We start from the raw sequence: 57671 nt of genomic DNA, 5'->3' as shown, positions 1-57671 counted from the left end.
GGTCAACGGTGTGTTGAGTTATCAACAGGGCGCAGCCAGTGGCAATCGCGCCGGAGTGTTTTTAGCTCGCTGATATTGCTGTTATGGGCGCGAGCAAGCCCGCGCCCACAGGCTCGAGTGGTTACACCTTGAAGTGGCTCACCATCTCTTGTAGCTGATTACCCAACCGCGCCAGTTCAACGCTGGACTTGGCCGTCTCGTCGCTGGCCGCTGCGGTTTGCTCGGAGACGTCGCGCACGTTGACGATGCTGCGGCTGATCTCTTCGGCCACTGCGCTTTGCTGCTCGGCGGCTGCGGCAATTTGCTGGTTCATCGACTGAATATTCGACACCGTGCGGGTGATGCCTTGCAGCGACGTGCCTGCCTGGCGTGTGAGAGTCACGCTGCTGTCGGTCAGGTTGCGGCTGTTGTGCATCACGCTGGCCACGTGCTGCGTGCCGCTTTGCAGGGCTGCAACCAGGGTCTGGATTTCTTCGGTGGATTTTTGCGTGCGCTGGGCCAGACCGCGCACTTCATCGGCAACCACGGCAAAGCCACGGCCTGCGTCACCGGCACGGGCCGCTTCAATGGCGGCGTTGAGGGCCAGCAGGTTGGTCTGTTCGGCCACAGCCTTGATCACGTCCATCACGCTGCCGATCTTGTCGCTTTCCTGTTGCAGCACGGCCATGGCTTCAGTCGAACGGCCGACTTCTACCGCCAGACGCTCGATCTGATCAATCGCCTGGTTGACCACGGTGTCGCCTTCGCGGGCTTCATTGTCTGCCGCGGCCGCCGCTTGCGAGGCCTGTTCGGCGTTACGTGCGACTTCCTGCACGGTGGCGGTCATTTCATGCATCGCAGTGGCTACTTGATCGGTCTCGATCTTCTGGCTGTTGACCCCGGCGCTGGTTTGCTCGGTGACGGCCGACAGCTCTTCGGCAGCACTGGCGATCTGGCTCACACCGTCGCGAATACCGCTGATCAACTCACGCAGGGTTGTGCCCATGCGCGCAATACCTTGTTGCAGCACGCCCAGTTCATCGCGACGGGTCACCCGCAGGTTCTGCGAGAGGTCGCCGCTGGCAATGCGATCAACCACGGCCAGGGTTTCACGCAGAGGTACGGTGATCTGGCGAGTGATGATGACGGCAGCAGTGATGCCAAACAGCAACACCAGCAAGGTGGTGATCAGTTGCATGCTGTTGGCCGTGGCGCTTTCGATATCGCGGCGTTCCAGCTGGAGCTTGTACAACTCATCGCTGTGGCCAAGGATACTGGTGCCGTACTCGGTCATGTCCTTGCGCATGGCGATGATGGTGTTGTCGGTGCTGGCGTACAGCTGCAGCGCTTGTTTGTACTGCGCCATGGTCTGGGTCAGGGTGCGCAGGGTGTCGCCGGCATTCGCGCCGAAATGCGCGGTCAAGCGTTCAAGACTGGCGACGGCGCTGTCCAGTTGCTGGCGTGCAGCCTTCTCGGTGGTGGGGTTGGGTGCGGCAATATAAGCGCGCACCTGATAACGCGAGAGCAGGAACTGCTCGCGTACCTCGGATACCGTCTGGAACATGTCGAAACGGCTTTCATCACCCACAGGCAGTTGCAGGGCACGGGCAATCAGGGTCGCGATGGCGTCCTGTGCCAGTGTGGCGTTGCGGTCCATGCTGGCTCGCGACGCGGCAGACTCAATATACGCCTTGCGCATGTTCGCCAGTGCACGCTCGTAACGGCCGATGACCTCTTGCTGCTCCTTGAGCAACTTGAGGTTTTCAGGGCTTTGAAAAGTGCTGATCAGCTCATTTTGCTGGGTCTTAAACGCATCAATGCTGGTTTGTACATTCTGTGCGGCAGTTTCGTCGCCGTCCGTCAGCATGTACTGCAAGCGCGTGACCCGCAGGTTGGTAAACGCGGTATTGAGGCGCGTGATGTCGCTCATCCAGTTACTGCGATCAATCATCTTGTCCAGACTGATCCAGTTGCAGACGGCCATCACGCAGGTTAGGGCCAGTACCAGGCCAAAGCCCAGGGACAGTTTCAGGTTGACGCTGATGTTGCTCAGCCATCTGTTCATTGAGTTCTCCAGGAACGCTGCACGCATGATCTAAGTTCGCTGGAGGGTTTTATTTTTTTGGCCCAGCCGAGTGTTGTATTCGGCTATATCGGCGGCATTTGTCAGAGCTGAAACGTTTTCTTGTGTGCGTCGTTCATTAACGGCTCACGTTTTTTTTCACATTTGTTTCACCTGTCACTGACCTGCGCTTTTTTAAACTCGTGTTCAGCTAATAGAAAACAACATTGTGTAAGTCTATTTCTTGCAGCAGGGACGCTAAGCGACCCGTTGTCATATTCGGGCTATAGGGTGGCGGCCAGTGTCGTTCACTGACTGCCATAGGAGCGTGTGTACTGTGACGTTGAGTCTTGGTTTGAACGCAATCAATCGCGTAATGCTGCGCTGTGGGCTGGCCCGCTATAAAAATACATTGGTGGTGATCTTTGCCGCCGTGCTGGCCGTAGCACTGACATTGGCGATATTGGCTCCCGCGTCCCCGGCCAATCTGGGGCAGCCGAGCCATGCCGATCAGGTGTTGCAACTGACTAACAGTTGGGCCAAGGGCGATGTGATTGTGCTGGTGCGGCATGCCGAACGCTGTGATCGCTCGACTACGCAGTGCCTTGGCCCCGCAGACGGGGTGACGGTGCGCGGTGCGCAGGCGGTCCAGGTATTGGGTGCAGACTATAAGCAGCTGGGGCTCAATAACGCCGATATCTATAGCAGCCTGCTGACCCGGGCCCGGCAAACGGCCAACGCCATGTTTGATCGACCGGTAGAGGCACAGGACTGGTTGTTCAACTGCCGTGGCACGATGTTGCGTGATGCGCTCAAGCACAAAGTGCCGGGTCACAATCTGATACTCGTGAGCCACAGCGAGTGCATGGACCAAATGCTGGTGGACATGCACCTGTCAACGGACACTACCTTTGGCTACGGCGCTTCATTGTTTATCAACACCAATGGTGTGAACGCAGCGCCGCAGATGCTCGGTTATATCGAGACCAAGGACTGGGCGAGCATTGTACCGGTGGTGACTACACACCACGGGATTGAATCCTCACAATTCTGAAACACTCTGCGGTGAAGGCCCGTGTGACCCCGTCTGTGGGAGCGAGCCTGCCCGCGAAGGTGTCCTCGCTTCGCGAGCAGGCTCGCTCCTGCTGAGTCACTGCATACCCATCAAATACGCTTTAGCAGGCGGTCCCAGTTTTGCTCATCGGGCAACGGCAGGTCGCTGAGTTCGCGGGCCACCACATTTTCGATATCGCTGGCGCTGAGCACTTTTTCATCCAGCCACGGCCAGGTCGCATCCGCGTCACGGAAGTTGAGCTGGCTGTTCAATTGCTCGATGGCAAGGGCGAGCAAATGCAGCAGCACCCATTGGCTGGTGATATAGGGCTTTTGCGGCGCAGGGATACGACTGAGCAGGGTTGTCACGTCGGTCAAATCCGCACTGGGCGATACGTTGCTGTGCAGGTTCCAGACAATCGAACCGTTGTTCGATACATCCTGATTGGCCAGTGCCGGGTCGGTGCTGACCTCCACGTGGAGCTTTACGCGCTGCTGTTCAAGTTGATCAATCAGGTAATTGGCCAGATCCGATTTGCGTAGAAACGCGGTAGCAGTGTTGAAGGCCAGATTAGCGTCGTAGTCGCTCAGGGTCTTGCTGGTGATGCTGATGGTCATGACAGGCTCCTTGGCTGGGAATCGCCCAAGGAGCGTAGCCAATGCACCACGATCGGCCACGCCATCTGCGTATCTGTTGCCTCGGATCAAGTTTATGGGGTGGGTGCTGCCAGGCTGACGAAGTAAAAGTGGTGACGCCCCACACTGACCTTGTCCAGTACGTTCAAGGAGATGCCCGGTATTTCGGGCTTCTCGACAAGGGCGATATTGTCAGGCGATGCACTGAGAAACGCTCGCAGCTCGTCCGTGGTCTTGAGCGTGTGCTGCAATTGCTGGGTGTAAAACACCACGGCACCCAGGCGCTCGTCGGGTCTGAGCAGCGCCACCTGTTTGCCACTGGCTTGCAGGTCCATGACATGGGCGGCGATGGGCTGGAATGACTCTTCCTTGTCGGCTCGCGGGGCCCAATGCGCTGCCAGCATATAGGCGGCCACCAGGCCAGCTAACAGCGCGATGGCTAGAGGACGGTGGTAATCGCTGAGGAACCTGGCTGTTGCCGACTCCGGGCTTTTTTTGCGCAGCCAGTCCAGAATCACCCGGGCGTATTCTGCGGCAATGACGGCGGCGGCTGGCGCCAGCGACATCATGTACACCGCGCGTTTGCTGGAGGCGAAGTTCAACAGTAGAAATTGCGCCACCAGCCACACACAGAAGAACAGCAGAAACGGGTTGTCGCGCAGCTGCTTGCGAAAGTGCCACAGGCCCAGATAGGTCAGCAGGTTCCACGGCAGGAAGGCTTCGGGCAGTTTTCTCAGGTAGTAGTAAAACGGTTCGTAATGCCCGGCTTCGACAAACGATCCGCTAAAGCGCCCAACGCTGTTGGTCCATAACAGTTCGCTTACCGCCTGCATCCCGCCGCGCTGATACAGCACACACAGCCAGATCAGTAGTGGGACCAGTCCGAGCAGAGTCAGCAGGGCGGGGCGCAGCCAATTGTGCAGGGCGAAGCGTTTTTCGATCAGGTTTTCGCACAGCAAATAGACAAAAATCACCACCCCCGGAAGGGCAAGTCCCAGTACGCCTTTGCTCAAGGTCGCAATGGCAATCCCAGCGGCAAACAACAGCCAACTGCCCCAGGCAAAACGAAGCTGGCGGCTGGCATAAAAAAACGCCAGCAACGCCATGGTTACCCCCAAGGTCAGCAGAGAGTCTTCGCCCACTTGGCGGGCGTTACCCCAAAAAATCCCCATGGTTGCCAGCATCGCCGCTGCAGTCCAGGCCAGAGCGGTTGGACGCCCGAGTTTGCGTAACATGGCGTACAGCAACAGCACGCTAAATAAGCCGGCGAAGGCAGAGGCCAGGCGCACCGCGAACAACTCGCCGCCGAACAGGCGAATGGCGCCTGCATCCAGCCACAGGCTCAGGGGTGGTTTTTCGAGGAAGGGGTCATTGAGCAAATTGGGCGTTACCCAATCGTCGCTCAAGTGCATTTGCATGGCGATGCCCGCCACCCGAGATTCGGTAGAGCCTTGTAGTTGATGATTGCCCAGTGCAAAAAACAGCAGGACACAACCGAGCAGCAATAACAGCAAAGCAGGACGAGTCAGACGCATTGGGCTACCAGGCAGAAATCGAATGGAATACTGCGCTGGAGTATAGGAGGGCAATTCTTAACAAATTGTGAAACCTGTCTGCCCAATTTGCCGCTGAGGAGCGAAGCGATCGTTAAAGTCTTTTACGACTGTTTTGCACTCGATCGCAGCCTTTGTTCCTCGTCAGTGGAGAGAGATACTTCAAGCGTGGGAGCGAGCCTGCTCGCGAAGAACATTCGCGAGCAGGCTCGCTCCCACTGGGGGCTTGATCTGGAACAGAGTATTTACAGAGGGTTGTCGGTCAGAACGTGGCTTTAACCTGCAATCCCGCGACCAGCGCATTGCTGCGGCTGGCGCCGTAGAAGGCCCCCGGCTCGATGATGTATTGCAGGTCCGGGCGCAACAGCAACCACGGCGTGACTTGCGCGCCATAGTTGAGTTCGAGCAACTGCTCGCCGCTGTCCAGGTTAGCGATCATGTCCGCTTGTTCCGGGCTGCTGGCCGCCGCTTCTTGAACATCCCGTGAGCGTGAGTTGAACACGGCGCGGCCATAGGCGAAGGCGATGCTGTCTTTGGGGCGGCTGGCAAACGGCTTTTGCTTGACCAGACCCACCGAGTACCAATGGCTCATCGGCGAGGTTGCAGCATTGCTGCTGGCCGCCTGGCCAAAGGCGCGCAACACGCTTTCGGGGTCTTGCTCGTCACGCCAGATGGCCTGGTCGACCAACACATAGGCGCCGGTGCGATTGTTGGCCTTTTGTGTGCTGCCAATTTTGCGGGTGTTGGACGTGTCGTAGTACCAGCCCACTTTGTATTGGCCATTGAGCCAGGCGTTGTTGGTGAAGATCGCTTCCAGCGGCATGATCGCCCCCGTGGTGCCTTTGGTGGTCATGCTGAAGGCTTCGGAGGAACGGCTGTTGTACTCGGGGTTGACCTGGAACACGGCGGTTTGCAGGGTCAGTGCCGGGCTCACGGTGTAGCGCAACTCACCGCCCCAGTGGCCGGTGGGGTAGTTGGTCCAGCCACTGCCATTGGACTGGGTCAGCGGGTGGGCGCAAAAACCGGCGTTGACGAAGCTGGTCAGCAGCGGCATGCCACCAAAGTCATTGCCCATCGGCAAGAAGCCCAGCTTGGTGGTCAGGTCTTCGGAAAACAGGGTGCGCTGGTAGCTGAACTCGGACAGACGGGTGAAGTTACCGCCGGCGTTTTCCTGGATCGGCAAGCGGTTGCCTACCAGATCTTCGGAAGCACTGTGGCCGCGACGATCATTGACGGTGATTTGCACCAGGCCAGCATCGGCGGTGCCGAGTATTTTGCTCAGGTCGAACTGGGCACCGATGCGTACTTGTTGCGAGTAACGAGTGCCGTGCTTGATCCCGCCCTGCAGGTTGGAAAAGGTTTCGGAGTTGTAATCGCCGGTCAGCTTGACGCCTTTGTCGATCAGCTTTTGGCGCTCACCGCCCCAGTCGCCGGTCAGGGTCGAACGGTTCATCAGGTTGTCGGTGGTATCGGCCAGTACGCAGGCAGGCGCCAGGGCCAGCAATGACAAGCCGCCGCACAGGCTGGTGTTCAGCAGGGCGCGGGAAGAGAAAAACATCTACGGGTGCTCCTTTATATGAAGTGTCGGCGACAGGGCGCGACACGATGCCGCACATTATGAACTAGTTAGTTAATAATTTTCATATTTGGTTACACGGCATCCCCGTAATGACTAAGGGCGTCGGTAGCCCCCATCCGCTAGACTCCCGCGTTTATCCGTACCAAGGGATGTTCATGATCTGGTTTCTTGAAGGGCAATCCAGCCAACGCGACGTGATTGCAGGTGCCCGAGCGGCGCTGCCGGATGCGGTACGGGTTTATGCTTCACACCGACAAAGTCGCCCTGAAATTACCGGGTTGGCCGATGTCGCCTGGCGCGAGCCGCAGGACAATCAAGAACGCATCGACTGGGTCATCGAGCAGGCGCGGGCCCATAAGATCAAGGTGGTGCTGGCCGGGCGCGTGGGTCAGGTTTATGAAGCGCACCGTGGCGAGTTCGAATCTGTGGGGCTGCAACTGATCACAGGTGCTCTGGACCTGGACACCTTTGAACGGGTTGATGACAAGTCGGCGTTTACTCGTGAGGCATTGGCGGCGGGACTGGCGTGTATTCCGGCGATTACCGTGAGCACCCAGGCCGAGCTGCAAGAGGCCTACGCCCAACTGGCCCGCGACGGTCAGGTCTGCGTAAAGCCAACGCGCGGCATTTACGGCCAAGGCTTTTGGCGTTTGGCCGATGATGTCGACCCGTTTCGCAGTTTTGCCAACGCTGACGCCCATGAAGTCAACGCGACCGTGTTTGCCCAGGCCTATGGCCTGTCCGAGACGCCCAAGCCGTTGCTGGTCATGCCTTATATGCCCGGTAGCGAATGCTCGGTAGACATGGTGTGCGAGGCCGGTGAAGCCGTGGCTTATGTCGGGCGACGCAAGCAAGGCCTGATGCAGACATTCGAGCGCGACGGCCCAGCGGTTGAGCTGGCGATCAAGGCCGCACGGCACTTCAAGTGCGACGGTATCGTCAACGTGCAAACCCGTGACGACGCGGCGGGCCAGCCACATTTGCTGGAGATCAATCTGCGTTACTCCGGTGGCATCGGCTACACCCGTGAAGCCGGGGTCAACCTGCCCGGTATTTTTGCCGCTCGCCGCCTCGGCATGCCCGTGCCTGCCAGCGTCTGGCGCGATGATATTCAGGTAAAGGCGATCACGGTCGTGGTTCCGGTACGCGGGGACTCGCTACCAGGTTGAGTTGACGTTTCCGGTAACTATTTATCGCTTGTCTAAAGTTATCGACTCGCTGATCGTCCCCCACTTTTTAAGTATTTTCAGGTAGTAAATGTTGATGAATAGCGCTAACCCCACGACTGAACCCAAGGTTTTGCATGCAAACCTCAAGCGCGGTCGTCTGGAGGTAGAGGTCAATGCATCGACCTTTGATCCACAGGCACTTTTCGATTTTGCCGAGCGGCGCAATCCAAAGCGGGCCTTTTTGTTTGTCTCCCGGGTACTGGGTCGCCATATCCCGGCCCGTCCATCGTTGATGGCTGAAAGCTTCAATGCCCTGGCCGCCAAGATTCCTGCCGACTTGCCCGGCCCGGTGTTGGTGATCGGCATGGCTGAAACGGCCGTCGGTCTGGGTGCTGGCGTACACCGCGCCTTGAGCCAGACCCGCAATGACAGCGTGTATCTGTGCAGCAGCCGTCACCCCACGGGCAGCGAACTGTTTGCCCGTTTTGAAGAAGAACACAGCCACGCCAGTTCGCACCTGCTGCATCTGCCACAAGATGCGCAAACCCGCGAAATGATGCTCAACGCCCGCTCGCTGGTGCTGGTGGACGACGAAGCGTCGACCGGCAATACCTTTATCAACCTGTCACGGGCGCTGGCCGAGGCGGGGCTCGATTCGATTGAACGCATCGTTACCGCGACCCTGACCGACTGGTCCCAGGATGCGGTGCGCAAGGCGATGGGTGACCACGTCACTAGCGTCTCTTTGCTCGACGGTCGTTACACGTTCGCCGAAGATCCAACCGCAGAGCTGCCGGATATGCCTGAAGTAGGCAGTGTGGCCCAAGGCGACTGGGCGCTCGATTCGAGTCGTGACTGGGGGCGCATGGGCGTTCGCCAACACCTCGACACGCTGGCGCCTGATTTACAGGTCACACCCGGTGAGCGGGTATTGGTGATTGGCACCAGTGAATTTGTCTGGCGCCCCTTTCTGCTGGCCGAGCGCCTGGAGCGGGCGGGTGCCGATGTGCGCTTCAGCTCCACCAGCCGCTCGCCGATTGCCTTGGGGCATGCCATCGACCACGCGTTGTCGTTCTCTGACAACTACGGCCTGGGTATTCCCAACTTTCTTTATAACGTCGCCCCCGGCCAGTTTGACCGGGTGCTGATTTGCAGCGAAACCCCGGCAGCCGCCGTCGACCCGGCGCTGATCAGCGCACTGAATGCGCAGGTAATCGTTGATGAGCAGTAATCGCCCTCTGGTGTTCGTCGATCTGGATGACACCCTGTTTCAAACCGCCCGCAAAATGGGCGATGAGCCACGCTTTGCCGCCACGCTGGATGTGGATGGTCAGCCCAACGGCTTTATGAGCGCGACCCAGAAGAGTTTTGTTGAGTGGCTGCTGGCCACCAGCGACGTAGTCCCGGTGACTGCGCGCAGCATCGAAGCCTATCAGCGGGTGCAATTGCCCTTTGTCCATGGCGCGGTCTGTGCCCACGGTGGGGTGATCCTCAACCCGGACGGCTCGCTGGATGCCCAATGGCATGCCCGCATGTGCGACGAGTTGGCGCTTGAGCAAACCCGGCTGCATCAGTTGAGCGAGCAAACCCTGGCCATTGGCACGGAGCTTGGCTTCTCGTTGCGCGGCTGGGTGGTAGAAGAACAGGGCTTGGCCAATTACGTGGTCACCAAGCACAACAATGAAACCGACCAGGCGTTGCTCACCGTGTTGGCTGAGGTCAAGGCGCGGGGCTTGCTGGACGGGCTGTACGTGCACGGCAATGGCAACAATCTGGCGTTCCTGCCTCAGGCCTTGCAGAAGCGCGAAGCAGTGCGCGAGTGGATCCGCCGTGATCAGGCGATCAACGGCAAGCGCCCGCTGCTGGGCTTTGGCGACAGCGTGTCGGACCTGGGCTTTATGGCCGAGTGCGACTGGTGGGGCACGCCCAAGCGCGGTCAGTTGGCCAGCCATGTGTTGGCGAGTGTCGACCATGAGTAACGCTTTTGCAGGACTGCATACCGTCGGCAGTGGCAGTTATGACGCCGATGACGTGCACTTTTTGCTGCGCGCCATGCAGATTGAAGTCACCGACGTGCAGGAAAAAGAGCGCCTGATCCAGACCCAGCAGCGCCATTACTCCGAGATGATCAGCCAGGAGCATGCACCGTCCGACACCCATAAAAGCCTCTATCAGCTTGCGTTGGCACAGAACGGCGCCCGCATGGCAGCGGATGTGCAAGCGCTGGCACAGGCCTTGAACGAACGCTACAGCGGCCCGTCGATTGCGCTGGTGTCGTTTGTACGGGCAGGCTTGCCGTTGGGCGTGTTGCTGCGTCGGGCACTGGTTGATCTGGGGCGCGAGGCTGCGCATTACGGGATCAGTATTATTCGCGACCGTGGAATCGACAACGTCGCACTCGAAGCTATCATCAAGGCCCACGGTGCCGAGAACATCGTGTTTGTCGATGGCTGGACCGGCAAGGGTGCAATCAGCGGGCAGATTCGCGACAGCCTGGCGGGAGACTCGCGTTTCCCGGCAGATCCGCGACTGGTGGTGTTGGCCGACCCCTGTGGGCGCGCCTGGCTGGCGGCTTCGGCTGAAGACTGGCTGATCCCGTCGGGCATCCTGGGGGCTACGGTTTCAGGGCTGGTTTCTCGCTCTATCTGGCCACAAGACCCTGGGCTGCATGGCTGTGTGGTGTACGACCATTTGGCGGAACACGATGTGACCATGAGTTTTATCCACAGCATCGAGACCGAGCGTGCGCAGCTAGCACCGCTGGTCGCTGCACAGCCGTGGATAACGGAGCAGGCCGAAGTTTTGCAACACTCGGCGGTGGCGGCGGTCGAACGTATCTCGACCCGGTTTGCGGTGACCAACCCCAACCGGGTCAAACCGGGTATTGCCGAGGCCACCCGCGCCGTTATGCGCCGGGTGCCGGACCACGTACTGGTCCGCAACCTTGACGATCAGGACGTGCAACTGCTGCTGCACTTGACGCGCCAGGCCAACATCGAGGTCCAGGAAGTCGGTGATGAGTTGGGGCCGTATCGTGCAGTGACCGTAATCAGGAGTGTTCGCTGATGATCAAACATTCAGCCTATGCCTTGGGCGCCACACTTTATATGCCGGCCACCCGTCCCGACATTCTTGACGTGGTGCTGGGGGACAAAATTCAGGGTTTGCGCTCACTGGTGGTGTGCCTGGAAGACGCCGTGGCCGAAACCGACGTGCAGCAGGGGCTGAACAACCTCAAGAGCCTGCTGCTGGGGATTGAGGCACGTGGTGGTCGACCGTCTACCGGGCCGATCCTGTTTGTGCGGCCCCGGGATGCCGCCATGGCGGCGGTGCTCAACGAGTGGTCGCTGATGCGCCATGTTGACGGCTTTGTAGTACCCAAACTCAGCCTGGGTAATATTCGCGAGTGGCAGCATGCGGTTACCCGCGACGACTTGATGCTGATGCCTACCCTGGAAACCCCTGAAGTCTTTGTGCCCAATGCCATGGTTGAGCTGCGCAGCGCCATGCTGGAGCAATTGCCGGGGCGCATTATTGCCCTGCGCATAGGCGGCAATGACTTGATGGGCTGCCTGGGCTTGCGTCGCCCACAGACCATGACCCTGTACAGCACACCCATGAGCTATGTGATTCCCATGTTATGCGGGATTATGGGCTCGGCAGGCTTTGCCCTGACCGCACCGGTGTTTGAACAACTGAACGCACCGCACTTGCTGGAGCAAGAGCTGGCGCTGGATATGGCCCACGGGCTTGTGGGTAAAACCGCTATTCATCCGTCGCAAATTGCAGTTATCCACAGGGCGTTGCAAGTCAGCCTTGAAGATCTCAACAGCGCACGCCACATACTGAGTGAGGCGGCGCCTGCGGTGTTCAAGTTCAATGACGCCATGTGTGAACCCGCGACCCATTACAAATGGGCGCAAACAATTATTGAACGAGCACATTGGCAAGGGGTTCGTCCCGAAGTTGCCAGCTCGTCAGACACTTTTGGAGGCAGCCTGCGATTGGCTGAATTAGTGGGTTGAACGACGTTTTGAAGACACCGATCAATGGCAAGCAAGTTCTGTCGGCTTTCGACTTTGATGGCACGCTGACCTATCACGATACTTTTGTGCCTTTTTTGCGCTTTGCCTTTGGTAATCGGCTGTTCGCGATGCGTTTGCTGCGGATGATCCCGGCCACCGCTTGCTATCTGCTGGGTAGGATTTCGCGCAATGATTTGAAAGAAAAACTGATCGCCGTCTACCTGACCGGTGCCAAAGAGGCGTGGGTAAAAGAACGCGCCGAAGCATTTTGTGACGTTTCCTGGCAGCGTCTAATGCGTCCTTTAGGATTAACATCCGTCGCCAACCAAGTTGAGCAGGGCGCCAACGTCACTATTTGCTCGGCGTCCCCGGAGCTGGTGCTTACACCGTTCGCCCAAAAACTCGGTATCGGCCTGATCGGTACCCGGCTGGCTTCAGTCGATGGCGTACTGACGGGGCAGATCGACGGTATCAACTGTCGTTGTGAGCAAAAAGTCATTCGGTTAGAGGCGCAATACGGGCCTTTGGACCAATACATCTTACGCGCCTGGGGTGACACCGTAGGCGATGAACAAATGCTCGGGGCCGCTCAGGAGCCACATTGGCGCGAATTTCACGCGCTGTGGCGCCGCAAGCGGCCACTTGACGTGTGTTTACGTGAAGGGCTGTAAGCCAGGCGTAAGCAAAGCGTGTCAATAATCAGCAATTACCTATCGTGCTTCAGCGCAGACAAGGAGACGCTTCATGGCCATTTCGCTGTCCAAGAATCAAACCATTTCTCTCGAGAAAGAAGCCGGAACCGGTCTTAAAAAAATCCGTATGGGCCTGGGCTGGGACCCGGTCAAGCCGAGCGGTTTTTTTGCCAAACTGCTGAGCAGTGACACCGCTATCGATCTGGATGCTTCGTGCATCCTGCTCGACAGTGCCAAACAACCGACAGACCTGGTGTGGTTCCGCCAGCTCAAGTCCAATGACGGCTCCATCGTTCACTCCGGCGACAACCGCACGGGTGAGGGCGATGGCGACGACGAATCGATCCAGGTCAATCTGGAGCAACTGCCAGCCGGGGTTAAACACCTGGTGTTTACCGTGAACTCGTTCACCGGGCAAAATTTTGAAGCGGTCGAAAACGCCTACTGCCGCATCGTTGACGAGCTGACCGGCAAAGAGCTGGCGCGCTTCAACTTGTCGGACAAGGGGCGTCACACCGGGGTGGTCATGGCGTACATCAGCCGCACCTCGGCGGGCTGGGACCTGACCGCTATCGGAACCGTGGCCAATGGCCGTACCGCACAAGACCTGGCCAGTGATGCGGCCAAGGCGGTGCGCGCATGACGACTTTGACGCCTGGCGCCAATACGGGCGTTGCCTCTGGCACCCTGAGCGTGACCATCAGCTACACCCCGGTGGCGGGCGCTGATCTGGACGTGTCGGCCTTCCTGCTCAATGAGTCGGGCAAGGTGCGTGGCGACAACGACATGTGCTTCTTCGGCCAGCAGAGCGTCAACAATGGCGCGGTCAAGCTGGTCGAGTCGGCTGCCGGGCGCAGTGTGTTCAGCGTCAACCTGGAGGCCATTGACCCGGCCATCGAAAAAGTCGCACTGACCGCGACCATTTACGAGAACAAGGCCCGTTTCGATGCCTTCCCACAGCTGAATGTAGCGGTGAGTGGCGGTATTGAAGCGCCGATTCCTACCCAGGGTATGCAAGAAACTGCGTTGATCCTCGGCGAATTCTATCGCCGTCAGGGCGCATGGAAATTCCGCTGCGTCGCCCAGGGCTTTGCCGGTGGCCTTGCGCCATTGGCTCAGCATTTTGGCGTTGATATTGCCGCGCCCGCTCCGGCTGCCGCTCCGACGCCAGTGCCGTCTCCAGCACCTGCTGCACCTGCTGCGCCTGCGCCTGCTCCGGCGTCGAAGATCAACCTGTCCAAGATCACCCTGGACAAGCAGCGCCCGTCCATCAGCCTTGAGAAAAAGGACGGTGACTTTGGCGAGATCAAGATCAACCTGAACTGGAACCGCACCAACCCGAACGACAGCGCGGGCAGTGGCGGTGGCGGTTTTTTCGCGACCCTGCGTAACAAGGCGACCGGCAAGTCGGGCGGTATCGATCTGGACGTGGGTTGCCTGTACGAAATGGAAAACGGCCGCAAGGGCGCGGTTCAGGCCCTGGGCAATGCCTTTGGCGACTTCCGTGACGAGCCGTTTATCCAGTTGATGGGCGACGACCGTACCGGCTCGGTGAGCGACGGCGAGTGGCTGCGTATCAACGGCAAGGAGTGGCGCAAGATGCGTCGCGTGCTGGTGTATGCGTTCATCTACGAAGGCGCACCGAACTGGCAGGCGACTGACGGCGTTATCACCTTGTATATCCCGGGTGAACCGCCGATTGAAGTGCGTCTGAGCGAGGAGGGTGGCACCAAAGGCATGTGCGCCATCGCATTGCTTGAAAACATCGGAGGCAGTGTGAAGGTCAACCGCAGGGTTGAATTTTTCAAGGGCCATTCCGATATGGATAAAGCGTTCGGTTGGGGTATGCGCTGGGCTGCTGGCTCCAAATGAGCGCTATGTAATTGGCCACCTGCTGACGCAGGCGCCGCTCCAATAATTTCTGACAAGGTGACTCCAATGCTCGAATGGCTCAAAACCAACGCCACTGCCGCCCGTGACAAGCTCTCGACGGAAGTCAGCAAGTTCAAAAACCGTGAGTTCATGGAAGCCGTAGTTTCCGGGTGCGCACTGGTGGCCGCTGCCGATGGCAATATCAGCAGCGACGAAAAACAGAAGATGGTCGGGTTTATTCAGAACTCGAATGAGCTGAAGGCCTTTGACGTTAAAGACGTGATCAAGGCATTCAACGCCGTCTGCGAAAAATTTGAGTTTGACCAGCAAATCGGCCGCGCTGAAGCGCTTAAGTCGATTGGTCAGCTGCGTAAAAAAGAAGATGCCGCCCGTCTGCTGGTGCGTGTTTGCTGCGCAATCGGTAGCGCCGACGGCAACTTTGATGAAAGTGAGCGGGCTGCTTGCCGCACCATCTGCAATGAGCTGGGGCTGAACCCTGGCGATTTTGATCTCTGAGGACATCATGGAAAACACGGCAATTGGCTTTCCGCCAACTACCATCGCTGTATTTGTGGCTCTGGCGGTCATTGCTCTGGCAATCGACCTGTTTACCCACAAAAGCGATAAACCGGTCACGCTGACCAACGCCGCCGTCTGGTCGGTATTCTGGGTGCTGATCTCCCTCGCATTTGCGGGCTACCTGTATTACGCCCACGGCCCAAGCGTGGCCAGCCTGTTCGTAACCGGTTACGCGCTGGAAAAAGTTCTCAGCGTCGACAACCTGTTCGTGTTCATGGCGATCTTTGCCTGGTTCAAGATCCCGGACGCGCTGCGTCACCGTGTTCTGTACTGGGGCATCATCGGCGCCATCGTGTTCCGTCTGATCTTCGTGGCGATCGGTACTGGTCTGCTGGCGTTCGGCCCTTGGGTCGAAGTGCTGTTTGCGGTGGTCGTGGCCTGGACGGCGATCATGATGCTGCGCAGCAAGGAAGAGGACGAAGAGGAGGATTACTCCACGCATATGGCCTACCGTTTTGCGAAAAAACTGTTCCCGGTTTGGCCGAAGCTGCACGGACATAATTTCTTTGTTTCACGTACAGAGCTTGAAAAAGAGATCACGAAGCCGCAGAACAAGGGAATGACCCTTGTAGGTAAGGGCGCTCTTTTTGCAACACCACTGTTTTTGTGTGTGGTGGTGGTTGAGGTTTCAGACATTCTGTTTGCCTTCGACTCCGTGCCGGCAGTGATTGCCGTGAGCCGTGAACCCTTGATCGTGTACTCGGCCATGATGTTTGCAATTCTGGGCCTGCGTACCATGTACTTCGTTCTCGAAGCGCTGAAACGCTACCTGGTACACCTGGAGAAATCGGTTATCGCACTGCTGTTCTTTATCGCCGGCAAGCTGGCCCTGAACGCAACCGATCACCTGTTTGGCCACGGTATCAGCATTGATCCAAACACCAGTTTGATCGTGGTGTTGGTGGTATTGGCCATTGGTATTGTGGCCAGCATCATCTTTCCCGGTAAGGAAGAAGAGCAGTCCGACGTTAAAAACGACACGAACGCTTGATCGCACATTACTAAGGAGAACTACACATGGCACTTTCCCTTTCCAAAGGCGGCAACCTGTCTCTGTCCAAAGAAGCTCCGGGGATGACTAAAGTCCTCGTGGGTCTGGGCTGGGATGCACGCTCCACCGATGGTCAAGACTTCGACCTGGATGCGAGCGCTTTCTTGCTCAAGGCTGACGGTAAAGTACGCGCTGACTCCGATTTCATTTTTTACAACCAGCTCAAAAGCACCGATGGTTCGGTTGAGCACACGGGCGACAACCGTACCGGTGAAGGCGACGGCGATGACGAGGCGATCAAGGTCGACCTGTCCAAGGTGCCAGCCGACATCGACCGGATCGCATTTACCGTGACCATTCACGAAGCTGACGCACGCCGTCAAAACTTCGGCCAGGTACGCAATGCTTTCATCCGCATTGTGAACCAGGACAACAACAATGAAGTGGCGCGTTATGACCTGGCTGAAGACGCCAGCACCGAAACCGCGATGATCTTTGCCGAGCTGTATCGCAATGGCGCCGAGTGGAAGTTCCGCGCTGTCGGTCAAGGGTTTGTCGGTGGTCTCAAGCCATTGGCTGAAAGCTACGGTCTGAAATTTTAATCCGCAACCCATCAACTTTTCATATAAGGGTTCACGCACATGGCAGTAAGTCTGAGTAAAGGCGGCAACGTTTCCCTGACCAAAGAAGCTCCGGGCCTGACCGAAGTTATCGTAGGTCTGGGTTGGGACCCACGAGTGACTGACGGTCAGGAATTCGACCTCGACGCTTCGGTGTTTATTGTTGGCGAGAGCGGCAAAGTGCTGAATGACGGCAGCTTTGTGTTCTACAACAACAAGACTTCGCCGGACGGCAACGTTGTGCACCAGGGCGACAACCGCTCGGGCGCAGGCGATGGTGACGACGAGCAAGTGAACGTCAACCTGGCGGGCCTGTCGCAAGAAGCCAAAAAACTGGCTTTCGCGGTGACCATTCACGACGCTGATAGCCGCAAGCAAAACTTCGGTCAGGTTTCGAACGCTTACATCCGCGTTCTGAACAAGGCAGACGGCAAAGAGCTGGCACGTTTTGACCTGAGCGAAGACGCTTCGACCGAAACCGCGATGGTCTTCGGCGAGCTGTATCGTAATGGCGAAGAGTGGAAGTTCAAGGCTATCGGCCAAGGCTTTGCAGGTGGCCTGGCGCCATTGGCATCGAACTTTGGCGTTAACCTGGGCTAACCCCCGGCGTTAAGCAAAAGGCCCTCCCCGGTTTCGGGGAGGGCCTTTTTTTTGTGTGTGAAACGCAACCCCTGTAGCAGCTGCCGAGGAACGAAGGCTGCGTTCGGCGGCGAAGCCGTCGTGAAATCAGATGCTGCGGTGTGCCAGTTAAAACCGGCTCTCAAGGTTTACGACGGCTTCGCCGCCGAGCGGCTACGTTATCAAAAACTCATTTGCCATTGCCCCATCAGCCCGTGATTGCGGCTGTTGCTGCCGATATCGCCGGTATACCCCACGCCCAGTGTTTGACGGGCCGATACGCCAATATCCAGCCCTGCCTCCAATACCAGGCTGTTGCGGTCCAGCGCGCTGCCTTCGACATTGAAGGCAGAACCACCGAGCACAAAGGCCTGGCTGGTTGTGCTGCTGACATCGCCATAGGTGTGCTTCCAGCCTGCGCTCAGGCGTGGAGTGACGCTCATGCCGTTTTCCAGTTGGCTCAGATGCGCCAGACGCACCCCCAGGGTGCTGTTGAAGTTGTCCTGTGTTTGCTGATCGACCTGCAACGCGGCAGCACCGCCTTTTTCGGTGTAGCGATCACGCTGGTAACGCTGATAACCAAGATTGGCAAACGGTTCGGCACTCAGGCGCCCGCTGCCCAAGGCGTAGCCCAGTTCGGCAAAGGCTTGCTGGCTGCTGGCCTGGTAATCGCCCTTGGGCTGATCGCTGAAGCCGTTAAACACAACGCTGCGTTTGCTGTCACCGTTATGGCCGCTATAGGCCGCGCCCAGACGCAGGGCCAACGCGCCGCTCTGGCGGATCGCATAGGCACCCGCATGCCAGCTGTTGACGGTGCCATCCATGCCGGTGCTGTTCACGTCGGTTTTTGAGTAGCCGCCGAGCACGCCCATGCGCCAGTCGGGTGTCAGCGCCCAGTCGGCACCGAGCAGTCCGCCTTTGGTGCGTTGGGTCAGATCGCTGTTGCCATGTGTCCCGTCCAGGCGGCCATAGCTGCCCAGGCCCTGAAGCCAGAGACGACCCTGGGCATTCGGGTCATTGAGGTTGCGCACACCCGCAGGTACGCCAGTGGCGGCCAGGGCCGGGGTGTCGCTGGCAGCACTGGCAACCTGCAATCCACCGGCTGCGCCCAAGGACTGCATGGCCGTCAACATGCTGCTGCCCACTTGTGAGGTGGCGCCCAACGTTGCGCTGCTCAGGCTTGCAGTGCTGCTACCCGCCAGTTGTTCGATGGCCGCTCCCGCCGTTTGCGTGCTGGTGTTGAGCAAGGCGTTATACAGCGCATTCCCGGCCTTGAGCTGGCTGAGGCCGATGGCGGCACTCCTGCCGTTGGCGCTGCTGGCGTAATTGGCAAAAGCCACGTCATTACGCGCATAGGTCAGCTCGACGCTGGTGGGGCTGTAGCTGAGGGTCGGGGTGAGGAAGGCGTAGTCGCTGGTGACCTTGGCGAAGGTGCCGTCGACGCCCCCTGCGTTGAGCACCGTGTACTGGCTGAGCCACGGGTAGTTGCCGCTACCGGCATTGATCGCCAGCGTTGCGCCGTTGAGCCAGGCAGTGCCACCGACCTTTACCGGCGCACTGCTGCCATCGGCATTGACTCCATAAGCCAGGGTCGCGTCGCTGGTCAGGGTCAGGTCATGGATGATACTTGGACCTCCCAACTGTGGGTTAGCTTGCAACGTGCCGTTGACCAGCAGGTTGGCAACACTGCCGCCACCGGCATACACGCCACCTTCGTCGACGATCAGGGCACCGCTGATGGTGCCCTGATTGATCAGGCGGGCGCCGCTGAAAATCACGCCGCCGTCACTGAAATCGTTCTGGCTGGTAAGTGTCCAGCTACCGGACCTCACGTCCAGCCATTCAAAGTTCTGGCTATTGCCGAAACTGCCACCGGCCGGGTCATCGAGCGTGACCTGATCAAAACCGCTGCCGCCATCGACCAAACCGTCGAAGCGGCTGGCGCTACCCAGCGTCAGCTGGTCATTGCCGCCGCCCAGATCCAGCGCCTGGCCATTGCTGCCACTGATCAGGCCATTGTTGATCACCACATCATCGAACTCGCCCACAAACTTCACGCCAAAACCGTCCAGCCCCTTGATCGTGCCGTGGTTGATCAAGGTGGTGGCGGCGAGCCCTGAGCCATCGCTGCCATCATCCACCAGCACTGCATTGTTGGCGCCGCTGACCAACGCGCCTTGAGCGTTGTAGATATAACCACCGCCCAGCGCGATACCTTCGCTGCCGTTGGCAAAGCCGTTTTTATCGACACCGCCCGCGCCGGTGCCCTGAATCACGCCGTAGTTTTCGATGTGGGCGATAAGGTCGATATCCACTCCGTCGCCATCACCGTTAGGCTTGAGCCCGGAGTAGGCACCGGTGATGGTGCCGTAGTTGATTACAGTGCCATCACCGTCCGAGCCGAAGCCCGAGCCGTTACGCCCGGTCACTTCGCCATGGTTGATCAGCGTTGCACCCAGATCGGTGGTGATCCCGTGGCGCCCGCCCGTAACGGTGCCGTAGTTGGTCACCGTCACGCCGGTGGCCGAGTCGATGTCGATGCCGTCGAACTTGTTGTCGTCGCTCAGTGCATCGCCCGATGAGATCTCGCCGTAGTTGACAATCGTGGCGTTGGAGCCGGTTTTCATGCCGTCGCTGAACTCGCCGCGAATCAACCCGCCTGCACGGTTGATCAGGGAGATGTTGACGTCATCGTTGCGCACCGCGTCGAGGTCGATGGCCTGGCCGCTGTCGGTTGAGCGAATGGTGCCGCTGTTGTCGATCAGCACACTGCCACTGCTGAAGTGGGTGTCGATGCGCAGGGCATCGTTGCTGCCCTGGATCGTCGCGCCGCTGCGGTTAAGAATGCTGTAGTTACGCTCGCCAGTTGCGCTGCCACTGCTGTCGATAGCGCGCCCACCCGTCGATATCAGGCTGCCCGCGTTGTCGATCACCACGCCTGTACCGCTGGTACTGCCCTTGAGCGTGACAGCCACTTTGGCAGTGGTCAGGCTCCCGGCTGGGGTCACGGTCAACGAGTCGCTGGCGCCCAGGTTGAGGGCGCTGGTGCTGGGAGCGCTCAAAATGGTGTCACTGGCGAGTGCCAACGGGGTAAACCCGCTTGAGCTTAAAAGCGCGATGGCAAGTGCGAGACGTTGGGGAGAGGGGGGCATGGGTAGCGACCTTATCGGGAATATCCGGGCCGTCTTTTATAGCGAGAAGTTTTTACAGAATGATGTATCTGAATACCACCTGAACCTCTGTATTGTGTCGGCCATTGTAGGATTTTTCGCTTTCTTCCGGCGCCTTCAGGCTTTCTCGATGCGCCCCCTTATCAAAGTGGTTCAGCTCAAACATGGATACATTACGCGCACGTCTCGCTGGTCTGATTGAATTTGTAAAACAGACGGCACTCATGCAAAAGCGGCCCGCGTTGACCGTCAGCCAGCACAACGCATTCAGCGCCAGCGAAGAAAAGCTGCGCGCATTGCCAGGTGTCGGCCTGGATGTACTGGAAGGCGACGATGATGAAATCTGGCTGCGGCTTGAGCGTTTGCACGAGACCCGTCCGCCCGCGCCATTGAGCCCGCTGCTGGCGCTGTGGATCGAGCTTAAAGGCGCCCCGCAAACCGAGCCGGCGCTAAAACTGCGGGTAGCGCGTGAAGCGCTGATCAACAGCGGCGTACTGTCCGAGGCCGAGCTTGCGCGCCTGACCCTGGCGGGGATCAATGTCAGCGAAGACGCCCCGGTCGATGAGTGGGTGAATCTGGAAGACTGCCTGGATGCAGGCGAGATCAAGGCCCAGTTCAAGTCCTACAGCCAGACTGCCTGGCGCCTGTGGGCGGTACAGGAAAAGCAGCGGCGCAAAAGTATCGAGCTGTATGCCGAGCTGTTTCTGCTGGTGCAGCAGATGCAGGGCAATCTGGGGGATGCGCAGCTGGAACTGGTCTGGGGGCTAGGGGTTTCGACGTGGGAACATCCCGTGGTCGGTGTCATCCATTACCCGTTGATTAGCCAGTTGGTCGAGATCGCCATCAACCCGGACACCATGGCGCTGGAAGTACGTCCGCGTGCCGCTGAGCCGCGGTTGGAAGTGGATGCTTATGTCGCGGCAGATATTGCCGGTGTCGGGCCATTGGCGACGCTGGCCAAGGATTTTTTCAACAAGGACCAGAGCGGGATCAGCCCGTTCAATCCGGGCAGTCATGAGCCGGTGATTCGCTCGGCATCGTCATTGCTCGATGCCCAGGGGCAGTTTGTGCCGGTGACGGTTGCCGAAGGCGATCGCAGCGTGCCCAAGGCTGGTGAGCACCTGTGCGTGACAGATACCTGGTGCCTGTTTGCCCGTGTTCGCGACAGCAACATGTTTATTGAAGACCTGGCCCGTTTTGAAGGCGAGATAGAGGCAATCGGCGATTTTCCGCCAGCCTTGCAGGCGATCTTGACCGAGCCTTCCAGCGTGTTGGAAGACGTAGTTCTGCCACCGTTTCGCGGTTTGTCCTACGTCAGTGGCTCCCAAGGCGGTGATGCGCCAGCGGCTAAAGTCCACGAACTGTATTTCCCCAAGCCCTACAACGACGAGCAGGTGCAAATCATCCAACTGCTGGAAGTGCACGATGGCGTGGTGGTGCAGGGCCCGCCCGGCACCGGCAAGACCCACACCATTGCCAACGTCATCAGCCATTACCTGGCCAATGGCAAGCGGGTGCTGGTGACGTCGATGAAAGACCCGGCGCTGGCTGTGTTGCAGGAAAAACTCCCGGAAGACATCCGCCCGCTGGCGATCAGCCTGCTGAGTAGCGAAGCGGACGGCATGAAGCAGTTCGAATTTGCCATTCAAAAGATTTCATCTGAGGTCCAGCGCATTGATCGGGCGCTGTACAAGCGCGAAATCGGCCAGATCGACGACGAAATCAATACGCTCCACGGTCAGATGGCCAGCGCCGACCGTGAAATCACGCAGTGGGCCGAGCGTAACCTGTCGGACCTGGAAATCGACGGTGAACGCCTCAGCCCCACCCATGCCGCATTGCAGGTCGCCGCGGCGCAAGATGAAATCAACGGCTTTGCCGATCAGATCGGTATTGGCGAGGAGCACCGCCCACGCTTCACCCTGCAAGACATTATTGCCTTGCGCGAGGCACGGCTTGAGCTCAAGGACTCGCTGTCTTATCTGGGCCTGAAAGTCCCGCAACTGGACGACTTCCCGGATGCGCAGACGCTGATTCAGGTCCATCAGGATCTGGCTCAGGAAAGCCAGTTGCAGCACAAGGAAAGCACCGGCGAGGTACCGCGGTTGCTCGACGCCAGCGCGCAGACCCTTGAGCAGGCGCAGACGCTGGTCGAGCACCTGGGGCAATTGCAGGCACTGCGTACGCAGCTCAAAAGCGCGGAGCACAGCTGGGTGCCGGCCATGCAGGCCTATTTGATGCGTAACCCCAATGCCGATGTGCTGGCGCTTTTCGACAGCCTCAAGGGCGAAATCGAAGAGGCACTGGCCGGTCGCAAGGCGTTTGTCGCCCGGCCGGTGAGTTTGGCCTTCGAGCTGCAGGCACAGCCCGAGGTGGTCGCCGCCATCGATAACCTGGCCCAGGGGCGGCGCCCGTTCGGCTTGTCCGGCCTGATCGGCAAGGGCAGCCAGAAGCAGTTGCTGGACAACATTGTGGTGCTGGGCAGCAAGCCGCAAAGTGATCAGGACTGGGCCCACGTGCAGGCGTTTGTGCGCTTTCAGCAACTGGGCCGCACCCTGTTGTTGCGCTGGAATGCACTGGCCGCCGAGATGCCGTTGCCGACCCTTGAAACCGACGCCGAGCAACTGCTGGCGGCGGCCAGGGCGATTGAACAATACGGCGATATCATCCGCGCCGAACAGGGCGAAGTCCGCGCTCAAACCGAACTCAAACACCTGCTCCCGGACTGGGCTGAAGTCGCTCAGTTGCGCAGTGACGAGGCGGTGATGGGCAAGGGTGAGGGCATTTTGCGCCATTACCTGATACGCCACCGATTGGCGGCCACCTGGGCGCTCAAGGAAGCCTTCAACAAGGCGTTGGCCGGTTGTGGCGGCGCGGTGAGCGAACGCCTGCAAGGGTTTCTGGATTTGAGTCTGGGCCAGCCGCAGGTGACCACCGCCGAGGTTCAGGCGCAGTGGTCCGAGCTGATGGACGAGTTGCGCCGGGTGTTGGCGCTGACGAGTGCGCTGGCCACGGTGCAGCGGGTGACAGAGGTGATCGCGCAGAGTGGCGGCTTACTCTGGGCTGCACGTTTACGCGACGAGCCGAGCACCGGCCCGGTGGATGGCCTGCTGGCGGACAACTGTCTGGACGTGTGGCGTCTGAGCCGTCTGGCACGCTACCTGGACAGCATCGACGGGCGTGAAGATCTCAAGCGTTTGTTCACATTGCGCGGTGAGCTGGAACTGAGTCTGTCGCGCCTTTATCAGGATGCGGTGGTCAAGCGAACCTGGCTGCGCCTTTCGGAAAACGCCACGCCAAGTGTCAGGGCGGCCCTTGAGCTGTATCGCACCGCGATCCGCAAGATCGGCAAGGGCACCGGCGTGCGTGCCGGGCGTTATCGACAGGATGCGCGACTGGCCGCCGATGTGGCGATTTCGGCGATCCCGTGCTGGATCATGCCGCATTACCGTATCTGCGAGAGCCTGCCGGCCCAGTACGGGGCCTTTGACCTGGTGATCATCGACGAAGCGTCACAGTCCGATCTGAGCGCCTTGCCTGCCTTGCTGCGCGCGAAAAAAGTGCTGGTGGTGGGCGATGACAAACAGGTTTCGCCGGACGGTATCGGCATGGAAGAAGAGCGCGTACAGAACATGATGGCGCGCTATCTGGGTAATCAGGTGGGGCTGTATCGGCCATTGATGTCTCCTGAGCGCTCGCTGTATGACCTGTTCAAAGTAGTGTTTGCCAAGAGCGGCACCATGTTGCGCGAGCATTTCCGCTGTGTGGCGCCGATCATCGAGTACTCCAAACGCGAGTTCTATAACCACGAACTCAAGCCGCTGCGCCTGCCGATGATGACCGAGCGCCTGGACCCGCCGCTGGTGGATCTGCTGGTGATGGACGGGGAGAAAAAGGGCAAGTTCAACCTCGGCGAAGCCAATGTGATTGTCGAGGAAATCCGTCGCCTGATCGCCCTGCCGCAGATTGCCGGGCGCAGCATCGGTGTGGTTTCGCTGCTGGGGGCGGAGCAGGCGCAAAAAGTCATGCAAATGCTGACTAAAGAGCTGGGCGAAGAGGTGATCACCCAATTCCAGATCAGCTGTGGTGATGCGCGCACGTTCCAGGGCAAGGAGCGGGACATCATGTTCCTGTCGATGGTCGCCAGCCCCGGTGATTGTTTTGCCAACAGCCGCGACTCGATAGCCCAGCGCTTCAACGTGGCCGCATCCCGGGCGCGGGATCGCATGTACCTGGTGCGCAGCGTCGAACTGACCGACCTCAGTGCGGTCGATGGTTTGCGCCGTGGCTTGATCGAGCACTTTGAAACGCCCTTTACTCAGGATGCAGCGCAGGTCAGCGATTTGCGCGAGTTATGCGAGTCGGGCTTTGAACGCGACATGTACGATGAACTGACCCGGCGCGGCTATCGGGTGATCCCGCAGGTCGGTGTAGGGGCCTATCGCATCGATATGGTGGTTGAAGGTGACAACGACAGTCGCTTGGCAATCGAGTGTGACGGCGACCGTTTCCACGGGCCGGACCGCTGGGACAGCGACATGCGCCGCCAACGTATTCTGGAACGTGCCGGTTGGCGCTTCTGGCGCTGCTTTGCCTCGGCGTTCACTCTCAATCGACAGCAGATCATTGATGATTTGTTGGCGACTTTGAAGGCAATGAACATTGAACCTGCCAGTGGCGAAGGTGCGGCACCGAGCATTCATGTCGAGCGGCGCCAGGTATATGGCTTTCGACGCGCCGGTGCCGTGGATGAGGAGGGCCGTGTGCGGCCCTATGACAACCGTCCGGCCAAGGACCCGTTTTTGTTCTGGGTCCCTGACGACACGTTTGCCGTGAGCGATGTTGAGGAAGGTCAGTCTTCAGAACTCGAACTGATACTGCGCTGACACGCTGCGCTCGCGCGCGCGTTCACCGCGCTGATCACTCAGGTTCATGCTCAAGGCGCTGCTGTGGGTGAGCCGTGCAACAGCGCCAAGGTTCAGTTGCAGCGCCGTGCTGTTCAGCGGCGCTCCTGCGACGCGCATGCTGCTTGCGCCTTGCCAGGCGACATCGGTGGTTGGGCTCAGGTCGCCGCTGGCGCGGGTATAGGCCGCGCTGCCGTTGAGGCTGAGCCAGGAAGGCCCGGCTGAGGTTTTGTGCAAATCGACCTTGAAGCGCACGCCGCCGGTGGTCAGGTTAACCGCGCTGCTGGCAGCGCGTCCGCTCAGGGCACTCTTGGCGCCGCGTTCGCTGAACCCGTCAGTCTGGCTGCGCACGCTGGCCAGTTGCACAAAGGGTTGCCAGTCCCACGCGCCCTGACTCAAACGATAGTTGCCTTCAACAAATACCTGTTGGGTCCGGCTGCGGTAGTTGGCGGAAAGGTTTTCATCGATCCCGGCAATATTGATGTGGCGCTTGGTTTGTATCCTGTTGTGGCCATAGGCGAGCCCGCCGTAAAGCCCGAAGGTATCCCAGGCGTGCCCCGCATGCAGGCCGAATTGGTAACCGTCGAGGGTGGCCCGGTCGCCACCTGCGGTTTTTACGCGGGTTTGACCGCTGGAAAGCAGCAGCCCGGCGCTAGTGCCCTGTGCGAAGTCATGGTCAGCACCGACCAGTATGCCGCTGAGTTTGTGACTGGCAGACGCAGCATTGCCGTCACCGTTCAGGCGCCCGCCTTGCAGAAGCGACTGCACCCAGACGCCCTGACGGGAGGGGCTGTCGAGGACCTCACGCGCACGAACCAGCGCGGCGTTACGCAGCACCTGAGTGTTTTCGAGCAGTATTGATTGGGTGCTGGCGTGCAGTTCGCCGCTGAGCTGGCCCAGTGCGTGTCTCGCCTCGTCAGGGAACAGCGAGGTCAGGCGCTGGGCCAGCGGCTCGGACATGGCCAGGTTGTCGGCAGCGCTGGCCGTGGCGCGCTGGTTGGCGGTGCTGGCGGCCGAGAGCAGCGGCAACCCACGGGCGACATCAACCCCGATGGAGTGTGTGTCCTGGGTCTGGGTGAAGCTTAAAAATGGCGAGAACGCCCGGTGATCAAACGAGGTGAAATGGCCCTTGATTCCCGCATCGGCCTGCAACACGCGGTAGTGCTTACCAAGCGCAAATACACCGGGATTGCGGGCCAAACGCAGCGTGCTCGCTTCCAGTTCGGCCAGGCCTGTGACCTGCAGCGCCGGTACAGCGCCAAGTTGCCCCGCAGTGGCGATCAAAGCCGAACCTGCGCCCTGTAGATAATTACCGTTGACCGTCAATGGCCGGTGTTCGCTGCCGGGGGCAATGGTGCCCAGTACTTGGGTGTCAGCCAGTGTGCCGTCGCCACTGAGCCAACCGCCTGCACCTACTCGGGTAATGGCGCCGGTTTGTTGGCCGTTGATATGAGCGATGCCGCCGTTCACATTGAGCTCAGTGCCCTGCAAGGTGCCGTTAAGGCGTAGCAATCCGCCTGCAACGTTGATGTCGCTGGCCAAGCGGTTATTGCCATCGAGTTCGAGGATGCCGCCGCTGAGGGTCACACCGGCAAAACTGTTGTTGCCACTGAGCCGCAGCCAGCCATCACCGGTCTTGCCCAAGCGCCCAGGGCCACTTATGTCGTTACGCCAGTCATCCCAGGCGCCGCCTTGCCAGATCACGGCGCCACCGGCGCGGCGGTCCATTGCCACGGTGGTATCGACACGCAGCTGGCCTGGCCCGTCGATGGCTTTTTTCAGGTCGATCAGGCCCCAGCCGTACACGTCATCCACGCCGGGTGCACCCAGGTCTTGGGTCGTGGTCAGCAGTACATCGCGTACTTGCGGGTTGCTCAGATACGGGAAACGTTCCATCAAAAGCGCCAGCGCACCGGTTACATGGGGGGCGGCCATTGACGTGCCGGTATAGGTTGCATAGCCAAAGCGGGGACGGTCGGCGATGACATCAACGCCGTTGACTTCGCCATCCTCGGCATAGCGTTTTTTAACGTCGATCTCACCATCGACGACGGAGGAGGTGATTACGGTTCCCGGAGCGGCCACGCACCAATTCATGCTGTAGCCGCAGCGAAACGAATCCGAGTTCAGCAGCAGATTTTTATTCACATTGACCACGCTCAACCAGTACGGCTCAAGCTCTGGCATGGCGCGGGGCAAGGAGGCCAGCGTATCCGCGAAAGGGGACAGTTCGGGGGTAGGGTTGTTCTCGGAATTGCCGGCCGCCCACACCTGTAGTAAACCGCTGTCTTGGGACATTTTGGCAAACACATCGATCAGGCCCGAGCGATGCTTTTGCAGGGCTGCATCCAGTTGTTCAACGGTGGACAAGTCCTCGGGGATACCCCAGCTGTGATTGATGGCTCGCACGTTCTGTGCACGCAGTTGCTCATACGCCGGCAGATAGGCCTCGAGGGCAGGCATGACGGTCTTGTCTTGCCCCTGTGATTCGGGAGCATCGTTATAGACGTTACCGAACAAGCGTATCGAGCTCAGATTGGCCGCATAGGCCACGCCGTGCATGCCTTTGCCATCACGGTTGGCGAGCATCGTTCCCGCTACGTGAGTGCCATGGGGTTCGTATGCTGCGCCCAGCATGGCTTTGTACTCATCAAGCTCGTCTCTGGACAGTTCGCGGTTGGCGATCAATTGTTCCAGTCGGGCCAAGGTTTCTGGCGGTAAGTCGTTGTACTCGATGTTCGCGCGATCACCCTCGGAGAAGAAGCAGCCCCGATTGCCCTTTGTAGGCAGCATTTCTTTCTCGCATCCGAAGTCCGCGATGCGCACAGGGCGATTATCTTTTGCAGCGAATTCACTGTGACGTAAATCAACACCGGTATCGCCAAGGCTCAGGCGTACACCGTTGCCACTCAGCCCGCGGGCATAGGCCACATCCGCGCCAATTGCGGCCAACCCCCAATCCAGTTTGAACTCCGCGCTGTGCCAGCTGGCGGCGTCGTGCAAGCGTCCCTGTTCGCTATACGCCAATGCTTGAGTGGGGATCGTCCACATACCTGCAAGCAGGCTCAGGGTCAGGGGGGGATACGCGTAATGAGGGATGGAAAGTGCAGGAAGCGAGCTGCCTGTCGCGTTTTTTTGAGTTGAGCATGCTTGAAAGTTCTTTGTCTGAAATGAGCTGTGAAGCGTGGGCAATTACCCACAGGCTGCGAATCAGACGTGGCGGGGTTATGTGCGAGAGGGCTCCGCTTAGGATGTAGGCAAATGCAATTTGTTGAGCAGCGTCTGTAGTGAACCCGCAGCAGGTGATCGTACAACCGGCTTAAGCTATGATGCGCCTATACGGGGGCGGGACAACACAGTGTCCAGATCCGCCAAGGCGATGGTTCAGCTGCTTTAATGATCAAAGTCCCCGATCCTTTTGATTTCGAGAAAAATGTTCACCATGGAAAACCAGAACGACGTACCCCGCCTCCCTCGCAAGCGCCGCAGCCTGGCGCAAGAGTTGGTGACGGTGCTGTCCGAGCAGATCCGCGACGGCATGCTCAAGCGTGGCGACAAGCTGCCTACCGAGTCAGCGATCATGGAGGCCCACGGCGTTAGCCGCACGGTGGTGCGCGAAGCGATTTCCCGGTTGCAGGCGGCAGGGCAGGTCGAGACCCGGCACGGCATCGGTACTTTTGTGCTGGACACGCCGAGCCCAAGCGGTTTTCGGATCGATCCGGCAACCGTCATTACTTTGCGCGATGTACTGGCGATTCTGGAACTGCGTATCAGCCTTGAAGTGGAGTCTGCCGGGTTGGCCGCTCAACGCCGCAGTGCCGAGCAATTGGCTGCAATGCGGGCGGCGCTGGATGCCCTGAACGAAAACACGGCCCGTAACGGTGATGCCGTGGCTTCGGATTTTCAGTTCCATTTGCAAATCGCGCTGTCGACTGGCAACCGTTACTTCACAGACATCATGACCCACCTGGGCACCAGCATCATTCCGCGTACCCGGCTGAATTCGGCGCGCCTGGCCCATGATGACCAGCAGCAATACATGAACCGACTGAACCGCGAGCACGAAGAAATCTACCAGGCCATTGCCCGCCAGGATTCCGAGGCGGCTCGTGCGGCCATGCGCCTGCACCTGACTAACAGCCGCGAACGCCTGCGCCATGCCCATGAAGAAGCCGAGGCGCAGCGCGGGTAGGGCACTGACGGACCGGTGTTGATTCTCTGTTCCAGGTCAAGCCCCCCAGTGGGAGCGAGCCTGCTCGCGAATGTTCTTCGCGAGCAGGCTCGCTCCCACGCTTGAAGTATCGCAGCCTTCGTTCCTCGTCAGCGGCTACAGTTTTGTACGGTTCTCAGACAACCTATCTCTATTCTAAAATTAAATTCTTATCTGGCTTAACACCATAAAGCCCGTCCTAGACGGTTTTTATGGTTTTTGCTGAGTGGAATTTGTCCCCTGGCAAGCACCGATTGAAGAAATGAGATTGACGTTACTTTTTTAAGTTGTACGATGACGTACGACGCAAAGAGGCATTAACTTACTTTTCATCACAACGTGCTCCCAGGGTGTTCGAATAATGAATCCACAAGAACTGAAGTCCATCCTCTCTTCCGGTCTGTTGTCCTTCCCGATAACCGACTTCAATGCTCAAGGTGATTTCCACCGTGAGGGCTACATCAAGCGGCTGGAATGGCTGGCCCCGTACGGCGCCTCGGCCCTGTTCGCCGCTGGCGGCACTGGTGAGTTCTTCTCCCTGGCGGCCAGCGAATATTCGCAAGTGATTAAAACCGCGGTCGATACCTGCGTTAACAGCGTGCCGATCCTCGCCGGTGTCGGCGGTTCGACTCGCCAGGCCATCGAATACGCTCAAGAAGCCGAGCGTCTGGGTGCCAAAGGTTTGCTGCTGCTGCCTCACTACCTGACCGAAGCCAGCCAGGACGGCGTTGCCGCCCACGTTGAGGCCGTGTGCAAGTCGGTGAAAATTGGCGTGATCGTCTACAACCGCAACGTCTGCCGTTTGACCGCACCACTGCTGGAACGTCTGGCCGAGCGCTGTCCGAACCTGATTGGTTACAAGGATGGCCTGGGTGACATCGAGTTGATGGTGTCGATCCGTCGCCGCCTTGGTGATCGGTTCAGCTACCTGGGCGGCTTGCCGACCGCAGAAGTCTACGCCGCCGCCTACAAGGCGCTGGGCGTGCCGGTTTATTCTTCGGCAGTGTTCAACTTCATCCCGAAAACGGCGATGGATTTTTACCAGGCCGTGGCCCGCGAAGATCACGCCACCGTGGGCAAGATCATTGATGACTTCTTCCTGCCGTACCTGGACATCCGCAACCGCAAAGCCGGTTACGCGGTAAGTATCGTCAAGGCCGGGGCGACCATTTCCGGTCACAGCGCAGGCCCGGTACGCACTCCGTTGACCGATCTGTTGCCAGAAGAATACGAAGCACTGGCCGCTTTGATCGACAAGCAAGGCCCGCAGTAAGTAAGCACCAAGGCCGCTGAGAAATCAGCGGCCTTTTGCGTAAGGGAATATGCTCGGCGGCTGTAAAAATTCTCCCAAGGAATCACACACAGCGTCACCCGTAAGTCCGCCACACCTAAAAATATTCACCCGCGCATAAAAATAATCAGTGGGAGTAGTACGACATGCAAGCGACCCAGCCTACGCGCGTCCGCTATTTGATTTTGCTCATGCTTTTTCTGGTGACCACGATCAACTATGCCGACCGTGCCACCATCGCCATCGCAGGCTCCAGCCTGCAAAAAGACCTCGGCATCGACGCTGTTACCTTGGGTTATATCTTCTCTGCATTTGGCTGGGCCTATGTGGCCGGACAAATCCCCGGTGGCTGGCTGCTCGACCGTTTCGGTTCGAAAAAAGTTTACGCCCTGAGTATCTTTACCTGGTCATTGTTCACCGTGTTGCAAGGCTTTGTCGGCGACTTCGGCATGTCTACAGCCGTGGTTGCGCTGTTTATGCTGCGCTTTCTGGTGGGTCTGGCCGAGGCTCCGTCCTTTCCCGGTAATGCCCGCATCGTAGCCGCCTGGTTTCCGACGGCAGAGCGTGGCACTGCATCGGCCATTTTCAACTCGGCGCAGTACTTCGCCACGGTACTGTTCGCGCCATTGATGGGCTGGATCGTCTATTCCTACGGCTGGGAACATGTGTTCATTGTTATGGGCCTGTTCGGCGTGGTGTTTTCGGGCATCTGGCTAAAAGTTATCTACAGCCCTCGCGAACACCCGAGCATTAACGAAGCCGAGTTCAAGTACATCGCTGAAAACGGCGGCATGGTCGACATGGACCAGAAAGGTAAAAAGGCTGATGGCCCTAAGTGGGATTACATACGCCAACTGTTGACCAATCGCATGATGCTCGGCGTTTATTTGGGCCAGTACTGCATCAACGGCATTACCTACTTTTTCCTGACCTGGTTTCCGGTGTACCTGGTGCAGGAACGCGGCATGACCATCCTCAAGGCCGGTTTTATCGCTTCGTTGCCCGCCATCTGCGGGTTTATCGGCGGGGTGCTGGGCGGGGTGATTTCCGATTACCTGCTGCGTAAAGGCCATTCCCTGACGTTCGCGCGCAAGGCGCCGATCATCGTTGGCCTGCTGGTATCGAGCAGTATCGTGGCGTGCAACTATGTGGATGTTGAATGGATGGTGGTTGGCTTTATGGCCCTGGCATTCTTCGGTAAAGGGGTGGGTGCACTGGGCTGGGCCGTTGTGTCCGACACGTCGCCCAAGCAGATCGCCGGGCTGAGCGGTGGCCTGTTCAATACCTTCGGCAACATCGCTTCGATCACTACCCCCATCGTCATCGGGTACATCATCAGCTCCACCGGTTCGTTCAAGTGGGCGCTGGTGTTTGTCGGCTGCAATGCACTGGTAGCGGTATTCAGCTATCTGGTGATCGTAGGACCGATCAAGCGAGTGGTACTCAAAGAGCCACCCACCAGCGGTCCTGAAACCGTTGAACTTTCACCTGCCCATCTTTGAGGAGCGGTGCCATGACGTTGATTGAACATTCCGATTCGCCGCGCTCGATCCGCTTGCACCCGCTGGATAACGTTGCGGTGGTGGTTAACGATCAAGGTGTGCCGGCCGGTACTGTCTTTGCGGACGGTCTGGTGACCCTGGACTTCGTGCCGCAGAGCCATAAAGTCACCCTGGAGGATATTGCTGAGGGGGGCGAAGTGATTCGCTACGGCCAGACCATCGGGTATGCCTTGCAAGCCATTCCACGGGGCAGTTGGGTCAACGAAGACCAACTGCGCATGCCCACCGCCCCGCCGCTGGACAGCCTGCCGCTGGCCACCGAAGTTCCGCCAGCGCAGGCGCCGCTTGAGGGTTATACCTTCGAGGGTTACCGCAACGCCGACGGCACCGTGGGTACGCGCAACATCCTGGGCATCACCACCACGGTGCAGTGCGTGACCGGGGTGCTGGACCATGCGGTCAAACGGATCAAGGATGAACTGCTGCCCCGTTACCCGCATGTTGATGATGTGGTGGCACTGACTCACAGCTACGGCTGCGGCGTGGCGATCAGCGCCACCGATGCTTACATCCCGATCCGCACCGTGCGCAATCTGGCGCGCAACCCGAACCTGGGGGGCGAGGCACTGGTGGTTGGTTTGGGCTGCGAAAAATTGCAGGCCGGGCAAGTGATGCACGAGAACGACAGCTCGGTGGATCTGAGCGAACCGTGGATGTACCGCTTGCAGGACTCCAGCCACGGCTTTACCGAGATGATCGAGCAGATCATGGCACTGGCTGAAATTCGCCTGAAGAAGCTCGATCAGCGCCGCCGCGAAACCGTGCCTGCGTCCGAGCTGATCCTGGGCATGCAATGCGGCGGCAGTGATGCGTTTTCCGGGATCACCGCCAACCCGGCCTTGGGTTACGCTTCGGACTTGCTGCTGCGCGCGGGAGCAACGGTGATGTTTTCCGAAGTGACTGAAGTGCGCGATGCGATTTACTTGCTGACCTCCCGTGCCGAGAGCGAAGCCGTTGCTCAAGAACTGGTGCGCGAAATGGACTGGTACGACCGCTATCTGGCCAAAGGCGAAGCGGACCGTAGCGCCAACACCACGCCGGGGAACAAGAAGGGCGGGTTGTCGAATATCGTCGAGAAATCCCTGGGTTCCATCGTCAAATCCGGCAGCAGCGCGATCAATGGCGTGCTTGGCCCTGGTGAACGCTTCAAGCGCAAAGGCCTGATTTTTTGTGCGACGCCCGCCAGTGACTTCGTCTGCGGCACTTTGCAACTGGCCGCCGGGATGAACCTGCACGTGTTCACCACTGGGCGCGGTACGCCGTATGGCTTGGCGATGGCCCCAGTGGTGAAAGTCTCGACCCGTACCGAACTGGCCCAGCGCTGGCCGGACCTGATCGATATCGATGCCGGGCGCATCGCCACCGGGCGGGCGACCATCGAAGACCTGGGCTGGGAACTGTTCCACTACTACCTGGATGTGGCCAGCGGCAAAAAACACACCTGGGCCGAGCAGCACAAACTGCACAACGACATCACCCTGTTCAACCCGGCGCCGATTACCTGATCGGCCATATTGTGAGAGCGAGCCGGCTCGCGAAGGTCTCAAGAGCGTCGCGCTATTGGTAACGACTTTCGCGAGCCGGCTCGCTCCCACGTTGGCTCTGCTCTTCCAGGTTCTGCTGCGCATGGGCCGCCACCCGGCCAATCACCAAAATCGCCGGGCTTTTCAGTTGGAAGGCTTCGGCATCGTGTTCCATCGCGCTCAGTTGGCTGCGGCATTCGCGCTGGTGGGGCAGGGAGGCATTTTCGATCATGGCCACCGGCATATCCGCCGCCATGCCCCCGGCCAGCAATTGCTCGCGGATCTCACTCAGCTTCGCCACACCCATATACACCACCAACGTGGTGCCGCTTTGCGCCAGTGCCGGCCAATTTACCTGGCTGTCATCCTGAGTGTGCGCCGTCACCAGCGTCACGCCCCGGGCGACGCCGCGCAGGGTCAGCGGGATAGCGCATTGCGTCGCCCCGGCCAGCCCGGCAGTAATGCCATTGACCAGTTCCACCTCAACCCCGTGCTCGCGTAACCACTGCGCTTCTTCACCGCCCCGGCCGAAGATGCACGGGTCGCCGCCCTTGAGCCGCACCACGCATTTGCCGTGACGGGCATAACGCAGCATCAGGCGATGAATAAACGCCTGCGGAGTCGAGCGACAGCCGCCGCGCTTGCCCACCGAAATTACCCGGGCAGCGGGGCAATGCTCCAGCACTGCGTCATTGACCAGATCGTCGATCATCACCACATCCGCTTCGCGCAGGGCGCGCACGGCCTTGAGCGTCAGCAGTTCCGGGTCACCCGGGCCAGCACCCACCAGCCAGACTTTTGCACTCATAGTGTTTTCCTCACGCGATAACGGCGATCGGCTGCGCTTGGGCAGCCAGCAAACGCTTGATTTCCGGGACGCAGGAACCGCATTGCGTCCCGCAGCCCAATGTATTTTTCAGCCCCTGCAAGTCCAGTCCCTGGCTGATACCGGTGCAGACCGCGCTTTGGCTGACGTTCTTGCAGTTGCATACAATTTTGTTGCCACCGGCCGGGGTGTCGACGTTGCCCGGCGGCACACTCAGCGGCGCCAGTAACCAGCGCCGCAGTTGTTCATCGGCCCGGCCTTCCAGCCACAGGCTTTGCAGCCAGTGCTGGGCGAGGGTTTCGCCAGCCAAGCGAATGGCGGTAATGCGCCCGCTTTCGATACGCACCCGCTTGCCAATGGAGCGGCGCGGGTCGTCGTAAGCCAGCACCGGCCCCTGGTTAAGGCCCAGGCATTGGTCGATATCACGCAGCAACTGCGGGTCCGGTGCGCTGGCGCTGGCCGCACGAATCAGCAGCGCAGGGCGCTCGCGGCCGGTCAGGCTGAAACTAACGTAAGAAAAGGCTTCGCAGAGTGGGCGCAGTGTCTCGAAGCTTTGTTGAACATCGCCCTCAATCAGGGCGAAGAGATGCCAGGGCAATTGCACCGGCTCTAGCCGTACGGCGCTGTGTTTGAGTTCCGGCTGTTTGGACAGCGGGTCGAACGCTGGCAGGGTGAGGGTATTGACCCCGCCCTTGAGGAAGCGGTCGCCCCAGTGCATCGGTAAAAACGCCTGCCCAGGGCGCACGCTGTCGTCGCTGCTGACCGGCAGGATCACCGCGCCGCGCCGACTCTTGAGGCTGATCAGATCTCCGGGCTGCAGGCGATGGCGGCGCAGTTCGTCCGGGTGCAGGCTCAATACCGCTTCGCTGACATGACCGAACAACTGCGAGGCGGTACCGGTGCGGCTCATGCCATGCCATTGGTCACGCAGGCGGCCGGTGATCAGGGTCAGCGGGAAGCGTGCATCACGTTGCTCCTTGGCTGCCCTATAAGGGTCGGCCACAAACTGCGCCCGGCCGCTGGCAGTTGGGAAAATCCGGTCCAGATACAGCCGCGCAGTGCCTTCACGGGCACCCACCGGGAACGGCCATTGCTGCGGGCCGATGGCATCGAGCACGGCATGGCTGATACCCGACAAGTCCAGATCACGGCCTTGGGTCAGGTGCTTATATTCGTCGAACACCTGCGCTGCGCTTTGAAACGCAAACAGGCTGCTGCGCGCCGGGCGCAGTTGCTTCTCCAGTCGTTGTGCAAAATCAACCGTAATCGCCCAGTCGGAGCGCGCCTCACCCGGTGCAGCGATGGCTTTGCGCACGTGGGAAATACGCCGTTCGGAATTGGTCACCGTTCCGTCCTTTTCCCCCCAACTGGCGGCGGGCAACAGCAGGTCGGCGAAGGCGGCTGTTTCGGTGGTATGAAACGCCTCTTGCAGCACCACAAACGGGCAGGCCCGCAACGCGGCCCGCACAGCTGTCTGATCCGGCATGGACTGTGCGGGGTTGGTGCAGGCGATCCACACTGCTTTGATCTTGCCGTTGGCCATCTGCTCAAACAGCTCGATAGCGCTCAGGCCGGTGTTCTGCGGCAGTTGCTCAACGCCCCAGTAGGCGGCGACCTCATCTCGATGCTCAGCATTGGCGGCGTCGCGATGGCCGGGCAACAAGTTGGATAGGCTGCCGGTTTCGCGCCCGCCCATGGCATTGGGCTGACCAGTCAGGGAGAACGGCCCGGCACCTGGACGGCCGATCTGCCCGGTGGCCAGATGCAGATTGATCAGCGCACTGTTTTTCGCGCTACCGGCAGTGGACTGGTTCAGGCCCATGCACCACAACGACAGAAAACTCGGCGACGTGCCGACCCATTCGGCGCATTGCTGCAGTTGCTCGAGGCTGATGCCGCACAACTGCGACACCATTTGCGGGGTGTAATCGCGCACCAGGTTTTTCAGTTCGGGCAGGCCCTGGGTATGGGCCTGGATAAAGTCGCGGTCGACCCAGTCTTCCCACAACAGCAAGTGCAATATCCCGTGAAACAATGCGACGTCGGTGCCGGGCAGAATCGCCAGATGCAGGTCGGCCAGATCGCAGGTATCGGTACGGCGCGGGTCGATCACGATGACTTTCATCTGCGGGCGCTGGGCTTTTGCCTCTTCCAACCGACGAAACAGCACCGGGTGGGCGTAGGCCATATTGCTGCCGACAATCATCACGCAGTCGCTCAGCTCCAGATCTTCATAGCTGCATGGTGGTGCATCGGCGCCCAGGCTGCGCTTGTAGCCGACCACGGCCGAAGACATGCACAGCCGCGAATTGCTGTCGATATTGTTGGTGCCCACCAGGGCCCGCGCCAGTTTGTTGAAGACGTAGTAGTCCTCGGTCAGCAACTGCCCGGAGATGTAAAACGCCACGCTGTCGGGTCCGTGTTCGGCGATGGTGGCGGCGAACACATTGGCGGCGTGATCGAGGGCGCTGTCCCAGTCGGTGCGGCCACGGGCCAGCTCCTTGCCCAGACGCAATTGTGGGTACAGCGCACGGGCGTTGAGGTCGCCGGTGAGGTGCAGCGTCGAGCCCTTGCTGCACAGTTTGCCGAAGTTGGCCGGGTGCGCCGGATCGCCGCTGACGCCGAGAATGCGCTCGCCGTCATGCTCGATCAGCACGCCGCAGCCGACCCCGCAGTAGCAGCAGGTGGAGGCGGTGATCTGGCGGTTCATCAGCCTGCGTCCCGCAGGGCCAGCTGCACCCGGCCATTTTCGACCCGCGCCAGGTGGTGATGGGCGCAGCCGATGTCCGGGGCCAGAGCTTCGCCGCTTTGCAGGTCGATCTGCCAGTTGTGCAGCGGGCACGACACGCGCTTACCGTAGATCAAGCCCTGGGACAGCGGGCCGCCCTTGTGCGGGCAGCGGTCATCGAGGGCGAACACTTCGTCGTCGCTGGTGCGAAAAATCGCGATGTCACCCTTTGGCCCACTAATGATCCGCGAGCCCAGGGCGTTGATTTCCTCAAGTGAGCAGATATCCAGCCAGTTCATGCCAGCACCTCCAGGTTTTTCAGGGGGATAACGTCGAACTCTTTTTTCAGCTGGGGCTGAGCCAGACGCTCCTTCCACGGGTCCTGCTCGAACGACAGGGAGAATTGCAGGCGGTCATTGAGCGCCTTGCGCCGCTGCGGGTCCTCAAGCACGGCCTTTTTGATGTGCTCCATACCGACCCGCTGCAGGTAATGCACGGTGCGTTCGAGGTAGAAGGCTTCTTCGCGATACAGCTGCAAAAAGGCGCCGTTGTACTCGCGCACCTCTTCAGCGGTTTTGACTTTGACGAAGAACTCGGCAACCTCGGTCTTGATCCCGCCGTTACCGCCGATATACATCTCCCAACCGGAGTCCACACCGATAATCCCTACGTCCTTGATACCTGCTTCCGAGCAGTTACGCGGGCAACCGGATACCGCCAGTTTCACCTTGTGTGGCGACCACATATTGAACAGGTCGTGCTCCAGCTCAATGCCCAGTTGCGTCGAATTTTGCGTACCGAAGCGACAGAATTCGCTGCCCACGCAGGTCTTCACCGTGCGGATTGATTTGCCGTAGGCGTGGCCGGAAGGCATGTCCAGATCCTTCCATACGCCGGGCAGGTCGTGTTTCTTGATCCCCAGCAAGTCGATGCGCTGCCCGCCGGTGACCTTGACCATCGGCACGTTGTACTTGTCGGCCACGTCGGCAATGCGCCGCAGCTCTGACGGGTTGGTGACACCGCCCCACATCCGCGGGACCACCGAATAGGTACCGTCTTTTTGAATGTTGGCGTGGGCGCGCTCGTTGATCAGGCGCGATTGCGGGTCATCTTTTGCTTCGCCCGGCCAGGTGGAAATCAGGTAGTAGTTGAGTGCCGGGCGGCAGGTGGCGCAGCCGTTGGGCGTGCGCCAGTTCAGGTAGCTCTGGGTGCCGGCGATGGTCAGCAAGTGTTGATCGCGGATGGCCTGGCGGATTTGCCCGTGGTTCAGGTCGCTGCAACCGCAGATGGCTTTTTCGCTCTTCGGTTTGACGTCTGCCGCGCCGCCCACGGTGTTGATCAGGATCTGTTCCACCAAGCCTGCGCAGGAGCCGCAGGAGCTGGCGGCCTTGGTGTGTTTTTTGACATCGTCGACGCTGAACAGCCCGTGCTCCTGGATCGCCTTGACGATGGTGCCCTTGCACACCCCATTGCAGCCGCAGACTTCGGCGGTGTCGGCCATGCTCATGGCCTTGTCTTGGCCCTGATGGCCTACGTCGCCGATGGCATTTTCACCAAACATCAAATGATCGCGGATCTCACCGATGGCGTGATTCTCACGGATCTGCCGGAAATACCATCCGCCGTCGGCAGTGTCGCCGTACAGGCAAGCACCGACCAAAATATCGTCCTTGATCACCAGTTTTTTGTAGACCCCGCCAATCGGGTCGCTGAGGGTGATGGTTTCGGTGCCTTCGCCGCCCATAAAGTCGCCAGCGGAGAACAGGTCGATGCCGGTGACCTTCAACTTGGTCGAAGTCACCGAACCTTGATAACGGGCAAAGCCCAGTTGCGCGAGATGGTTGGCGCAGACCTTGGCCTGCTCGAACAATGGTGCCACCAGGCCGTAAGCGATGCCGCGATGGCTGGCGCACTCACCGATGGCGTAAATACGCGGGTCGTAGGTTTGCAGGGTGTCGTTGACCAGAATCCCGCGATTGCACGGGATGCCTGCCTGCTCGGCGAGTTCGGTATTGGGGCGAATGCCCGCGGCCATCACCACCAGGTCGGCGGGGATGATGTCGCCGTTCTTGAACTCGACCGAGCCGACCCGGCCATTACCCGCGTCATGCAGGGCGTTGGTCTGTTCGCGCAGGCGAAAATGCAGGCCGCGTGCTTCAAGGGCGGTTTGCAGCAATTGGCCGCTGATCGGGTCCAACTGGCGATCAAGCAGCCATTCACCGATATGCACCACGGTCACATGCATACCGCGCAGCATCAGGCCGTTGGCCGCCTCCAGACCGAGCAGGCCGCCACCGATAACCACCGCGTGCTTATGGGTTTTGGCGGTGTCGATCATTGCCTGGGTGTCGGCAATGTCGCGATAGCCGATAACACCGTTCAGGGTGTTGCCCGCAATTGGCAATATAAATGGGGTTGAGCCGGTGGCGATCAGCAGACGGTCGTATTCGGCTTCAGTGCCGTCTTCGGCGATGACTCGGCGCTTGACCCGGTCGATCTTCACTACTTTGCGGTTGAGCAGCAGCTTGATGTTGTTGTCCAGATACCAGTCCAGATCGTTGAGCACGATCTCTTCGAACGTCTGTTCACCGGCCAGCACTGGCGAGAGCAGGATGCGGTTGTAGTTGGCATGGGGTTCGGCGCCGAAGACCGTGATGTCGTACAGCTCATTGCTCAGCTTGAGCAACTCTTCCAGGGTGCGAACCCCGGCCATGCCGTTGCCGATCATCACCAACTTTAGTTTTTTCATCAGGTTCTCCGGGAGCTGGGGCCTGCCTTATGTGGGGCATTGCGGCCTTGCTCGACAAATTGTGCGCAAACAAAAAAAGGCGTCCCGCCAGTTACCTGGCGAGGACACCTTTGTCCTTGTCCCGTTCTCTCGGGAAACCCGTTCTTCGTCGTTGAAGGCCGGGTTTTATGATTGATGATTCAGCTAATGCAGCGGTTGTGCCAAGTCGTCAAAAGCCCATGTTTAAAGGGGGGGAAGTTTTTAGGGGCGGAGTTTTGTGCACCGAATAAAAGCGCCGCGCCCAATATTGGAGCGTTATTCCCGTAGCCGCTGACGAGCGTATTACGCTGATCGCAGCCTTCGTTCCTCCTCAGCGGCTACAGAGATACTTCAAGCGTGGGAGCGAGCCTGCTCGCGAAGATCATTCGCGAGCAGGCTCGCTCCCACTGGGGCTTGACCTGGAACAGAGTATCTACAGAGGTTTTCGAGCGTATGTCATGTGTGAAGCAGCAAAAACATCAGCACCAGATTGATCACCAACGACACCAAAGCCACCCCTCGCCACACCTTCAGCGGCTCTCGCTCCAGCAAAGGTCTGGGGCGGATGTTCAGGCTCTGGCGCTCGCCCTGTTCCAGTTGCAGCAACCACTCTTCGGCCGTTTCAAAACGCTGCTCGGGGTCGGCTGCAACGCCGCGCTCCAGGCTGTGGGCAATCCATTCCGGCAGGTCGGGCCGATAACGACTGGCACTCACCGGAACGCCAAACCGCGGGCGTTGGAAGGCTTCGATTTCACCGTAGGGATAATGCCCGGTCAGCAGGAAATACAAGGTCACCCCCACCGCGTAAATATCCTGCTTAGGGCCAGGTTTTTCGCCTCGAAAGGCTTCCGGGGCGATGTAACTGGGTGTGCCGGGCAGCGCTGATGGCAGGTCTTCCGAGAGGCCCGGGCAGTAGGCTAGCCCGAAGTCCAGCAAGCGCAGTTCGCCGTCGTCACCCAACAACACATTGTGCGGCTTGATATCGCGGTGAAAAATCTGTCGTCGATGCAGCAGGCCCACGGCCCCCAGCAGACGCTCGGCGAGTTCCAGCCATTGCGCCAGAGGCAGCGGCCCGCCCTTGGCGTAGAGTTTTTCCAGGGTTGAACCTGAGTATTCACGCATCACGTAGTACAGATGCTGACGCAGGTTGGCGGGGTGTACTTCAGGAAAATGTCGCCCGGCCACGCGCTTGAGAAACCATTCTTCCGATAGCAACGCTTGCCCGGCCAGATGATCGTCGTGCAGGCGGGCGGGAAGGGTTTTCAGTAGCCAAGGCTGTTGTTGCGCGTCGTGTACCCGGTAGAGCAACGACTGCTGACTCTGGCCAAGATGGCTTTCGACCTGCCAGCCCTCAAAGTGCTGCCCCGGCCTTAGCACGGGCGGCAGTGGCCATTGCTGCAACTGCATCAATGCATCGCCGATGCCGCTCTCGCCCAGGGCATCGACCCGTACCAGCAGGGCGCTGGCGTTGTCCTGGCTGCCTGCTCGGTGCGCGGCATTGACCAGTGTGCTGGCGGCGTCTTGCAGGTCGGGCAGGTCACGCAAAAGGGCGGCGATAGCGCTATCGCCCAAGGTCGACCAGACGCCATCGCTGAGCAGTACAAAGGTCTCGTCCTGGCGCATTTCACCGTCGAGAAAATCCACCACCAGATGCTGATCAAGCCCAAGCGCCCGTTTAAGCACATGCTGCATGCCCGGCTGATCCCAGACATGATCTTCGCTGATGCGCTGCAAGGCCCCGGCGTACCAGCGGTACACCCGGCAATCGCCGACATGGGCCAGGGTAAATCGCTTGCCACGCAGCACCAGGGCACTGACCGTGGTCAATAGCGGTTGCCCGCCGCCATTGGCCTGGAGCCAGCGGTTCTGCGCGAGTAATAAGCGCTCCAAGGCCTGCGCAACGCTCCAGGTTTCGGGCGTGGCGTAGTAGTCCAGCGCCAGAGCCTGCAAGGTCGAGCGGGCGGCCAGACCGCCGTCGGCGCATTGGCTGACACCGTCGGCGATGGCGAACAGATACCCCTTGCTCGCCGCCAGCATTGGCACTGGCGTGACTTCGCGCAGTGCGTCTTGATTCTCCGGGCGTGGCCCGGTAGCGCTGGCGTGGGCAAAGCTCAGTTGCAGGCTCATCGCGGCCTCACACTCGGGCAGCGGTCACGGCAGCGGAGCCCCAGGTGGTTCTCCAGCGACGTTTGACCCCATGCAGGCCGAACCAGGCCAGAACCCCAAGGCTGGCGAACAACCATAAGGCCAGTTGATAACTGCCGGTGCTTTGCTTGATTGCGCCCATACCTGCCGCCAAGGCGAAGCCGCCGATACCGCCAGCCATGCCGATCAGGCCGGTCATTACCCCGATTTCACGTCGAAAACGCTGCGGCACCAATTGGAAAACCGCACCGTTGCCAGCGCCCAGTCCCAGCATGGTGCAGACGAAAAGTGCCAATGCAGCGTAGGAACTTGGCAGGTTGAAACCTACGGCGGCGATGCTGATGGTCGCCACGGCATACATCCCCAGCAGCGTGCGAATCCCGCCGAAGCGATCCGCCAGTGCGCCGCCCAAAGGCCGCATCAAACTGCCGCCAAACACGCAGGCTGCGGTGTAGTAGCCCGCAGTCACCGGGCTCAGTCCGTATTGATCGTTGAAGTAGCCGGGCAGGGCGCTGGCCAGGCCGATAAAACCACCGAAGGTTACGCTGTAGAAAAACATGAACCACCAGCTGTCGCGATCACCCAGGGCCTTGAAATAGTCGCCCATGGATTTGGCTTTTGGTCGCTCGGGGGCATTTTTGGCCAGCCAGGCAAATACGAAAATGCACAGCACCAGCGGGATCAGGGCAAAGCCGAATACATTGCTCCAGCCATAGGCCGCAGCCAGCACCGGGGCCAGCAGGGCGGCGAATACCGTTCCCGAGTTGCCAGCACCGGCGATGCCCATCGCCTTGCCTTGGTGCTGCGGCGGATACCATTGCGAGGCCAGCGGCAGGGCCACCGCGAACGATGCACCGGCCATGCCCAGAAACAGCCCCAGCAGCAGGGCCTGTTCGTAGCTGTGAATCCCGTGTTTCCAGGCGACAAATAGCGCGCAGATCACAATGACCTGGCCGATCAGCCCGGCGGTTTTCGGTGACAGGCGATCCGCCAGCAGGCCCATCACAAAGCGCAGCAGGGCCCCGGCCAGAATCGGCGTGGCCACCACCAGCCCGCGCTGTTGGGTGGTCAGGTGCAGGTCGGCGGCGATTTGCACCGCCAGCGGGCCGAGCAGATACCAGACCATAAAGCTGAGGTCGAAATAGAGAAACGCCGCGAACAGGGTCGGGGTATGGCCGGATTTCCAGAAGCTTGAATTCATCGCGCACCTCAACGGTTAATCGTTTCGAGAAGGAGTCATGAGCGTGGGTCTGTTGCCAAAACGAAAAAACGCCGCTACCTGATCCGCCATGGGCGAATGAGGTGAGCGACGTCTTTGTCGTAAGTAGGGCAACCGCCGTTGGTTACCGGTAGTGAGTGCTTAGCGAGAAGTGTGCCAACAGGTGAATAACTCACCCCTTGTGGGAGCGAGCCTGCTCGCTCCCACAGTTGAAGTATTTACAGGGAAGGGTGTCAGCCCAGCAACTCACTCATGGCTATGATCTGTTCCGCCACTTGAATCAACTTCTGCTGGCGGCTCATGGCTTGGCGTCGCATCAGGGTGTAGGCCTCTTCTTCGTTGCAGGTTTTCATTTTCATCAACAGGCCCTTGGCCAGTTCTATGCGCTTGCGCTCGGCCAGTTGCTGGTCGCGGGCGTGCAGTTGGGCGCGCAGAGCCTGGTCGCTTTCAAAGCGGGCCATGGCCACATCGAGAATCGGTTGCAGGCGCTGGGCATGAATACCTTCGACGATGTAAGCACTGACCCCGGACTTGATCGCCTGGCGCATCACGCCGGGGTCGTGCTCGTCGGTGAACATCACGATCGGCCGTGGCTGGTCCCGTGAGACCAGTACCACTTGCTCCATCACATCGCGGCTGGGTGACTCGGTATCGATCAGGATGACATCCGGGCGCACCGTTTCGACGCGCCCGGGCAGGTCGATGGTCAGGCCCGACTCGTCGATGACTTCAAATCCGGCTTCGGTCAGCGCAGCTTTAAGGCGGCCGACTTTTTTCGCCGTGTCGTTGATCAGCAAGATACGCAGCATGGGGCAGGTTCCAGTCAACGACGGGCGAGAAGAGGAGTGTTGGCGCTCATGGCATGCAGCGCAAAGCTTCGTGCATAAGCTGCAGGGTCCGTGCCGTCCCACACCTTGCCGTCGATCAGTTGGCTGCTGCGCATGTCCGTTGTACCAGCGGTCACGCCAACGGCGTTGGCGGCGTCGCGGTAAAGGGCCAGTTGCTGAACCTGCCGGGCTATGCCCAGGTAGTCCGGGTCTTCGCGCAACAAGCCCCAGCGGCGGAACTGGGTCATAAACCACATGCCGTCGGACAGGTACGGCAGGTTGACCGCGCCGTCGCCATGAAAGCGCAGCGCGTGGGGGTCTTGCCAGTGATTGCCCAGCCCGTCGTGGTAGTCGCCGAGCAGGCGCGGTTCAATGCACTCAACGGGGGCATTCAGGTACTCGGGGGCGCTCAACAACTGCGCGGTGCTGCGCCGGTTTTCGGCGCTTTGCTCGATAAAGCGGCTGGCTTCGAGAATCGCCATTACCAGCGCCCTGGCGGTATTGGGGTACTGCTCGACAAAAGCCTTGGTGCAGCCGAGGACTTTTTCCGGGTGGTCGGGCCACAGCGCTTGGGTGGTGCTCAGGGTGAAGCCCATGTTCTGTTTTACCGCACTGGCGGCCCACGGTTCGCCCACGCAGAACCCGTCAATCCGTCCTGCCTGCAAGTGCGCGACCATCTGTTGCGGTGGCACCACCACGCTGTCGACGTCTTGCAGCGGGTGGATACCCTGGCTCGCCAGCCAGTAATACAGCCACATGGCGTGGGTGCCGGTGGGAAAAGTCTGGGCGAAGGTCAGTTTTGAGCGACTTTGGTGCACGTGTTGTTGCAGCGCCTCAGGACGGGTCACGCCCAGGGCTTGCAAACCGTGGGAGAGGTTGATGCTCTGGCCATTCTGATTGAGCCCCATCAGCACGGCCATATCAGTGGCCGCCACGCCCCCAATTCCCAAGTGCACGGCGTAGATCAGGCCGTACAGGCTGTGGGCGGCGTCGATCTGGCCACTGACCAGGTTGTCCCGCAGGCTGGCCCAGGACGACTGGCGCTTGAGGTTCAGAGTCAGGCCATAAGGCTGGGCGAACCCTTGCGTGGCGGCGACCACCACCGAGGCGCAATCACTGAGGGCCATAAAGCCGAGGTTGATTTCGGTTTTTTCCGGGGCATCGCTGCCGTTGACCCAGGCCAGAGGGCCTGTGTGTGGTTCGATCATGGGAGTTGCACCTTGGCGAAAAGCATACAGCGAGGGTGCAAGGCATATGCCAGAGGGGTAAACCCAGTTGAAATCCCGCTGTTAAAGGGCTTTGGATTAGCCGTTGCCTTTGATGGGCTGGTCTACTTCAAGCGGTCTTGCGCCTTGCGATACGCGGCCTGATGTTCGCGCTTGTCAACGGCGACGACGAACACCACAACCTCTTGATCAATGACCTGATAGATCAAGCGGTAACCCGCGCTGCGCAACTTGATTTTGTAACAATCGGGCAGCTTGCGCAGCCGGTTGGCTTCAACGCGGGGGTTGAGCAACACCTCTGACAATTTGCTCTTGAATTGCAGCCTGACCGTGTCAGCGAGTTTGTGCCATTCCTTGAGGGCGCGCTGGTCAAACTCAAGATCAAAGGTCATCCAGTGTCACCTTGACCCTTTGCGGCGCTGCCAGGCGTTCGCGCACGGTGTTGATGAGTGCTTCGTCTTCTTCTGTCACCAGCATGGGGCGAAAGGGCAGTTGGCCGCGTTCGGCTACGTACTGCAATGCCTGGCGGACCAGTTCCGAGGGGGTGACACCCAAACGCTCAAGTTCCTTGTAGGCGCGGGCTTTGAGTTCATCGTCGATGCGGATATTGATGGAGGCCATGGTTTTGACTCGTGTAATGACATTTGTCATTACGTTGGCATCTGCTCGTTTCTTATTCAAGTGCCATTGGGCGGTTGAATGTTCTGCATTGTTCATATGTGCTCCTGAGTTTAAGCCGCCAAACCAAAGAAGGGCGGTCAGCTCTGTGAGCCTAGCTAGAGATAATCAGGTGATTCGTACGACGATTCGCTTTCATTCCCGTGAAACATCCGAGAAAATCCCGTTCGCTTGCGCCTGTCCAAATCGGGGAATAGTCTCGCTCCACCGCTGCAAAACAGCGGTCGGGTTTAGTCGCCCGGTGTTACTAGGCGCAATGCGCCACCTTAGCGAGGCGCTTTTTTTCGGCCTGCGTTTTATGGTGGCCGTGCGCAGGGCGCCTTCGGGTGCGCCGGGTTCCTAGTACACCGGTCGACTAACCTGCGCACGGCTGCCACCCATTCGTTTAGTCGCGATAAGTGACAGCTCCTTTTGATGTACTAGGAGTCTTCACGATGAAAAAAATCACTCCCGATCCCCCTGTTTCTCCCCTCGATGCTGCTGACAGTCACGACCCGTTGCTGGACCGTATCGCCACCGAGCGTGCGCTCAATTATTACCTGCAAAACCATAAGCCTTTTCGCCCTGTGGGCACGGCCCTGTATGCCATCCCGGACAGCGTCAATTCAGAAGCGGCTTTGGCCCAGGCGTCAGACTTGTTGCGCTGTGCGGGTGCCTGCGCGAATGAGGCGGGGAATGGCTTGAGCGGGCCCGCGCGCGACTTGGTGTTGTCGACCGTGCACTTGGTGGAGCTGGCCAAGGGTTATGTCGATAAATCGCTGGACACGCTGGCAACGCACTGAGGCAGCACGCGCCTGATTGGCGACAGGCGCGTTATATATTTATCAAAAGTACGATGGGCTAAATCCGTACCGGCACAAACCAGCCAACAAACCAGTCTACGGGTGCAATGTTGTTCACTTAAGAGCAACGCTCCCACAAGAGGCAGAAATCGCTTCAGAGAACAGCCTCTAGCTAATGGCGCTGGCCAGTCGCGCCATGGCGGTCTCGATTTCATGGGCGGTCAGGGATGAATAACCCAACAGCCAGCCTTGTTGCTTCTCTTTGCCTGCGTAAAGGCGGCTCAGGCCGGGCAGTTGGATACCGGCAGCGGCAGCTTGGCGAATGGTTGTTTGTTCTGACAGGCCTTCGGCCAGAAAACAGGGGATCTGTAACCCGCCTTGCGGACGCAGGGCGGTGACGATGCCCGGCAAATGTCGGTCGATAGCGTCGAGCATCGTGGCCCGACGCCCGGCGTAGAGTTTGCGCATGGCACGCACGTGGGCGTTGTAGTGACCATCTTCCATAAAGCGCGCCAGGGTCAGTTGCAGGACTTGGGGCGTGTGGCCGTCCATGATGCTGCGCGCATAGGTGAAAGGTTTGACCAACTCGTCAGGCAGCACCATGTAGGCCATGCGCAAGCCCGGATAGAGCGTCTTGCTGAAAGTGCCGATATAGAGCGTGCGTTGGTGTTTATCCAGCCCCTGCACGCAGGCGGTGGGCAAACCGTCGTAGTGGAATTCGCTGTCGTAGTCGTCCTCGATGATCCACTTGCTCTGCTCGAGCGCCCAGTTGATCAACTCCAGACGGCGCTGCAGTGGCAAGGTCGCCCCGGTGGGGTATTGATGAGACGGCGTGACATACACACAGTTTGCGCCGCTGCGGTCGGCGCGCAGCAGGTCGGTGCGGATGCCCAGGGCATCAACGTCTATCGGCACAATCTGGGCCTCGGCACTCTCAAAAGCTTTTTTTGCACCGAAGTAGCCGGGGTTTTCGAGCAGGATCGGTTTACCGGCGTCGACCAGTAACTGGGCACACAGGAACAGGGCCTGACGGGTGCTGCTCAGCACCAGAATCTGTTCGGGGACGCACTTGGCCCCGCGCTCAAGGTTCAAGTACGTTGCAATGGCTTTGCGCAGCGGCTCGGCGCCTTGCGGGTCGCCGTGCAACAAAATATGGGCGCGGTGTTCCTTCATGACCTGGCGCTGAAGGCGTTCCCAGACCGCTACGGGAAAAGAGCGGGTTTCCGGTAGGCCGGTGGCAAACGCCCTGATCATCTGTTGATCGTTTACGCCGCCGCTGTCGAGGATCATTTGCCCGCGTCGACTCAAGCCCGAACCGGGCAGCGCCTGGCTGCGCAGGGCCGCAGGTCGTTGATTGCGACTGCGCCTTACCCCGTGCAATTGGCTGCCGACACTCTGGCAGACATAACTGCCCGAACCTTCGCGGCGCACAATAAAACCGTCACGCTGCAATTGTACATAAGCGTTCTCCACCGTGTCGCGAGCTACCCCGAGCGACCGGGCCAGCACTCGCGTGGCGGGCAGTTTCAGGCCGGGGTCCAGAGCACCGTCGAGGATCAGGCTGCGCAGGGCTCGCTGAATTCGCTGGTGCAAATCCAACGGTTGAAACTCGACATCGTTGAGCCGGATTTTCAGGGTTTCAAGCTCAAATGTTTTGCCCATGTGGTCTGCTCTAGATGGGTAAATTGGCCTGCAATGGCGGGCCATTCTATCCGTACACTTTGCCCGTCGCCACTTGCACGGAGCATCGCCATGTCATCCACCGCCTCAACTTCAACCCTGCGTTTACGCGATCTGCTTCACCCGGTTATCGCGGGTTTAATCTCGGTGATCGTCAATTATGGCGGTACGTTCATTCTGGTCTTTCAGGCGGCCAAGGTCGCCGGGTTGAGCCCTGAACTGACCGCCTCGTGGGTGTGGTCGGTATCGATTGGGGTAGGGGTGAGCGGGTTGTTTCTCAGTTGGAAATACCGTGCGCCGATCATCACTGCCTGGTCGACACCGGCTGCGGCGTTTCTGGTTGTGGCGCTGGCCACCACGCCCTATGCCGAAGCGATAGGTGCGTACATGATCTCGGCTGCGGCCTTCGTGCTGCTGGGTTTGTCCGGCTATTTCGAAAAGCTCATTCGCTTGATCCCGCCGGGTATAGCTGCCGGGTTGCTGGGCGGGATCCTGTTGCAGTTCGGTATCGGCGCGTTTGCCGGCATGAGCATTGACCCGCTGCTGGTCGGGCTGTTGATCGCCGCCTACCTGGTACTCAAACGCTTTAGTGCGCGCTACGCCGTGGTGGGCATTCTGGTGTTGGGGCTGGTATTTCTGCTGAGTCAGGGGCGTGTTGACCTGACGGGCCTGTCACTGCAATTGGCGACGCCGGTCTTCACCCGGCCCGAGTTCTCACTCAATGCTCTGCTCAGCGTGGCGCTGCCATTGTTTCTGATCACCCTGACCGGGCAGTACATGCCCGGCATGCTGGTGCTGCGTAACGACGGGTATAAAACCAGCGCCAATCCGATAGTCACGCTCACCGGGCTCGGTTCTTTGCTGATGGCGCCTTTTGGCTCCCACGCGTTCAACATCGCGGCGATCACAGCGGCTATTTGTACGGGCAAGGAAGCCTCGCAGGATCCGTCCAAACGCTGGATCGCAGGCATTGCGGCGGGGGTGTTTTACATTCTGGTGGGGATTTTCGGCGTGACCCTGGCGGCAGTATTCATGGCATTCCCAGCCACTTTTATCACGACTCTGGCCGGGCTTGCGTTACTCGGCACCATCGGTGGCAGCCTGGCCAGCGCGATGGCAGACGCCAAATCCCGGGAAGCGGCGCTGATCACCTTTCTGGCATCCGCCGCCAACATCACGTTGCTGGGTATTGGCGGGGCATTCTGGGGGCTACTGATCGGGTTGGTGGCCTACGCGGTGCTCAATGGCCGCTTGCCAGGGCGTTCAGCGGTGGTGCAGGCGGCCAAGTAAACAGGTAAATAATTAAATTGGTTATTAACTTACAACCCTAGGATTTATAACTGTTTGTCGGAGTTTAAATAGTCTTTGTTCTATTAAAATGCCCATCTATCTTTAGATTAAATAGTGATTAGTCAGCGCTACTTTTATGCCTTTATGATCTGTCCACAACAACTCGTGAGGCAGGAGTGGCGTAATGACTATTCAAGTAAAACCCGTGGCGGGTCGAATTGGTGCACAACTTGAAGGCGTTAAACTGGGCGGTGATATCAGTGCCCAAGCGTTCGAGTTTATTAATCAGGCCTTGTTGAAATATAAAGTCCTGTTCTTCCGTGACCAGCATCTGGATGACGCTGAGCATGAAGCGTTTTCCCGACGTTTCGGCGATCAAGTACCCCATCCAACCGTACGCTCTGCCGAGCAAAGTGCTGCCATCCTGAATCTGGATGCCAAGGAAACCCGAGCCAACTCCTGGCACACCGATGTGACCTTTGTTGCCAATTATCCAAAAATTTCGATCTTGCGCGGTGTGGTCATTCCCCCTTATGGCGGCGACACCGTGTGGGCCAATACGGCGTCAGCCTATGCCGACTTGCCACAACCTCTAAAGCAACTTGCCGACAGCCTGCGCGCCTTGCATACCAATGTTTATGACTATGCCGCGCCGCGTAATACCGATGAGTCTGGCCTTAAGCGTTATCGCGAACAATTCACCGCCCAAGTTTATGAAACCGAACATCCGTTAGTTCGCGTTCATCCGGAGTCTGGCGAAAGAAGTTTGTTGCTGGGGCACTTTGTCAAAGAGATCCAGGGTGTCAGCAGCAGCGACTCGAAGCAGCTGATTCGCCTGTTCCACGACCGCATTACCCATGTCGACAACACCGTGCGTTGGCGCTGGCAGGAAGGCGATGTGGTGATCTGGGACAACCGCGCCACCCAGCATATAGCGATCAACGACTACGGCGATGCCCAGCGCATCGTGCGCCGCACCACCATCGACGGCGATGTGCCGGTGGGTGTGGACGGCCGCCTGAGCCAAGCGCTCAAGCCGACCCCGGACACCCGCTCGCCGAAAACCGAAGCCGACAAAAAACACCTCGCCGCCTGACGGGCCGCACCTCATCGCTCCAAGGAAGATCTGCCCATGGCCTCATTCAAAGTAAATACCCTGCTGCGCAAGACCCGCATCGCTGCCGTGCTGGCTGTGGTCATGGCTGTACCGCTGGCCGAGGCCGATGTGTTGCGCATCGGCGTGGCGAGCGCCGGTGGCGGTGATCCGGTCACGTTCAGCGGCTCGCCCCTGGGCATAGTGCGCAACCAGCAACTGCTGGAAAAAGCCTTCGCCGGAACGGGCACCGAGGTGCAGTGGTTCTTCTTCAAAGGGGCTGGCCCTGCGGTTAACGAAGCCTTGTCCAATCAGCAGCTGGACTTCGCCTACCAGGGCGACTTGCCCGCAGTGGTCGGGCGCTCCAATGGGCTGGACACCAGGCTGCTGGCAGCACTGGGTGTGCGAGCCAATCTGTATCTGGCGGTGCCAAAAGGCTCTGAGATCAAGACTATCGAAGACCTTAAAGGCAAGAAAGTCGCGGTGTTTCGCGGTACCAACGGCCATCTGGTGTCGATCAACCTGTTGGCCGAGCACGGTCTGACCGAGCGCGATATCAAGGTCATCAACCTCGATACCGGCAGCACTCAGGCAGCGCTGGTTTCCAACGGTGTGGATGCCGCCTTTGGCGGTCGTGAACTGTTCAAGCTGCGTGACAAGGGCCTGATCGACATCGTTTACGACAACCCGGATCAGGATGTGCGCTACACCCGTCAAACCGCATTGGTGGTGCGTGGTGCTTATGAAAAAGAGCATCCGGCCAATGTGCAAAAAGTGGTCGATACGCTGGTGGATGCCGCGCATTGGACCTCTGAAGACAGCCACCGTGATGAGGTCTTCACCGAGTGGGCCAAAAGCAATGACCCTGTGGACTCACTGCGCGCCGATTTCACTGGGGTCAGCCTGCGGGACAGGGCTTCGCCGCTGATCGACACCTTTTTGGTCAGCCGCTATCAGGCGGTGGCGGATCAGGCCAAGGACGAAAAATTGATCCGCCGTCCGGTCAGCATCGATGGCTGGTTTGAGCCCGGCTACCTGCAGACCGCGCTCAAGGCCAAAGGCCTGGAGAACTTCTGGACGGCCTATGGCACGGATGGCAAGCAGCCTGAAGGCAATGCTGTAGCGGGCAAGTAACTGCATACCCCTATGGGGATACCCCTGTGGGAGCGGGCTTGCTCGCGATTGAATCGACGCGGTTATCCAGACAGACCATGTCGTCTGCATCGCGAGCAAGCCCGCTCCCACAAGGTCGCTAACAGGAACTCCGTTTTTTGTAATAGCTAAGGAACCACGCATATGGCCAGGGCACAGACAGTTGCACCAGAGCAGTACGTACCGGCGCTACCGAAGGGCAACGTCCAGCGCTTGCCGCCAGCACCGACGCGCCCGGTACGCAAGGTCGAGGTGCCGCGCACTTGGGCCTGGTCTTCGCAGTTGGGTGACAGAGCCTTGCCTTGGCTGTTGCCGCTGGCCGTGTTGGGCCTGTGGTATCTGGGGGTGGAGCAGGGCTGGCTGTCAGAGCAGGTCTTGCCGCCACCCGCCTATGTTTACGAAACCCTTTCGGACCTCTTCGCCTCCGGCGACCTGTGGATAAATGCCGCCGCCAGCCTGCAGCGGGTGGTGGTCGGTTTTGCCCTCGGGGCCTCCATTGGTGTGGTGTTGGGGCTGGCCATGGGGCTGTCGAAAACCATCGAGGATTATCTGCTGCCCACCTTCAACGCCATTGTGCAAATTCCGGTACTGGCCTGGCTGCCGTTTGCCTTGTTGCTGTTCGGCATCGGTGAGCCGCTCAAGTATGTGCTGATTGCCAAGGCGGCCCTGGTGCCGATCACGCTGTGTACCTTGCAGGCTTTCCATCAAGCGCCCAAGGGCTTGCTGGAGGCCGGGCGGGCATACGGTTTCAGTCGCTGGCAGAGCGTGATTTTTATCGTCTTGCCTGCGGCTGTTCCAACCCTGTTTACCGGCCTGCGTCTGGGCTTCACCAAGGCCTGGCTATCGCTGGTGGTGGTTGAGCTGGTGGCGTCGAGCGAAGGGCTGGGTTACCTGATTGTTTATGGTCGTCAACTGTTCCAGCTGGATCTGGTGATGGCTGCCGTGGTGGTGGTCGGCGGGATCGGCCTGTTGATCGATCGCGGTTTCGATTACGCCGAGCGGCGCCTCAATCGTGGTCGCGCACCTGCAGCGGGGCGCCTGTCATGAGTAGCGCACTGGCAATCAGTCATGGCAGCAGCCGTCGCTATCGCGGTTGGGTGTTGCCGATTGGCGCCGTCGCCCTGTGGTGGCTGGCCTCGCACATGGGCTGGAGCCAGTCCGGTCTGCTGGTTTCACCGGAAAAAGTCGCAGCCACGGCCTGGGACCAGATTGCATCAGGCAAATTCTGGCGGGCCATCAGCGCCAGTCTGGCGCGCAACCTCAGTGGCTTTTTTATCGGCACCACGCTTGGGCTGGTGCTGGGCTGCCTGCTTGGCCTGTCGCACTACTTCGAGCGTCTGGTGGGCCCAAGTTTCAATACGTTCAAGCAGATTTCGCTGTTCGCCTGGATCCCGCTGATCTCGGTGTGGTTCGGCCTGGGGGATGTGGCCAAGGTGGTGTTTCTGTCGCTGGCGGCATTGGTGCCGGTGGTGGTCAACACCTGCGACGGGCTGCGCAACGTCCCGCCCAATTTGCTGGAAGTGGCGCGGGTATACCGCTTCAGCCGCTGGCAAACCATCGTCGGGGTCATGCTGCCCGCCGCCTTGCCGTCGATTTTCACCGGGCTGTATCTGGCGCTGGTGTACTCGTGGCTGGCAACTATCGGTGCCGAATACCTGCTGGTATCGGGGGAGGGCATTGGCAACACGCTGATCGATGGCAGTGAGCATTTCATGATGGACCTGGTGCTGTTCGGCATGGTGGTCATCGGCCTGGTGGGCTGGAGCCTCAATGCCCTGGCCCGGATTTTTGAGCGACGGATGCAGCGCCTGTACGGCATTGACCCGCGTTGATCGGCACTTTCAGAAGGATTGCAGCATGCTCAATAACAGCCTGACCCTGGAAAACATCAGCAAGCGCTTTGCTTCCCGACCGGGCAGCACCAGCCAATTGCAGGTCCTGGACAATATTCAGCTCAACATCGCCCCCGGCGAATTCATCAGCATCGTCGGCGCCAGCGGTTGCGGCAAATCCACCTTGTTGCGGTTGATCCTGGGACTGGACGAGGAATACGACGGGCGCATCCTGCTCGACGGCAAGCCCATCGACGGCACCGGTCTTGAGCGCGGCATCGTGTTTCAGGATCACCGTTTGTTCCCTTGGCTCAATGTTGAGCAGAACGTTGCAGTTGCCCTCAAGAATTCGCCGCTGAGCGCAAAGGAAAAGCGCGACACCGTGCGCGAGCACATTGAACTGGTGGGCCTGCAAGACTTTATCGATGCCTACCCGCACCAGATCTCCGGCGGCATGGCCCAGCGGGTGGCTATCGCTCGCGGCCTGGTCAATCGCCCCAGCGTGCTGTTGCTGGACGAGCCGCTGGGGGCCCTCGATGCCTTGACCCGTGCCCGCCTGCAAGGCGAGCTGCAAAACATCTGGGCCAAGGAAAAAATCACCATGATCCTGGTCACCCACGATGTGGATGAAGCGGTATTTCTGGGCGACCGCGTGGTCGTTATGCAGCCCAATCCAGGGCGTATCCGCCGCATCCTCGATATCGATTTGCCGCGCCCGCGCAACCGTAGTGACAGCCGCTTTATCGCCCTGCGCGACGATGTGCTGAGCGACTTCGCCGAATTGCACTGAACCCTTGCTACCTAAAATTCAGAGAACGGAAAATGTCCGAACGTCAGCTCAGCCTCAATCTGTTTATCTACCCCAATGGTCATCACGAAGCCGCCTGGCGCCACCCGCAGTCGGTGCCGGAATCGTCGATGGACATCGGTTATTACCAGCAGCTTGCATTGCGCGCTGAACGGGAAAAGCTCGATGCGATCTTCTTTGCCGACTCACCGTCACTGGCCGAAAGCGGCCGTGAAGGCCTGCGGATCCGCTTTGAACCGGTGACCTGGCTGGCGGCCATTGCTGCAGTTACCCAGCGCATTGGCCTGATCGCTACGGCCAGTACCACCTACAGCGAACCCTACAACCTGGCCCGCTCATTCAGCGCGCTCGACCACTTGAGTAAAGGTCGCGCCGGTTGGAATATCGTCACTACTTCAATGGCCGCCGCCGCTGCCAATTTTGGCCTCGACGCACACCCTTCGGCCCATGATCGTTACGCCCAGGCCGAAGAGTTCGTGCAAGTGGTCGGGGATTTATGGGACAGCTGGGAAGATGATGCACTGGTGCTGGACAAGAGCGCCGGAGTGTTTGCCGACAGTGGCAAGGTGCATGCGATCAACCATGTTGGCGCCTACTACAAGGTCAAGGGACCGCTGAATTCGCCGCGTTCGCCCCAGGGGCGGCCGGTGCAGGTGCAGGCCGGTTCTTCCGAGGATGGCCGTGATTTCGCCGCCAGGCATGCCGAAGCGATTTTTACTGCGCACCAGACCCTGCAAAGCGCCACCGAATTTGCCAATAACATTCGGGCCCGGGCCAAGGCCGTGGGCCGCGACCCGCGCCAGTTGAAAATCCTTCCGGGCATCAGTCCGTATATCGCGAGTACCGAAGCCGAGGCTCAGCGTAAATTCGACGAGCTCAACGAACTGGTGCTGCCCCACGTTTCCCTGGGCCAACTGCGGCGCATGTTGGGCGTGGACCTGACTGGACATGACCTGGATGCGCCATTCCCGCGCCACCTGATCGACTTTAGCGGTACTGAAAGCCAGTCCAGCCGTTTCAAATTGATCATCGATATCGTCGACCGTGAAAACGCCACCTTGCGCCAGTTGATCAACCGCTTGGCTGGAGCGCGTGGGCACTGGGTGCCGGTGGGTACCCCGGTGCAGATTGCCGATTTGATCGAGCAGTGGTTCCGCAGCGGCGCGGCCGATGGTTTCAACGTGATGCCTCCGGCATTTCCCGATGGCTTTGAAGTATTCCTGGATGAAGTGCTGCCGATTTTGCGCAAGCGCGGTTTGTTCCGCACCGAGTACGCGGGCAGCACCTTGCGCGAGCACTACGGCCTGACGCGCCCGGAGTCGCGCTACGCCCTTAAAACAGCCTGAGCATTAACTGATTACCTGTAGCAGCTGACGAGCTCCGCGAGGCTGCGTTCGAGGGCGCAGCCCTCGTAAACCCTCTGATCGCGGTGTATCTGATTAACAGTGGTGCATGGATTTGCGACTGCTTCGCAGCCGAACGCAGCCTCGCGGAGCTCGTCAGCTGCTACGGGGCTACTATAAGACCATAAGGAGCGGGCATGAACCCGATCAATAACAGAAGAGCTTTTCTTAGAAGTTGCGCCGTACTGGGCGCAGTTGGCGCTGCCGGCATTCTGCTGCCCGGTTGCGAAAAAAAGGACGCGGGCGCCGGTAAAAGCGCCGCCGTGATCAAGAGCCGCGCCGATCAAGTCGTGGACTTCAAGTACCCGGACAACCCGTCATTCGATCTGGTCTACGTCGCTGACTCCCTCGGCTATTTCGAGGGCACCCGCGCACGGCCCAAGTACATCGGGCGCATCGCCGCACCGCAGATCATTCCGTTGACCGGCACCGGCGAAATCGACTTCGGTGCGCGCATGGTGCCCCTGGTGATTTCAGCCATCGCCAGTGGCCTGGATCTCAAGGTGGTCGCCGCCGGTGGCAGGACGCTGCAGGAAGCCCCGCACATGAAATACTTCGTGCGCGACAATTCGGGCATCGTCAAACCCAAGGACCTTGAAGGTAAAACCGTCGGCTTCAACAGCTTCGGTGCGTGCGCCGAGTTCGTCACCAAGAAGTACCTGCGCGAGCAGGGCGTCAATGTCGACAAGATCAACTGGGTCGTGGTGCCGGACAATCAGGGCGAACAAACCCTGGCCACCGGCAATATCGACGTTGCCATCATCCACCCACCATCGTCCGGTGGTGCCGAGAACAACCCGGCGCTGCGCAAGTTGTGGAGCGATTTCGACCTGGACGGCGGGCTGGGTGGCATGGCGCCGTACAGCGTGTATGGCAAGTTCAGTCGCGAGCACCCGGAGGCGACCCGCGACGTGGTCAACGCCATCGCCCGGGCGGCGAACTGGGTCAATGTCAACCCCGATGATGCGCGCAAGATCACCTCCGAGCGCATCGGCATGAAGCTTGAACTGGTGGAGCGCTTTGCCTATGTCGACGACCTGGTCGTCACCGAACCGCCGATTCAGTACTACATCGATATTTTGGAGAACGAAGGCAAGATCAAAAAAGGCTCGATTGCGGTCAAGGAT

45 protein-coding genes and 1 pseudogene (2 of these 46 cut by a window edge) are annotated in these 57671 nt (G+C 59.4%); 28 read left to right on the top strand and 18 right to left on the bottom strand.

The annotated features are described in order from the left end of the window. On the top strand, positions 1–73 hold the 3' end of the coding sequence (locus V6L79_RS24605) for a D-aminoacylase (RefSeq protein ID WP_338580348.1). The gene continues 1358 nt to the left of window position 1, outside the view; the window shows 73 of its 1431 coding nt (coding positions 1359–1431); its start codon lies beyond the left edge, outside the window; its stop codon occupies positions 71–73. A gap of 48 nt (positions 74–121) precedes the next feature. Here V6L79_RS24605 and V6L79_RS24830 read toward each other — a convergent pair whose 3' ends face one another. Further along, on the bottom strand, positions 122–826 hold the full coding sequence (locus V6L79_RS24830; RefSeq protein ID WP_395247893.1) for a methyl-accepting chemotaxis protein: 705 nt from the start codon (positions 824–826) through the stop codon (positions 122–124). 198 nt (positions 827–1024) lie between these two features. Beyond that, positions 1025–1909: pseudogene (locus V6L79_RS24825) on the bottom strand (methyl-accepting chemotaxis protein); the annotation flags it as partial. 508 nt (positions 1910–2417) lie between these two features. On the opposite strand from V6L79_RS24825, the gene V6L79_RS24595 reads away from it, so the two are divergent. After that, positions 2418–3095, top strand: coding sequence for a histidine phosphatase family protein (locus tag V6L79_RS24595; protein ID WP_261742502.1), 678 nt, complete (start codon positions 2418–2420; stop codon positions 3093–3095). A gap of 110 nt (positions 3096–3205) precedes the next feature. Here V6L79_RS24595 and V6L79_RS24590 read toward each other — a convergent pair whose 3' ends face one another. From V6L79_RS24590 to V6L79_RS24580, 3 genes are all read right to left on the bottom strand, one after another. Beyond that, positions 3206–3712, bottom strand: a complete 507-nt coding sequence (locus V6L79_RS24590) for a hypothetical protein (protein ID WP_261739825.1) — start codon at positions 3710–3712, stop codon at positions 3206–3208. A gap of 92 nt (positions 3713–3804) precedes the next feature. After that, positions 3805–5265, bottom strand: a complete 1461-nt coding sequence (locus tag V6L79_RS24585; RefSeq protein WP_338579635.1) for a glycosyltransferase family 39 protein — start codon at positions 5263–5265, stop codon at positions 3805–3807. A 280-nt stretch (positions 5266–5545) separates the two neighbouring features. Next, on the bottom strand, positions 5546–6841 hold the full coding sequence (locus tag V6L79_RS24580) for a carbohydrate porin (protein WP_261739823.1): 1296 nt from the start codon (positions 6839–6841) through the stop codon (positions 5546–5548). Between the two features lie 176 nt (positions 6842–7017). Between V6L79_RS24580 and V6L79_RS24575 the strand changes: the two genes are divergently transcribed. From V6L79_RS24575 to V6L79_RS24520, 12 genes are all read left to right on the top strand, one after another. Beyond that, positions 7018–8031 carry an ATP-grasp domain-containing protein gene (locus V6L79_RS24575; RefSeq protein WP_338579634.1) on the top strand — a complete coding sequence of 338 codons (1014 nt, stop codon included), beginning with the start codon at positions 7018–7020 and terminating at the stop codon, positions 8029–8031. Between the two features lie 94 nt (positions 8032–8125). After that, positions 8126–9262 (top strand): phosphoribosyltransferase domain-containing protein, encoded by a 1137-nt coding sequence (locus V6L79_RS24570; RefSeq protein ID WP_261739821.1) that lies wholly within the window; start codon positions 8126–8128, stop codon positions 9260–9262. Beyond that, complete coding sequence (locus V6L79_RS24565; protein ID WP_261739820.1) at positions 9252–10010, top strand: trehalose phosphatase; 759 nt, start codon at positions 9252–9254, stop codon at positions 10008–10010. The genes V6L79_RS24570 and V6L79_RS24565 overlap by 11 nt, the downstream gene beginning before the upstream one ends. Then, positions 10003–11097, top strand: a complete 1095-nt coding sequence (locus tag V6L79_RS24560) for a cysteine protease StiP family protein (RefSeq protein WP_338579633.1) — start codon at positions 10003–10005, stop codon at positions 11095–11097. Before V6L79_RS24565 ends, V6L79_RS24560 begins: the two co-directional genes overlap by 8 nt. Next, positions 11097–12056 carry an HpcH/HpaI aldolase/citrate lyase family protein gene (locus V6L79_RS24555; protein WP_338579632.1) on the top strand — a complete coding sequence of 320 codons (960 nt, stop codon included), beginning with the start codon at positions 11097–11099 and terminating at the stop codon, positions 12054–12056. Before V6L79_RS24560 ends, V6L79_RS24555 begins: the two co-directional genes overlap by 1 nt. Then, the gene (locus V6L79_RS24550) at positions 12053–12727 is read left to right on the top strand and encodes an HAD-IB family hydrolase (protein ID WP_261739817.1); all 675 of its coding nucleotides are present in this window, start codon (positions 12053–12055) and stop codon (positions 12725–12727) included. Before V6L79_RS24555 ends, V6L79_RS24550 begins: the two co-directional genes overlap by 4 nt. Positions 12728–12800: 73 nt before the next feature. After that, positions 12801–13391, top strand: a complete 591-nt coding sequence (locus V6L79_RS24545; RefSeq protein WP_261739816.1) for a TerD family protein — start codon at positions 12801–12803, stop codon at positions 13389–13391. After that, on the top strand, positions 13388–14620 hold the full coding sequence (locus tag V6L79_RS24540) for a TerD family protein (RefSeq protein WP_261739815.1): 1233 nt from the start codon (positions 13388–13390) through the stop codon (positions 14618–14620). Before V6L79_RS24545 ends, V6L79_RS24540 begins: the two co-directional genes overlap by 4 nt. 66 nt (positions 14621–14686) lie before the next feature. Next, on the top strand, positions 14687–15136 hold the full coding sequence (locus V6L79_RS24535) for a tellurite resistance TerB family protein (RefSeq protein WP_261739814.1): 450 nt from the start codon (positions 14687–14689) through the stop codon (positions 15134–15136). 7 nt (positions 15137–15143) lie between these two features. Next, positions 15144–16190, top strand: coding sequence for a TerC/Alx family metal homeostasis membrane protein (locus V6L79_RS24530; RefSeq protein ID WP_261739813.1), 1047 nt, complete (start codon positions 15144–15146; stop codon positions 16188–16190). 26 nt (positions 16191–16216) lie between these two features. After that, entirely contained in the window at positions 16217–16792 is a 576-nt protein-coding gene (locus tag V6L79_RS24525; protein ID WP_261739812.1) for a TerD family protein, read from the top strand. 39 nt (positions 16793–16831) lie between these two features. Then, positions 16832–17410 (top strand): TerD family protein, encoded by a 579-nt coding sequence (locus tag V6L79_RS24520; protein ID WP_338579631.1) that lies wholly within the window; start codon positions 16832–16834, stop codon positions 17408–17410. A 200-nt stretch (positions 17411–17610) separates the two neighbouring features. Here the strand turns inward: V6L79_RS24520 and V6L79_RS24515 are convergent, their stop codons facing one another. Then, positions 17611–20580, bottom strand: a complete 2970-nt coding sequence (locus V6L79_RS24515) for an autotransporter domain-containing protein (RefSeq protein WP_338579630.1) — start codon at positions 20578–20580, stop codon at positions 17611–17613. Between the two features lie 242 nt (positions 20581–20822). On the opposite strand from V6L79_RS24515, the gene V6L79_RS24510 reads away from it, so the two are divergent. Next, entirely contained in the window at positions 20823–25484 is a 4662-nt protein-coding gene (locus tag V6L79_RS24510; RefSeq protein ID WP_338579629.1) for an AAA domain-containing protein, read from the top strand. Here V6L79_RS24510 and V6L79_RS24505 read toward each other — a convergent pair. Next, a complete protein-coding gene (locus V6L79_RS24505) occupies positions 25458–28553 on the bottom strand; it encodes a S8 family serine peptidase (protein WP_338579628.1) in 3096 nt (1031 codons plus the stop codon). The genes V6L79_RS24510 and V6L79_RS24505 overlap by 27 nt on opposite strands. A 391-nt stretch (positions 28554–28944) precedes the next feature. On the opposite strand from V6L79_RS24505, the gene V6L79_RS24500 reads away from it, so the two are divergent. The 4 genes from V6L79_RS24500 (at position 28945) to garD (ending at position 34070) form a co-directional block, all read left to right on the top strand. Beyond that, positions 28945–29694, top strand: a complete 750-nt coding sequence (locus V6L79_RS24500; RefSeq protein WP_261739807.1) for a FadR/GntR family transcriptional regulator — start codon at positions 28945–28947, stop codon at positions 29692–29694. A gap of 379 nt (positions 29695–30073) precedes the next feature. After that, the gene (gene kdgD / locus V6L79_RS24495; protein WP_261739806.1) at positions 30074–30985 is read left to right on the top strand and encodes a 5-dehydro-4-deoxyglucarate dehydratase; all 912 of its coding nucleotides are present in this window, start codon (positions 30074–30076) and stop codon (positions 30983–30985) included. Positions 30986–31149: 164 nt separating this feature from the next. Further along, positions 31150–32505: an MFS transporter gene (locus V6L79_RS24490; RefSeq protein WP_261739805.1), complete on the top strand. Its 1356-nt coding sequence runs from the start codon at positions 31150–31152 to the stop codon at positions 32503–32505. 11 nt (positions 32506–32516) lie between these two features. Beyond that, positions 32517–34070, top strand: a complete 1554-nt coding sequence (garD, locus tag V6L79_RS24485; RefSeq protein WP_321834656.1) for a galactarate dehydratase — start codon at positions 32517–32519, stop codon at positions 34068–34070. Positions 34071–34122: 52 nt separating this feature from the next. On the opposite strand, the gene cobA is transcribed toward garD, so the two are convergent. The 10 genes from cobA to V6L79_RS24435 all read right to left on the bottom strand — a co-directional run bounded on the left by cobA (position 34123) and on the right by V6L79_RS24435 (position 46447). Next, positions 34123–34896: a uroporphyrinogen-III C-methyltransferase gene (cobA, locus tag V6L79_RS24480; protein WP_321834655.1), complete on the bottom strand. Its 774-nt coding sequence runs from the start codon at positions 34894–34896 to the stop codon at positions 34123–34125. 10 nt (positions 34897–34906) lie between these two features. Next, positions 34907–37624 (bottom strand): molybdopterin-dependent oxidoreductase, encoded by a 2718-nt coding sequence (locus tag V6L79_RS24475; protein WP_338579627.1) that lies wholly within the window; start codon positions 37622–37624, stop codon positions 34907–34909. Then, on the bottom strand, positions 37624–37941 hold the full coding sequence (gene nirD, locus V6L79_RS24470) for a nitrite reductase small subunit NirD (RefSeq protein WP_338579626.1): 318 nt from the start codon (positions 37939–37941) through the stop codon (positions 37624–37626). The genes V6L79_RS24475 and nirD overlap by 1 nt, the downstream gene beginning before the upstream one ends. Beyond that, the gene (nirB, locus tag V6L79_RS24465) at positions 37938–40391 is read right to left on the bottom strand and encodes a nitrite reductase large subunit NirB (protein ID WP_321834653.1); all 2454 of its coding nucleotides are present in this window, start codon (positions 40389–40391) and stop codon (positions 37938–37940) included. Before nirB ends, nirD begins: the two co-directional genes overlap by 4 nt. 474 nt (positions 40392–40865) lie before the next feature. Next, entirely contained in the window at positions 40866–42536 is a 1671-nt protein-coding gene (locus V6L79_RS24460) for a bifunctional protein-serine/threonine kinase/phosphatase (RefSeq protein WP_321834651.1), read from the bottom strand. A gap of 7 nt (positions 42537–42543) precedes the next feature. Continuing rightward, on the bottom strand, positions 42544–43755 hold the full coding sequence (locus V6L79_RS24455; RefSeq protein ID WP_261739798.1) for a NarK/NasA family nitrate transporter: 1212 nt from the start codon (positions 43753–43755) through the stop codon (positions 42544–42546). A 251-nt stretch (positions 43756–44006) separates the two neighbouring features. Continuing rightward, on the bottom strand, positions 44007–44582 hold the full coding sequence (locus tag V6L79_RS24450; RefSeq protein ID WP_261739797.1) for an ANTAR domain-containing response regulator: 576 nt from the start codon (positions 44580–44582) through the stop codon (positions 44007–44009). Between the two features lie 14 nt (positions 44583–44596). Further along, a complete protein-coding gene (locus V6L79_RS24445; protein WP_338579625.1) occupies positions 44597–45808 on the bottom strand; it encodes a CmpA/NrtA family ABC transporter substrate-binding protein in 1212 nt (403 codons plus the stop codon). Positions 45809–45930: 122 nt separating this feature from the next. Continuing rightward, positions 45931–46218: a type II toxin-antitoxin system RelE/ParE family toxin gene (locus V6L79_RS24440; RefSeq protein ID WP_019827368.1), complete on the bottom strand. Its 288-nt coding sequence runs from the start codon at positions 46216–46218 to the stop codon at positions 45931–45933. Next, positions 46208–46447, bottom strand: coding sequence for a type II toxin-antitoxin system RelB/DinJ family antitoxin (locus tag V6L79_RS24435; RefSeq protein WP_019827369.1), 240 nt, complete (start codon positions 46445–46447; stop codon positions 46208–46210). Before V6L79_RS24435 ends, V6L79_RS24440 begins: the two co-directional genes overlap by 11 nt. 491 nt (positions 46448–46938) lie before the next feature. Here V6L79_RS24435 and V6L79_RS24430 point away from each other — a divergent pair, with 491 nt between their 5' ends. After that, entirely contained in the window at positions 46939–47286 is a 348-nt protein-coding gene (locus V6L79_RS24430; RefSeq protein WP_261739794.1) for a DUF6124 family protein, read from the top strand. Between the two features lie 168 nt (positions 47287–47454). Here V6L79_RS24430 and V6L79_RS24425 read toward each other — a convergent pair whose 3' ends face one another. Further along, the gene (locus tag V6L79_RS24425) at positions 47455–48948 is read right to left on the bottom strand and encodes a PLP-dependent aminotransferase family protein (protein ID WP_338579624.1); all 1494 of its coding nucleotides are present in this window, start codon (positions 48946–48948) and stop codon (positions 47455–47457) included. Positions 48949–49038: 90 nt separating this feature from the next. Between V6L79_RS24425 and V6L79_RS24420 the strand changes: the two genes are divergently transcribed. The 8 genes from V6L79_RS24420 to V6L79_RS24385 all read left to right on the top strand — a co-directional run. Further along, the gene (locus tag V6L79_RS24420) at positions 49039–50256 is read left to right on the top strand and encodes a benzoate/H(+) symporter BenE family transporter (RefSeq protein WP_321834641.1); all 1218 of its coding nucleotides are present in this window, start codon (positions 49039–49041) and stop codon (positions 50254–50256) included. A 184-nt stretch (positions 50257–50440) separates the two neighbouring features. Further along, the gene (locus V6L79_RS24415) at positions 50441–51352 is read left to right on the top strand and encodes a TauD/TfdA family dioxygenase (RefSeq protein WP_261739791.1); all 912 of its coding nucleotides are present in this window, start codon (positions 50441–50443) and stop codon (positions 51350–51352) included. A gap of 36 nt (positions 51353–51388) precedes the next feature. Next, positions 51389–52483, top strand: a complete 1095-nt coding sequence (locus V6L79_RS24410) for an ABC transporter substrate-binding protein (RefSeq protein WP_261739790.1) — start codon at positions 51389–51391, stop codon at positions 52481–52483. A 162-nt stretch (positions 52484–52645) separates the two neighbouring features. Further along, the gene (locus V6L79_RS24405; RefSeq protein WP_321838309.1) at positions 52646–53548 is read left to right on the top strand and encodes an ABC transporter permease; all 903 of its coding nucleotides are present in this window, start codon (positions 52646–52648) and stop codon (positions 53546–53548) included. Then, positions 53545–54333, top strand: a complete 789-nt coding sequence (locus tag V6L79_RS24400; RefSeq protein ID WP_261739788.1) for an ABC transporter permease — start codon at positions 53545–53547, stop codon at positions 54331–54333. Before V6L79_RS24405 ends, V6L79_RS24400 begins: the two co-directional genes overlap by 4 nt. 25 nt (positions 54334–54358) lie before the next feature. Beyond that, a complete protein-coding gene (locus V6L79_RS24395) occupies positions 54359–55123 on the top strand; it encodes an ABC transporter ATP-binding protein (RefSeq protein WP_261739787.1) in 765 nt (254 codons plus the stop codon). Between the two features lie 32 nt (positions 55124–55155). Then, complete coding sequence (locus V6L79_RS24390) at positions 55156–56487, top strand: LLM class flavin-dependent oxidoreductase (protein ID WP_261739786.1); 1332 nt, start codon at positions 55156–55158, stop codon at positions 56485–56487. A 194-nt stretch (positions 56488–56681) separates the two neighbouring features. Then, positions 56682–57671 carry the 5' portion of an ABC transporter substrate-binding protein gene (locus tag V6L79_RS24385; protein ID WP_338579623.1) on the top strand. The gene runs 45 nt beyond the window's last position, so only the first 990 of its 1035 coding nucleotides appear in the window; its start codon is at positions 56682–56684; the stop codon falls past the right edge of the window.

The organism is Pseudomonas sp. ML2-2023-6 (genome assembly GCF_037055265.1).
Taxonomy (GTDB): Bacteria; Pseudomonadota; Gammaproteobacteria; order Pseudomonadales; family Pseudomonadaceae; genus Aquipseudomonas; species Aquipseudomonas kulmbachensis.
This window is presented reverse-complemented; position numbering and strand designations above follow the sequence as displayed.

Excerpts from the sequence above, each read along its gene's own strand:
- V6L79_RS24430 (WP_261739794.1), top strand. The coding sequence starts at position 46,939 with ATGAAAAAAATCACTCCCGATCCCCCTGTTTCTCCCCTCGATGCTGCT.
- V6L79_RS24405 (WP_321838309.1), top strand. The coding sequence starts at position 52,646 with ATGGCCAGGGCACAGACAGTTGCACCAGAGCAGTACGTACCGGCGCTA.
- V6L79_RS24510 (WP_338579629.1), top strand. The coding sequence starts at position 20,823 with ATGCAAAAGCGGCCCGCGTTGACCGTCAGCCAGCACAACGCATTCAGC.
- nirD (WP_338579626.1), bottom strand. The coding sequence starts at position 37,941 with ATGAACTGGCTGGATATCTGCTCACTTGAGGAAATCAACGCCCTGGGC.
- V6L79_RS24395 (WP_261739787.1), top strand. The coding sequence starts at position 54,359 with ATGCTCAATAACAGCCTGACCCTGGAAAACATCAGCAAGCGCTTTGCT.
- V6L79_RS24530 (WP_261739813.1), top strand. The coding sequence starts at position 15,144 with ATGGAAAACACGGCAATTGGCTTTCCGCCAACTACCATCGCTGTATTT.
- V6L79_RS24445 (WP_338579625.1), bottom strand. The coding sequence starts at position 45,808 with ATGATCGAACCACACACAGGCCCTCTGGCCTGGGTCAACGGCAGCGAT.
- V6L79_RS24520 (WP_338579631.1), top strand. The coding sequence starts at position 16,832 with ATGGCAGTAAGTCTGAGTAAAGGCGGCAACGTTTCCCTGACCAAAGAA.
- nirB (WP_321834653.1), bottom strand. The coding sequence starts at position 40,391 with ATGAAAAAACTAAAGTTGGTGATGATCGGCAACGGCATGGCCGGGGTT.
- V6L79_RS24830 (WP_395247893.1), bottom strand. The coding sequence starts at position 826 with ATGACCGCCACCGTGCAGGAAGTCGCACGTAACGCCGAACAGGCCTCG.
- V6L79_RS24450 (WP_261739797.1), bottom strand. The coding sequence starts at position 44,582 with ATGCTGCGTATCTTGCTGATCAACGACACGGCGAAAAAAGTCGGCCGC.
- V6L79_RS24545 (WP_261739816.1), top strand. The coding sequence starts at position 12,801 with ATGGCCATTTCGCTGTCCAAGAATCAAACCATTTCTCTCGAGAAAGAA.
- V6L79_RS24570 (WP_261739821.1), top strand. The coding sequence starts at position 8,126 with ATGAATAGCGCTAACCCCACGACTGAACCCAAGGTTTTGCATGCAAAC.
- V6L79_RS24575 (WP_338579634.1), top strand. The coding sequence starts at position 7,018 with ATGATCTGGTTTCTTGAAGGGCAATCCAGCCAACGCGACGTGATTGCA.
- V6L79_RS24535 (WP_261739814.1), top strand. The coding sequence starts at position 14,687 with ATGCTCGAATGGCTCAAAACCAACGCCACTGCCGCCCGTGACAAGCTC.
- V6L79_RS24435 (WP_019827369.1), bottom strand. The coding sequence starts at position 46,447 with ATGGCCTCCATCAATATCCGCATCGACGATGAACTCAAAGCCCGCGCC.
- kdgD (WP_261739806.1), top strand. The coding sequence starts at position 30,074 with ATGAATCCACAAGAACTGAAGTCCATCCTCTCTTCCGGTCTGTTGTCC.
- V6L79_RS24585 (WP_338579635.1), bottom strand. The coding sequence starts at position 5,265 with ATGCGTCTGACTCGTCCTGCTTTGCTGTTATTGCTGCTCGGTTGTGTC.
- V6L79_RS24400 (WP_261739788.1), top strand. The coding sequence starts at position 53,545 with ATGAGTAGCGCACTGGCAATCAGTCATGGCAGCAGCCGTCGCTATCGC.
- V6L79_RS24565 (WP_261739820.1), top strand. The coding sequence starts at position 9,252 with ATGAGCAGTAATCGCCCTCTGGTGTTCGTCGATCTGGATGACACCCTG.
- V6L79_RS24440 (WP_019827368.1), bottom strand. The coding sequence starts at position 46,218 with ATGACCTTTGATCTTGAGTTTGACCAGCGCGCCCTCAAGGAATGGCAC.
- V6L79_RS24590 (WP_261739825.1), bottom strand. The coding sequence starts at position 3,712 with ATGACCATCAGCATCACCAGCAAGACCCTGAGCGACTACGACGCTAAT.
- V6L79_RS24460 (WP_321834651.1), bottom strand. The coding sequence starts at position 42,536 with ATGAGCCTGCAACTGAGCTTTGCCCACGCCAGCGCTACCGGGCCACGC.
- V6L79_RS24500 (WP_261739807.1), top strand. The coding sequence starts at position 28,945 with ATGGAAAACCAGAACGACGTACCCCGCCTCCCTCGCAAGCGCCGCAGC.
- garD (WP_321834656.1), top strand. The coding sequence starts at position 32,517 with ATGACGTTGATTGAACATTCCGATTCGCCGCGCTCGATCCGCTTGCAC.
- V6L79_RS24425 (WP_338579624.1), bottom strand. The coding sequence starts at position 48,948 with ATGGGCAAAACATTTGAGCTTGAAACCCTGAAAATCCGGCTCAACGAT.
- V6L79_RS24580 (WP_261739823.1), bottom strand. The coding sequence starts at position 6,841 with ATGTTTTTCTCTTCCCGCGCCCTGCTGAACACCAGCCTGTGCGGCGGC.
- V6L79_RS24475 (WP_338579627.1), bottom strand. The coding sequence starts at position 37,624 with ATGAACCGCCAGATCACCGCCTCCACCTGCTGCTACTGCGGGGTCGGC.
- V6L79_RS24525 (WP_261739812.1), top strand. The coding sequence starts at position 16,217 with ATGGCACTTTCCCTTTCCAAAGGCGGCAACCTGTCTCTGTCCAAAGAA.
- V6L79_RS24540 (WP_261739815.1), top strand. The coding sequence starts at position 13,388 with ATGACGACTTTGACGCCTGGCGCCAATACGGGCGTTGCCTCTGGCACC.
- V6L79_RS24420 (WP_321834641.1), top strand. The coding sequence starts at position 49,039 with ATGTCATCCACCGCCTCAACTTCAACCCTGCGTTTACGCGATCTGCTT.
- V6L79_RS24415 (WP_261739791.1), top strand. The coding sequence starts at position 50,441 with ATGACTATTCAAGTAAAACCCGTGGCGGGTCGAATTGGTGCACAACTT.
- V6L79_RS24595 (WP_261742502.1), top strand. The coding sequence starts at position 2,418 with ATGCTGCGCTGTGGGCTGGCCCGCTATAAAAATACATTGGTGGTGATC.
- V6L79_RS24410 (WP_261739790.1), top strand. The coding sequence starts at position 51,389 with ATGGCCTCATTCAAAGTAAATACCCTGCTGCGCAAGACCCGCATCGCT.
- V6L79_RS24515 (WP_338579630.1), bottom strand. The coding sequence starts at position 20,580 with ATGCCCCCCTCTCCCCAACGTCTCGCACTTGCCATCGCGCTTTTAAGC.
- cobA (WP_321834655.1), bottom strand. The coding sequence starts at position 34,896 with ATGAGTGCAAAAGTCTGGCTGGTGGGTGCTGGCCCGGGTGACCCGGAA.
- V6L79_RS24455 (WP_261739798.1), bottom strand. The coding sequence starts at position 43,755 with ATGAATTCAAGCTTCTGGAAATCCGGCCATACCCCGACCCTGTTCGCG.
- V6L79_RS24555 (WP_338579632.1), top strand. The coding sequence starts at position 11,097 with ATGATCAAACATTCAGCCTATGCCTTGGGCGCCACACTTTATATGCCG.
- V6L79_RS24390 (WP_261739786.1), top strand. The coding sequence starts at position 55,156 with ATGTCCGAACGTCAGCTCAGCCTCAATCTGTTTATCTACCCCAATGGT.
- V6L79_RS24560 (WP_338579633.1), top strand. The coding sequence starts at position 10,003 with ATGAGTAACGCTTTTGCAGGACTGCATACCGTCGGCAGTGGCAGTTAT.
- V6L79_RS24505 (WP_338579628.1), bottom strand. The coding sequence starts at position 28,553 with ATGTGGACGATCCCCACTCAAGCATTGGCGTATAGCGAACAGGGACGC.
- V6L79_RS24490 (WP_261739805.1), top strand. The coding sequence starts at position 31,150 with ATGCAAGCGACCCAGCCTACGCGCGTCCGCTATTTGATTTTGCTCATG.